The following is a 56051-nucleotide window of genomic DNA, read 5'->3' as shown; positions in this document are numbered from 1 at the left end:
CCCTCCCCGTCACCGTCAGCGCCCTCGCCGCCCCCTCCCCGCTCCCGCTCCACCTCCTGCCGCATCCGCTCCGCCATCAGGTCGGCGAGCGGGTCGGTCACATCCCAGGAGTGCGGAGCCGAGTGGCGGTCGAACAGGACGCACACCTCCCGCTCGTCGGTGGCCAGCGTGCGCATGACGGCGGGGCACGGGGGCAGTTCGACGAACCGGAAGCTGCGGCGCATACCGGTGTCGGTGTCCGCGTCGGTCCAGAACATCCACAGGTCCCGCGCGGCGCTCATCTCGCCCGCCCAGAGCTGCGCGGCGTGCTCGGTCTTCTCGTCGTGCTCGCCCAGTTCGCACAACAGGATGTCGTCGAGTTCGGGCAGTTCGGGGACGCCGGGTACGGCGGGCACGTCCGAGGCCTGGCCCGGTTCGGCGTTCATGGCGGTGAGCACGACGAGCGTGCCCATCTCGGGGACTTCCGCGAAGGCGGTGCACTGCAACACGTCGGTGATTCCTTGCTGGTTGGGGAAAGATTCTGCGGCTACCGGCCCACCGGACGGACGACGAGCCCGTACCAGGCCAGGGCGTCGCGGGCGACGAACTCGTACGGCAGCCCGTCCGCGAGCCGCAGCAACGCGTAGTCGTGCTCCCGCAAGCTGCCTGCCCAGGCACGGAGTTCGGCGGGTGCGTCGCGCGGAGCACGGGTGACCGGGTGCAGGGCGCGGGCCGGCACCCAGGGGGCGTACGGGTCGGGGTCCAGCGCGTCCGCGAACCGCCGCGCCTGGCGCCGCAGCCACCGGAGCGCGAGCCGCCGGGTCGGAGCGGCGATCCCGCCGAGCCGGAAGGAGCTGGCGGCGTCGCCCGCGCGGCTCTCGGCGACGTACCAACGGGCCTGCGTCTGCCCGGGGTTCACAGCACTTCTCCCCGGCTGCGGGCGTTGAGGCGGGCGGTACGCGCGCGGAGCTGCTCCATGAGGAGCGCGGGGCGTACGTAGCGGGGCTCCACCTCCCACTCGATGCCGCCACCCACGGGCCGCAGCGACCAGTAGAAGCCGGCCACTCCCCGGAACTCCCCCACGCGGTCCCCACGGCTGGTATCCACAAGGAGAGTTCCGGGATCAGGGACGCGCGGGCACCGCTCGTGATTCGGGCACACGTTCTCGCCGTACACCAAAAGGCTCCTCTCTGTAGCCATACGACTACCGGGGAGGCTCAGCGTGACCTACCGTCGAAGTGTCTTCAACATGGCCGCAGGGGAGGGCACGTTCGTGTATCGCAAGGAACTGAGTCCCGAGGCCAGCCCGCAAGCGGCGTACGGTGCGCGACTGCGCAAGTTAAGGGACGCCCGGGGCTGGACCCAGGACGATCTGGGCGACAAAGCCGGGTGCAGCGGCCGGCATATCTCGGCGATGGAAACTGGTCGCAAATCCGCAACCCTGCCCTTCTCCCGGAGAGCCGATCAGATCTTCGGCCTGGTCGGCAGCCCCGAGTCCTTCGAGCGCGAATGGCGCGAGATCAAGCACGGCAGCCTGCTGGCGGGCTTCCCGGAATTCCTCGGCCTGGAGCGGCGGGCGGCGGAGATCCGGCTGTACGAGGTCGGTGTCATCCCGGGCCTGCTCCAGACCCCGGAGTACGCGACGGTCCTCGCGGAGAGCGTGGTCCGGCGCGGGACCATCACTCCCGAGCAGGCCCAGGAGCGGGTCGCGGTCACCGCACAGCGGCAGGCGGCCGTCTTCGCGGGCCGGGAGACGATGGTCTTCGCGATGCTGGACGAGAGCTGCCTGCTCCGCCCGGTCGGCGGACCCGAGGTCATGAAAGCGCAGTTCGACCACCTCATCGACTTCGCCGAACTGCCCAACACGATCCTTCAGGTGGTCCCGTTCGCCCTGGGAGAGCAGCGCCCGTTCAGCCTGCCGGTCTACATCCTGACCATGGTGGACCGCTCGCTCGTGTCGTACGCCGAATCCGCACAACAGGGCTACGTCGAAAGGGAAATCACCGCTGTGCTGCCTCTGCACACGGACTACCATCGGATGCAGGCGGTAGCGCCCTCACAGGCGGCCTCCGTCGACATCGTCAAGCAGTTGCGAAAGGGCATCACGTGACAACCGAGACCCCCCGCTGGTTCACGTCCTCGTACAGCGAAAACGGCGGCGCGTGCGTCGAGGTCGCCACCAACCTCGCGGCCCCGCACGGCATCGTGCCCGTCCGCGACTCCAAGCACGCCACCACGGGCCCGGTCCTCACCGTCCCCGCCGCCGCGTTCACCACCTTCGTCGCGGGCGTCCGCGCCGGGAAGTTCGACGCCGCCTGAGCAGCCGCCAGGCCGCGCGCAGGCGCCTGGCTGGGAAGCCCCACCGCAGGTATGCGGTGGGGCTTCTTCGTATCGCCCGATTTCCAGTAACGGAAACCCGCACCCCTTGTAACGCTCCGTGGGGCCCGCGATCATCGGACGAGACACCCGACGAAGAGGGGGCGGGCTGTGAAACTGACACGGCTGGTTGGCGAGTGCGACGACGGCAACTGCCCGACCGTGTATGCGACGGACCGGGGCACGCTCGCCGTCCAGGGGGACAGGGTCGCCGACCACGGACTGGACATCCCGGCGCATGAAACCCTGGTGGAAATTCCGGTCGAGCTGATCCGAAAGGCCCTTCGTGACAACCTCATCTAACTCTCCGCGTGACTGGTTCGAGACCTTCGAGCGGGAGGCTTTCCGGCTGGAAACGCTGGACGATTACAGCCAGTCGGGGGGCGTAGACGCCTACCGCGCATTCCTTGCCGGAGAACCTCAGCCCGAGGACTACGCGACGGCCGACTGGATGACGACGGTCGGCAACGCGGTTCAGTCGGGAAGGCGCATCTATCGCGTCCACATCCTCGCCCGCCCACTGACGGACTATCTGCGGTTCGAACTCTCCTGGGGATACCGCCGGAACATGACGGCCGGCGAAGAGTTCTTCATCCTGGACACGACCGACCAGGAGAACCCGATTCCTGAGGCTCCGGATTTCTGGCTCTTCGATGAGCGGATCATCAGCGCCATGACTTACGACGGGGCGGGCAAGTTTCTGGGCTCCGACCTGGTCGGGGAGGACGAGCTGCCCAGGTTCCTCGCCTACCGGGACGCGGCCTTGGCCCAGGCCGTGCCGTTCACCGACTGGTGGGCGAAGTACGGGGAGTGAACAAGTCCGGCCTCGGGGCAGCGCTGCGGGTACTGCGGGAATCTTCCGGCCTGGAAGCCAAGGCAGTTGCCCGCAGCGCCGCCATGTCCCGTTCCAAGCTCTCCAAGATCGAGACCGGGAGTGTCGCTCCGAGCATCACGGACGTCGACTGCGTCCTCTCGGCCATAGGCGTATCGGACGAGGTCAAGGCCGAGTACATGGCTGCTGCCAGAGAAGCGGCCACGGAGGTCACGGCCTGGCGGCTCGTCCGGCGGCTGGGGTACAGCAGGAAGCAGCGACAGGTGCAGGCCCTTGAGTCCCGGACGGCGCTGCTGCGTCTGTTCCAGCCGTCGCTCATTCCTGGACTGCTGCAGACGCCCGAGTACGCACGGGCGGTTTTCGCCCGGAAGAACCTTCCCGATACGCAGCTGGAACGCACCATCGGCGCACGACTGGCGCGGCAATCTGTCCTGTACGCAGAGGGCAAGACGTTCCGGTTCATCATCACAGAATCGGTTCTCCGCTGGCGCATCCTTCCGCCCCTGGCGATGGCGGGGCAGCTCGACCGGCTGATTTCCGCCTCTCGGCTCCCCGGCGTGAACATCGGAATCGTTGCGCTGTCGACCCCGCAGGTGGACTTTCCGGGCCACTCGTTCGCCATCAAGGACAACCGGACAGTGACCGTCGAAATGGTTCATGCGGAGACAGTTATGACCGATCCGAGAGACGTTTCCTTGTACGTATCCAAGTTCGACAGGTTCAGCGAATCCACCGTTTCCGGTGACGAAATGCGGACGCTGGTCGAAGGAATCCGGGACAAGTTTTTGCGCGAGCAGGAAACCGGATAGAAACCACTCTCCTTTCTGGTCACCATTGCTGCCGATACACCAAGACGTCAGCAGCTCAGAAAGGGACCAGCCCATGACCGACCTGTACGAGCTCCCCATCGCCGGAGCCGCATTCTCGAAGGCCTGCGGCGGCAACACCCACCCCGACGGCGAGGCGTGCGTGACGCTCGCGCGCATCGGGCCGGACGCCTGGGCCGTGGGCGACAGCAAGCGCCCGGGCGCCGAGCCGCTGCGGTTCACCACGGCGGAGCTGGACGCGGCGGGCATCGACCCCGCCCGCTTCGACCTCTCCGCCTGAACGGCAACGCACCCGTGCACCACCACGGTTACGCCTGGCTCGGGGAGAAGCGGACGTTCGACAGGGAGAGCATCCGCCGACCTCCGGGCCAGGCCCCGACGGCGACCAGCGATCCGGACGTGCACGAGCGGTACCGGGAGGCCGTGGCCGCCTTCCCGGCCTCCGACGTACCTCCGCTCCAGACCTCGCACTGGCTCATGAAACCGGCCTCGACGATCCGGGGGACCTGGGAGGAGCCGAAGGAGGCGGGCGCGTGGCTGGGCCTGCAACTCACCGAGTTCGCGCCCCGGTTCGCCTCCGAACAGGACCGGGAGGCGACCAGACTGGTCCTCCTGGTCAGGGCGGCGGTCGACCGGCTCGCGTGGGGCGGGGACGTGTCCCTCGGCCACTACCTGCGGGGCACGGTCTTCCACTCCGTCGCCCTGGTGACCTGCTCCCCGAACCGCAGCGCCCCCGCTCTGCCCTGCCCCGCCCGGCAGACCGGCTCATGACGGGACCGAGTACGACGACGCGTTCACCGCCGCCGTCGTGGGTAGCAAGACCTGGGAGCCGCGACTTCTCCTCTCCTCAACTGGCCGGCTACGAAAGGGCGCCCGTGACGAAGACGAAGCCTAACGAGACCGAGGCCCAGACCCCCCGCTGGTTCACGTCCTCGTACAGCGACAACGGCGGCGCGTGCGTCGAGGTCGCCACCAACCTTGCCGCCCCGCACGGGATCGTGCCCGTCCGCGACTCCAAGCACGCCACCACGGGCCCGGTCCTCACCGTCCCCGCCGCCGCGTTCACCACCTTCGTCGCGGGCGTCCGCGCCGGGGAGTTCGACGCCGCCTGAGCGGCCGCCGACCGGCCGCACGAAGGCTCGGCAGGGAAGCCTCATCGCTCGTGTGCGATGGGGCTTCTTCCGGGTATGGCTGTCCGGAATCGACGGAGGTTCCGATGCAGGCCAACCCACTGCCCCACCTCGACGAGCACGCGACCGTCATCGCCGCCGAGGCCGACGACGTCTGGCGCGGGCTGTGCGCGGAGTTGGAGCGGGCCTTCTCGCGGGGGCCCGCCGCCGTCTACGCGCGGCTGGTCCGGGCGGCCGACACCCGGTCGTCCGGGCCGCGCCCGCTCGCCGAAGGGTCGGCGTTCCCCGGCTTCCGGGTGATCGCCGCCTCGCCGGGGGAGCAGCTGACCCTCCAGGGGCGCCACCGCTTCTCCTCGTACCTGCTCATCTTCCGGCTTGAACCCGACGGCCCGGGCCGCACCCGCCTGCGGGCCGAGAGCCGGGCCGCGTTTCCCGGGCGGGCGGGGCGTGCCTACCGCCGGATCGTCTTCGGGTCGGGCGGGCACGCGATCGGGATGCGGCGGCTGCTGGCGGCGGTTCAGCGGGCGAGCGAGCGGCCGGGGTGACCGGCGGCTCTCCCCGTACAAGTACCGCTTGCCGCCTGCCCGTTCCCGTACCGCCTACCCGATCCTCCCCTCCCGCGCAAGCGGCCGTCCGGGCCCTTCTAGGCTGTGGCCCATGCCCACGCCACCCGCATATGCCCTCGTCGCCACCGACCTGGACGGCACCCTGCTGCGCCCGGACGACACCGTCAGCGCCCGCTCCCGCGCCGCCCTCGCCCTCGCCGCGTCGGCTGGGGCCAGGCACCTGATCGTCACCGGGCGGCCCGTGCCCGGGATACGGGCGCTGGTCGCGGACCTGGCGTACAGCGGGCTCGTCGTGTGCGGTCAGGGCACGCAGCTGTACGACGCCGACAGCGCGCGGCTCCTGCGCTCGGTCACCCTGGACCGGGAGGCCGCCGACACCGCGCTCGGCAAGATCGAGGCGGAGGTCGGGGCGGTGTTCGCGGCCGTGGACCAGGACGGGGTGGACGGCGTCACGCTGATCGAGAACGGCTACCGGATGCCGAACCCGACCCTCCCCGCCCTCTGCGTGGACTCCCGGGACGCCCTGTGGGAGCGGCCCGTCATCAAGGTGCTGGTCCGCCACCCGGAGCTGGGCGACGACGCGCTGGCCGCCGCCGCGCGGGGGGCCGTGGGGGATCTGGCGAGCGTCACCATGGCGGGGCCCGGGACCGTTGAGCTGGCTCCGTACGGGGTGGACAAGGGGACCGGGATCGCGGCGGCGGCCGAGTTGCTGGGGGTCGGGGCGGAGGGGACGGTCGCGTTCGGGGACATGCCGAACGACCTGCCGATGTTCCGTCGTTCCGGTCACCGGGTGGCGATGGGCAACGCGCACCCGGAGCTGCGGGCGGCGGCGGACGAGGTGACGTCGACCAACGCGGAGGACGGGGTGGCGGCAGTGCTGGAGCGGCTGTTCGGCTGAAGCCACGTCCTACTGGTTACCGCGTTGCCCTGGTTGCCGCGTTGCCCTGATTGTCGTTGTCCTGGTTGCCGCGTCGCCCTGGTTGTCGCGTTGCCTAGTGCGCTCCGTCCCCCGGAAGGTCCTGTTCCGTCCACAGCACCTTGCCGTCCGGGCCGTGCCGGGCTCCCCAGTGGGCGGCGAGGCGGGAGACGATGAAGAGGCCCCGGCCGCCCTCGTCGACCGTGCGGGCGTGGCGCAGGTGCGGCGAGGCCGTGGAGCCGTCGTGGACCTCGCAGGTGAGGGTGGTGTCCAGGAGGAGGCGCAGCCGTAGGGGCGGGGTGCCGTAGCGGACGGCGTTGGTGACCAGTTCGCTGACGATCAGCTCGGTCGAGTCGACGGTGTCCTCGTCCAGCCCCCAGCCCTGGAGCCGGTCGCGGACGAGCAGGCGGGCGGTGGCGGGGGTGGTGCGCTCCTGGGCCAGGTCCCAGGTGGCGACCCGGTGTTCGGAGACCGTACCGGTACGGGCCAGGAGCAGCGCCGCCCCGGCGGAGCGGGTGTCGTCGGGGAGGGCGTACACGATGTCGTCGCCCAGTTGCTGGAGGCTGCGGCCGGGGCGGGCCAGGGTGCGGGTGATGCGGTCCTCTGCGTGCTCGTCGGCGAGGAGTTCGGACGTGCAGAACGCGAGGCGGCTGCCCTCCTCCAGGGTGACGGTGGCGGGCGCGAAGAGGGCACCGTCGGCGGCGAAGAGGCCCGGGCCCTCGGGGACGTCGAGGGGGACGGCCCGGCCGTCGGGGCCGACGATCAGGGGCGCGGGGTGGCCGGCCCGGGCGACCGTACAGGTCCGGGTGAACGGGTCGTAGACCCCGTACACGCATCCCGCCCGCAGCTCCTCGCCCTGGAGGGAGTCGCTCGGGGGCAGGGCCGCGCGTTCGTGGGCGAGGCGGTCGGCGGTCTCCTTGAGGCGGGCCAGTACCTCTTCCGGCTCCAGGTCGAGGCCGGCCAGTGCCTGGATGACGGTACGGAGCTGGCCCATGGCGATCGCCGACTGGAGCCCCTCCCCCGCGACGCCGCCCACGACGAGCGCCGTACGGGCCCCGGAGAGCGCGATCGTGTCGAACCAGCAGCCGCTGTCCCGGCCGGGCAGCAGCACATGGGCGGTCTCCACGGCGGCCTGGTGGCGTTCGGCCTGCGGGAGGAGGCGGCGCTGCACGGTGGAGGCGATGACGTGCTCACGCTCGTACCGGCGGGCGTTGTCGATGGCGAGGGCCGCGCGGGTGGTCGCCGTACCGGCGAGGGACACGTCCTCCTCGTCGAACGGTTCGGCGGCCCCGCAGCGGTAGAGGCTGACCAGCCCGAGCACGGCTCCCCGCAGGGTGAGCGGCACGACGATGAGCGAGTGCGCGCCGGTCGCCGCGAGGACGCGGGAGCCGTCCGGGTCGGCGTCCAGCCACGAGGTCTCGGCGGTGAACTGGACGAGCCGGGGCCGCAGATCGGCGACGGCGAGCGCGTACGGCGTACGGGGAGGGAGGCGGCGGGTTCCGCCGACCGGGTGGCCGCGGATCACCTCGTCCCTCTCGACGGTGTCGCAGCGGCCGCTCGCCGCGCGGCGCAGCGGGGTGTCGGGCGGCAGCGGGCCCACCGGCGGGTCGGCCCCGCGCAGGACCTCGTCCACCACCTCGATGACGGCGAGGTCGGCGAACCCCGGCACCAGCGCGTCGATGAAGGCCCGGCAGGTGGTGGCCACGTCCAGCGACCCGCCGAGCGCGTCGCGTACGGCACCCAGCGCGGCCTGCCTGGCCCGGGCCCGCTCCCGCTCGGTGACATCGACGACCGCGCTGACCAGGCCGAGGGCGGGGCTGCCGGGACCGCCCGGGCCGGGGCCGCCGGGACCGCCCGGGCCGTCCTTGGGGGCGGCCTGGGGGCCGACGTCCTTGGGGGCGGTCTCGGGGCCGGGCTCGGGCGCGTCCTGGGGGGCGGTCTCGGGGGCGTCCTTGGGGCCGTCGAGACGGTAGGCGGAGACCAGGAAGATCCGGTCGCCGGGGATCTGCCGGAGCCTGCCGCGTACAAGATGGTCGCGTACGGGCCCCTCCCCCGCGAGGACCCCTCGCAGGAGCTGCTCGGCCCCGTCCGGGTCGTCCAGCCGGAAGGCCTCGGTGAAGCGGAGCCCGATGTAGTCCTCGGTCCCGACGCCCTCGACGAGCGAGTTGGCGCGGACGAGCCTGAGCTGCGGGTCGAGGACGAGGAGGCCCACGGCGGACTGGGCGAACAAAGCCTTCAGGAGGGCGTCGTCCAGACCACCCGGAGGGGTTCCGGGCCCGGCCGGGGTATCGGCGTACGACACGGCTCCACCTACCCCTCAGGCTCCGGCGCGCCACTGCCCCGGAGCACCGGCACGTGCCGGACCAGCATCACCCGAGGCGACGGGGGCGGCCACCGGGGCGGGCGGCCCAGGGGACGACGGGTGGCCCGGGCGGAGGTCTGCGGTCCGGCGCCGGCGCCCCGAAGTGTTCGACGAACATCCGATCGGTTCGACACACGTTCGGGCAGTCTCCGGGCTTCCGGCCTGTCCCCTCCCCTCCTTGATCGTTCCCTGGGGGAGACAGCGGCCAGGGGTGGAGAGGAACCGAGCGATGCGGACATGCGAGGCCGGGGCCGCCCCCTGGCCCACGAAGGTGTTTCCCTCCGGGCTCGCGGGGGCGCGGGGCCGCATGGTCTCCGCCCTGGCGGCCCGGGTCGGTGCGGACGGCGCGGTGCGTGACCCGTGCGGCAGCCGGGTCCTGGAGTCGGCCTTGGCCGCCGCGCTGCTGGAGCGCACGCCGTCGCCGGGTGCCGGTGCCGGGGCCGTACGCGAGTTCCTCCGTACACGGATGGCCACCGGGGCGGTCGAGGCCGCGGAACGTTCGCTGGCCGCCGCGGTGCTGGACCGGCGGGCCGTCGCCTCGCCCGGCCCCCTCGTCCGGCAGGTGACCGACACGGCACCGGACTTCACCGCCCGGCGCAAGCAGGCCCTGGTCCACACGTTCGCGGCGGCCGTCGACGAGGGGTTCCTCCCCTCCTGGGACGAGGCCGCGTTCGACCTGTCGGGGCTCCACAGCTGGGCCGCGGTGCAGGTGACCGCGAGCAAGGTGATCCTCGCCCGGGCCACCGGGAACACCGCCCGGATCAGCGACGAGGACGTACGGCTGCTGCTGGACACGCAGGGCCGGCCGCACCTGTGGGAGGGCAACGTCCTCATCCACCTGTCCGTCCTGCACGCGCTGTCGGGGCTGCCCGGGACCGAGGCCACCGTCCGGCAGGGGGTGAGGTGCGTCCTGGAGCACCAGCGCTCCGACGGGGGCTTCCCGTTCGTGACGGACACCGACACCTGGTGCACCGCCACGGCGGGCGTCGCTCTGGCGGCCTCGGGCGCTCCGCAGGACGTGCTGGAGCGGATCGCGGCCCACCTCGTCGGCCGCCAACTGCCGGGCGGGGGCTGGTCCTACACCGATCTGTCGTGCCAGGCGGATGTCGACGACACCTCCGTCGCCGTGCAGTTCCTCCACTCGCTGGACCCCGTGCGGTACGGGGAGCCGGTGAGCCGGGGGCTCACCTCGATGCTCTCGGTGGCGGCGCCGGACGGCGGCTTTCCCACGTACGTGGCCGGGGCGCCCTCCGAAGCCTGCATGACCGCCGCCGTGGTGGACGCGCTCACCGTCCGGCCGGCGGCCCACGCGGACCGCGTCCGCGCCGGGCTGCACCACCTCGCGGCCCGGCAGCGGGCCGACGGCTCCTTCCCTCCCGACTGGAGCAGCAGCCGCCTCCACACGGTCTTCCGGGCCCTGCTGGCCGCCTCGCGCCACCCCCGGGAGCAGCCCGCCGACGTGGCCCGGATGGTCCGGCGGAGCATGCGCCTGGTGCTCACTCGGCAGAACGGCGACGGCGGCTGGGGCGGGCAGGAAGGCGAGGCCAGTGACGTCATCAGCACCGCTTACGGCCTGATCGCCGTGTGCGGCCAGGACGATCCGCGTCCTGCGGCCGCCGCGGCGGCCTTCCTGGTCGAGGCCGAGCGGAACGGAACCGTCCGGGGCGCGCGCCCCGACTCCATCGGCCCCCGCCCGTTCGTCTTCTCGGTTCCCGTCCTGGCGGACATCTTCACCGTGCTGGCCCTCGGGCACCTCGCCCACCGGACCGCCCCGGTGGGCGACGACATCTCCGGCAGGGCTCTGGCGGGCGTCCGATGAGCGGGGGCGGCGGGGGCGCGTGGGTGGCCGGGGTCGTCGGGGCTGGCGGGGCTGGCAGGACTGCCGGGGTCGTCGGTGTCGCGGGGGCGGCCGAGGTCGTCGGAGTCGTCGGAGCCGTACCGCAGGCGTCTGGCGGGCGCCCGTCCGGCCGGGTCGTCCCCCGGCACCTGGGGATCGTTCCGGACGGCAACCGGCGCTGGGCCCGGCAGCACGGGGTCCCGGCCCGGGAGGGGTACCGGCGGGGAGCCGAGCGGACCGTCGAGGTGCTGCGGTGGTGCGAGGAGGCGGGGGTGGAGACGGTCACCGTCTGGGCCCTCTCCCAGGACAACGCCGCCAAGCGGCAGGAGCTGCCCGTGATGCTGGACGGGATCACCGCCCTCATGGACAGCGTCACGGCCGCAGGGGCCTGGGACGTCAACGTCCTGGGATCGCCCGGGCAGTTGAGCACCCTCGGGCTGGCGGACCTCTCCGGCCGGTGCCGGGGCTCGGCCGGGACCGGGGGCGGCGGCCGACTGCGGGTCAACCTCGCGGTGGCGTACGACGGGCGGGAGGAGATCGTCGCCGCCGCCCGCGCCGTACTCGCCGAGAGCGGGGCCGAGGGCCTGGACAGCGCGGCGGTCGGCCGCCGCCTGGAGCGCTGGGGGCAGCCCGACTGCGACCTGATCCTGCGGACCTCCGGCGAGCAGCGCCTCTCGGGGTTCCTGCTGTGGCAGAGCCTCACCGCCGAACTGCACTTCAGCCCGGAGCAGTGGCCGGACTTCGACCGGGCCGCCTTCGACGCCATGCTCGCCTCGTTCGCCGGCCGCGAGCGCAGGTTCGGCGCATGACGGGTGACGGGAAGGCGGGGGGCGTGGCAGGCGGCGGGCAGGTGGTGGCCGTGGCAGGTGACGGCCAGGTTCGGGCCATGGCGGGCGGCGGGCAGGTCCGGGCCGTGACCGGCTGTGGACAGGCGTCGGCCCTGACCGACGGCGCACAGGACCCGGCCCCGACCGGCTGCGGACAGGCCCCGTCCGTGACCGACGGCCCACAGGTCCCGGCCCCGACCGGCTGCGGACAGGCCCCGTCCGTGACCGACGGCCCACAGGTCCCGGCCCTGGTCAACGACACACAGGCCTCGCCCCCGACCGACGGCGGCGCGGACACCCCGTACGCGCTGGCGGCGTACGCCCGGCGGCATCTGCTGCGGCTCGCACCGGCGGTCGGCGACCACCCGATGGCCGAGGAGCTGGAGGCGGACGTACGGTCCTGGGCGACCGGCCACGGACTGAGCGGACCCGGCGACGACGGACTGGAGCGCCGCAGGATCGGCCGCCTGGTAGGCCGGTGCATGCCCGGCGCGCCCTTCGGGGTGGCACGGCTCGTCGCGCGCCACCTGGCGTGGGTGTTCCACTTCGACGACACGGTGGCCGAGCACGCGGACCGGCTGGCCGCGCACCAGGCGTGGGACCCGCCCGCAGTCCTGCGCTCCGGCCGCCTGCCCGCCGGGGCGCCCGCCTGCGCCCACTTCACCTCCCTCATCTCTCTGCGCGAGGACATCGTGGCCGCGGGCGGCGCCGGACTGCTGCCGCTCCTGGCGGACGGGCTGCGGCGGTACGCCGAGAGCTGCGCGCGGGAGGCGCCCTGGCGGGCGTCGGGTACTCCCCCGACGCTGGCGGAGTATCTGGCGCAGCGCGTCCACACGTCGGGCGGCCACCCGATGTACCTGCACCTGCTGGCCCCGGGCATGCCCTCGGGCCACGCCCCGCTGACCGCCCCGCTGACCGGACTGGCCGAACTCGCCTTCCTCATCGGCGCACTCGCCAACGACCTGCTCGGCCACGCCGCCGAACAGCGGCAGGGCGACCCGGTGAACGCCGTCACCGTCCTCGCGCACGAGTACGGGCTGCCCGCGCCCGAGGCGTACCGGGCCGCGGTGGTCCTGCACGCCGGACACCAGCACCGCTTCGACGCCGCGTGCGCCGGACTGCTGGCCGACGCCACCCTCTCCGAGGCCCAACGGCGGTTCGTGCACGCCGTCATGGGCTGGGTGGCGGGAAGCGCCGCGGCCGTCGAGCCCTACTGGCACCACCTGCTCGCCACGCACCCGACCCGAGAAACAGGCTGATCACCGTGGACACCCACCTCCCCATCGCTACTGCCGCCGAAGCCGCCACAGGCCCCACCGCCGGCACCGGTGCCGGCGGCGGCGACGCCCCCGCCACCGTTGTCGTCGTCGGAGCGGGGATCGCCGGACTCACCGCCGCCTGGCGTCTGCGCCAGGCGGGCCTGCGGGTACGCGTACTGGAACGGGAGCCCGCGGCGGGCGGCCGCATGCGGACCGTGGACCACGAGGGCTTCCGTATCGAACTCGGCGCCAGCATCCTCGGCCGCAACTACACCGGCATGCTCCGCCTCATCGAGGAGCTGGGTCTGTCCCACCAGTTCGGCCCCTCCAGCACCCTGTGCGGCTTCGACCGCGACAACACCGTCCACCGCCTGCGCACCGACTCCCGGGCCGACCTGCTCCGCACCCGGCTGATCGGCCCCCGTACCAAGGCGGCGGTGTTCCGCGCCCTCCCGAACTTCCTGGCCCACCGCAAGCGCCTGGACTGGGACACCATGGACCGGAACACCTACCTCGACACCCTCAGCGCCACCCAGTACGCCCGGCGCCACCTCACCCAGGAGGCGATCGACCACCTCTGCGAGCCGCTCTTCGGCGGGGGCATCGTCCTGGCCTCGCCGGACCGCATGGCCGCCGCCGACATGCTGTTCTACACGGCGAAGCTGCTCGTCCCGCACTTCAACAGCCCGCAGGGCGTCGGGCTGCTGACCCGTACCCTGGCCGACCGCCTCGGCGTGGAGCTGAACACCCGGGTCACCGCCGTCCGCCGACAGCCCGACGGGCTCTCCGTCACCTGGCAGGGCGAGGACGGGGAGGAGCGCTCCGACCGGACCGACGCCGTGGTCGTCGCCGTCCCCGCCCCGCAGGTGCCGGGCATCCTGCCGGAGCTGACGGCCCCCGACCGCGACTACCTCTCGTCCCTCCCCTACTCGCGGGCCCTGATCGTCTCCCTCGGCCTCGAACGCCCGCCATCGGAGAAGGCCTTCGCGCTCTTCCTCGCCCAGCGGGCGCACCCCGCGCTGGTCGGCATCGAACTCCACCACAACAAGATCCCCGGCCGGGTCGACGACGGCCGCGGGCTCGTCACCCTCCACCCCCGGCAGGAGTTCACCGACCGCTGGTGGGACGCCGACGACCGCACCGTCGCCGAGCAGGCCGTCACCGCGGCCGCCGCCGTCTTCCCGGGCCTCCGCGAGACCGTCCTGACCAGCCACGTCAGCCGCCAGGACCCCGCGCTCGTCGTCCGCCCGCCCGGCGGCTACGCGGAGCTGCGCGCCTTCAACGCCCGCCGGCGCACCGCCGACCCCCGCATCCAGCTCGCGGGGGACTACTTCGGGCCCTCCAGCACCTACGGCGCGCTGCGCTCGGGGGAGCAGGCCGCCGCGCGCATCCTCAGCCACCTGTCCGCCGGGCGCCGGGGGTAGCGGGCGGATCAGCTGCCGAGGGCGACCTCGGCGGTGACCACCATCGGCGTACGGTCGTCCGCCTCGGCGAGCAGTCCGCCGCCCGGGGCCCGGGCGGGGAGGTCGGGGAAGTGGCTGTCGTAGCAGGTGGCCAGGGCGAAGCGGAGGCCGCCGAGTTCGAACCGCCCGTCCTGGTCGCCGGGCGCGAACACGGCGTTCTCCTGCTCGTGGAGGTGCTGCTTGAGGTAGGTGGTGAGCAGCGCGCCGTCGGGGCCGTAGACGAACGTGCCGATGGCGGGGGGTGTGGCCGAACCGCCGCTCCTCACCGCGCAGTTGACCACCATGGCGATGCCTGTGGACCGGAGCGCGTCCAGCCTCGGGTCGTCCGCGTCCGGCACCAGGAGGGCGGGGCCGCGGGACAGCGCCGCCAGCTCGTAGCCGGTGAGGGCGAGTTCGGGGAGTACGAGGAGTTCGGCGCCCTGGTCGCGAGCCTGGCCGGCGAGGGTGGTGAGCCGATGGACGTTGGCCGGGATGTCCGCCGGGGCCGAAGTCAGCTGGGCTGCGGCTATCTTCATCGGGCGAGCGTGCCATGGGGGTGCCCGTCGCCCGACGGGTCCGACGGGCCCGACGCCTCCGCCCCCTCCTCCGCCTCACCCTCCACGTCCAGTTCGAGCCTGCCGTCGAGGACCAACAGGGCCTCGGGCTCGGCGTGCCGCTCCTCCTCGACCGGCAGCCCGTCCATGCGCAGGACCTTCACCGCGGCCGTCCCCACCCGGCCGAGCACCGTGGAACTCCACGCCCGGGGCAGGGCTGCCGCTGAAGGTGGCGCGTCCTGAGCTCGCGAGCGACCCGCACTTCCGGGAGCGGTTCCGCGCGGAGGTCGCGGCGGCCCGGAGCGTGGGCGGCTTCCACACGGCCCCCGTGGTGGACGCGGACCCGGCGGCTCCGGCGCCCTGGCTGGCCACGGCGTACGTTCCCGGGCCCACTCTCGCCGCGCTGCTGGAGGCCGAGGGGCCGATGGGCGAGGCGCGGCTGCGGCAGCTGGGGGCGGCGCTCGCCGAGGCGCTCGCGGCGATCCACGGCTGCGGCCTGGTCCACCGCGACCTGAAGCCCGGCAGCATCGTCATGGCCCCGGACGGGCCTCGGGTCCTGGACTTCGGCATCGCGCGGGCGCTGGAATCGACCCGCCTCACGACCACCGGCACGGCCTTCGGGACGCCGGGGTTCCTGGCGCCCGAGCAGGCCCTAGTACCCCGGCGCCCCCACCGCCCGCAGCACATGGGCCACCAGGTCGGCGATCATCTCCTCGTCCTGGACCGGCTTGCGCAGGACGTGGCGGTAGTAGACGGGGCCGTACAGCATCTCCACGGCCAGCAGGAGGTTCGCGCCCGGCGGGATCTGGCCCTGGTCCTGGGCGGCGCGCAGCCGGGCCACCGCCTCCTCGACGCGCGGGTCGACCAACTGGTCCCTCAGCGCCTGGGCGAGGACGTCGTCGCGGTGGAGTTCGGAGAGGATGCCCGCGTAGGCCGGGCCGAAGGGCGGCACGGTGAGGAGCTTGACCGCGCCCGCCACGTGGGTGCGCAGGTCGGCGCCGATGTCGCCCGTGTCCACGAACGGCGTGGCGTCCACCAGGGCGTCCGTGAACGCCTCCAGCAGGACCGCCCCTTTTGACGGCCACCAGCGGTAGATCGTCTTCTTGCTCACCCCGGCGCGGGCCGCGATGGCCTCTATCGTCACGCGCCCGTACCCCTTCTCCGTGCAGAGGTCGAGGGCTGCCTGCAACGTCGCGCGGCGTGCTCTTTCGCTGCGACGCAGGCTACTGGGCGGTGTGATCATCCGGTGAGCATAGGACGGTTTGAGCCATTCCTTATTGACAGGTCGTCGTCATAGGCCGAACAATACCCAAGCGGAAACGGAACGTACCGTGTCGTGTCGTTCCCACCCTCCGCACCGTTCGTGCCGTTCGTGCCGCGACGAGCCGATCGGGGGACGGCTCGCCCGGCCGACGGCATGGACGACCGCTCACCGATCCGATCCGGCCAGGAGACGACCTCGTTCGCCCGCTCAGGCCGTGATGTCCTTCGCCGTGAAGCGGGCCCAGGCCGCCGAGCCGAACACCGCCGCGTACAGGCCCTGGAGCTGGAAGTTCTTGCTCAGCTCCTCCCAGTGGACCGGCTCCCGCAGGACGTCCGCGAACGACATCCAGTAGTGGGAGAACAGGTAGGGGTGGACGGCGCTCAGCTGCGGGATGCTGTCCAGAATCTGCACCGTGATCAGCAGCCCGACCGTCGCCGCCATCGCCCCGATCCCGCTGTTGGTCAGCGTCGAGACGAACAGCCCGAGCGCGGCGAACCCCACCAGCGAGGCCGCCACCACCACCGCCGTCAGCCCGGCCCGCACCAATCCCTCGCCGAAGCTGATCCGGGTCCCGGAGATCGTCGTGACCTCCCCCACCGGGAAGAGCAGCGCCCCCACCGCCAGCGCCGAGGCCGCCACCACGAACGTCGCGACCAGGCAGAAGGTGAGGACCGAGGCGTATTTGGCCAGAAGCAGCCGGGTCCGGCCCGCCGGGGCGACCAGCAGATAGCGCAGGGTCCCGGCGCTCGCCTCCCCCGCGATCGCGTCGCCCGCGATGACCCCGACGGCCATCGGGAGGAAGACCGGGAGCGTGGCGGCGAGGGCGGCGAAAACCAGGAAGAGGCCGTTGTTGGTCACCTGCGTCAGGAACGCCGGGCCTCCCCCGCCGTCCGGGCCGCTCCCGGATTTGCCTCCGCCGCCCGTCTCGATGCGGACCGCGATCCCGATGAGTACGGGGACGGCGGCGAGCACCGCGAGGAGCGCGTAGGTGCGGTGGCGGCGGAGCATGGTGGTGACCTCGGAGCGCAGGATTCCGAGCGTCCAGAGGGGGTTGCGGGGGCGGGGCCCGATGCTTTCCGGAGCCATGTGGGTCTCAGCCTGCGACATCGAATCCCTCTCCCGTCAGTGCCACGAACGCGTCCTCCAGCGACCCGCCCTCGATCCCGAACGACCGCACCCGCACCCCGCCGCCCACCAGCGCCGCGTTGAGGTCCGCGAGGTCCACGGCGGTGGGCGGGGCGTCGGCGGTCAGCCGGTCGGCGGCCACGTTCAGGCCGGTGAGGCCGTGCTCGCCGAGGATGCGGGCGGCGTCGGCCGGGTCAGGGGTCGTCACGGCGAGCCGGCCACGGGTCCTCGCGGCGAGTTCGGCGACCGGGCCCTGGGCCAGCAGCCGGCCGCGGGCCATCACCGCCGCGTGCGTGCAGACCTGTTCGATCTCGTCCAGCAGGTGCGAGGAGAGGAACACCGTGGTCCCCTCGGCCGCCAGCTCCCGGACCAGGGAGCGGATCTCCCGCATGCCCTGCGGGTCGAGGCCGTTGGTCGGCTCGTCCAGGACGAGCAGGCGCCGGGGCCGGAGCAGGGCGGCGGCGAGCCCGAGGCGCTGTTTCATGCCGAGGGAGTACGCCTTCGCCTTCTTGGCCGAAGCGGCGGCGAGGCCGACCCGGTCCAGGGCGTGGGCGACGCGGGCCCGGCGGGTGCGCGGGTCGGCGGTGGGGTCGGCCCTGTCGTACCGCAGGAGGTTGTCGCGGCCGCTCAGGTAGCCGTACAGCGCGGGCCCCTCGATCAGCGCGCCGACCTCCGGGAGGACCGTACGGGCGGCCTGGGGCATCGGGTGGCCGAGGACCCTGGCCGTGCCGGAGGTGGGGTCGATGAGACCCATGAGCATCCGGATGGTGGTGGTCTTGCCGGAGCCGTTGGGGCCGAGGAAGCCGAAGACGCTGCCGCCGGGGACGGTGAGGTCGAGGCCGTCGACCGCCAGGTGACCGCCCCGGTAGCGCTTGGTCAGGCCGTGGGTCTCGATCACCGGGGCGGCGGGGCCCGGGGCCGTGCGCGGCGGGGCCGCCGCCGCTGTGTCCGTCATGCCGGTCGCACCTCTCAGCACATGCGGGGGCCGTTCCGCCCCACCGCGCGGATGCACGGCGGGGCGGAACGGCCAGGGAGGACCCGGAAGGCCTACGACCCCGAAGGCGTACGACCCCGAAGGTCTACGTGGCCCAGGAGGCCTACGTGGCCCCGGTGACCTACGTGGCCCCGGTGACCTACGTGACCCCGAAGGCCTACGTGACCCCGGGATACCTACGTGACCCCGAAGGTCCGCGTGACCCCGGGATACCTACGTGACCCGTAGGCCTACTTGGCGCCGTCGGCCGCCCGTACCAGCGCGTCCTTCGTCACCGCTCCGACATATACCTTGCCGTCGTCCGTCAGCAGGGCGTTGACGAGGCGGGTCTTGAAGACCGTGCCCGAGCCGAACTTCCCGGTGACCTTGTCGCCGAGCGCGTCCAGGAAGCCCTGGGCCTCCGCCGGGACGTCGCCCGAACCGGCCGTTGGCAGGCCCTTGCCGCCCGGGATCTCGATGGCGGCGATCGACGTCCAGCCCTCGCCGATGACGTTGACGCCCTCGGAGCCCGCGAGCCCTTCCAGGCCCGGGATCTGCCCGGAGAACTGCTCCGGGAGCGCCTTCCGGTCCGCGCCCTTCCCGTCCTTGCCGGTCTCCAGCTCGTCGGCCTCCGTCACCTTGGCGCCCTTGGGCGGGGTGAAGTCGAACGAGGAGGCGGCGGGCTTGGCGAAGTCCACCTTGGTGAAGCCCGCGTCGACCACGGCCTTGCCGCCGCTCGCCGCGGCCAGCGTGAACTTCAGCGGTACGCCGTTCTCCGCGTCCACCGCGATCCGCACCGAACCGACCGTGGAGCCGTCCTGCTTCGGCTTGATGACCAGCTGGTACGCGTCACGGCCCGCCACCTGCGCGGTGCCGTCCACGGTGACCGACGTGGTGTCGCCGACCGCCGCGAGCGCCTGCTCGGCGAAGTCCTTCGGGGTGGCGGGGGCGCCCTTGGGAGCCTTCGGGGACTCCTTCGCGCCGCCCGCGCCCTCGGGGGCCTCGGCGTGGTAGACCTCGTCGGACTTCGAGTCGTACGCCCAGACCTCGCCCTGGTTGTGGATGACGCTGTACTCGGAGGCCTTGCCGAGGATGGAGAGCCGCTGCTTCTCCGGGCCGTCGACGGCCACCCGCAGCGTGTGCGTGCCGGACGTCAGCTCCATGAGCTTGTCCTGCGGCGCCGCGGTGCCCTTGCCGTCGCCGTCGGCGCCGGGCAGGAACGAGCCCGCGAGGCCGTCGAGGGGCAGACCGAGGTCCGTGCTGATCTTGAAGGTTCCGGAGAGCTGCTCCTCGTCGGAAGCGGCGATCTTCTCGATGAGTTCCTGTGCGCTGATCTTCGGCAGGTCCGGGTCGCCGGAGTTGGCGAGCGCCGGGACGAGTCCGATGGTCGCCGCCGCCACCCCCGCGACCGCGACGGGGACGATGTAGCGCGCCGCCTTCCGGCGGCCCACGACAGTGCCCGTGGCCTCGCCGGTGGTCTCTGCGCTGTCGTTCGGTGCCATGTGTGCCCTACCTCCGTGGTCGGCGGCTTCCGTCCGGTTGCTCGTCCACTCCCTGCCGCCATGCTCACCCGATGTGGTCAGGAGTGGTTGGTATCCATCTGACCAAATCGGGCGGCCTGAAGCGTCAGCCCGGGGGATCAACCCGACTACTGCTCCGGTATGACAACCGGACGGGGTACATCAGCCATCCCGTAGGGGTAGAGCCCTATTGGATGACGTGTCGTCAACCAGGGGAACGCGGCGCCTGTGCTCTCAGCCCGCGCGGTGCACCACGGCGTCGCACAGCTCTTCCAGCGCGGACTTCGCGTACCCCTCGGGCAGCGGCGCCAGCGTGGCGCGCGCCTCCTGGGCGTAGCGGACGGTGTCCTGGCGGGCCTGCTCCAGCGCCGGGTGGGCGCGCAGTCGGCGCAGCGCCTCGGCAAGGGTGTCGTCGTCGCCGAGGTCGCCGTCCAGCAGCTCCACGAGCTCCACGTCGTCGGGCTTGCCGTCGGCCGCCGCCTGGGCGCGCAGCCGCAGCACCGGGAGGGTGGGGATGCCTTCGCGCAGGTCGGTGCCGGGGGTCTTGCCGGACTCATGGGTGTCGGAGGCGATGTCGAGGACGTCGTCGGCGAGCTGGAAGGCGATGCCGAGCCGCTCCCCGTACTGCGTGAGGATGTCCACGGTCCGCTCGTCGGCCCCGGCCATCAGCGCGCCGAACCGGCCGGAGACGGCGACCAGCGAGCCGGTCTTGCCGCTGAGCACGTCCAGGTAGTGGTCGACCGGGTCGCGGCCGTCGCGCGGGCCCGCGGTCTCCAGGATCTGGCCGGTGACCAGCCGCTCGAATGCCTCGGCCTGGATGCGTACGGCCTCGGGGCCGAGGTCGGCCAGGATGTGGGAGGCGCGGGCGAACAGGAAGTCGCCGGTGAGGACGGCCACCGAGTTGCCCCAGCGGGTGTTGGCGCTCTCCACCCCGCGGCGTACGTCGGCCTCGTCCATCACGTCGTCGTGGTACAGCGTGGCCAGGTGGGTCAGCTCCACGACGACGGCCGAGGGGACGACACCCGGCGCGTCCGGGTCACCGAACTGTGACGCGAGCATGACCAGCAACGGGCGGAACCGCTTGCCCCCCGCCCGCACCAGGTGCTGGGCGGCCTCCGTGATGAAGGGCACATCGCTCTTGGTGGCTTCGAGCAGCCCCGCTTCGACAGCGGCCAGGCCCGTCTGGACGTCGGCCTCAAGAGCCTGGTCCCGCACGTGCAGTCCGAACGGCCCGACGACGGTCACGAGGGCATCTCCTGTCTGCTGACGATCACACTCATTGTCGATGTGTCGCTGAGTCTCGAATCGACTTCAGCGTATCCGGTCTCGTATGGATCACCGTGGGCGGCTTCCCACCACCGCCGGTATGTTCGGGATCAGCTCATACGATCAGGAGTCTCCGCTTTGTCCCACACCACCGCCGACACCGAGCCGGCCCAGCCGCCGCCCGAGGACGACCGCGCCTTCTTCGGCCAGCCGCGGGGTCTGATGACCCTGTCGGGCCTGGAGGTCTGGGAGCGGTTCTCGTTCCTCGGCATGCAGGCGATCCTGGTGCTGTTCTTCGCCGACAAGGTGGCCAACGGCGGCATGGGGATGAACCCCGGCACCGCCGCCTCCGTCTCCGCCGCGTACGGGACCCTCGTCTATCTGGTCTCCGTGGCCGGCGGCTGGCTGGCCGACCGGATCCTCGGCTCGTACCGGGCCGTGCTGTACGGCGGCATCCTCATCGCCTGCGGCCACTACTCCATGGCCGTCCCCACCGACGCTATGACCTGGGTCGGGCTCGGCCTGATCAGCGCCGGAACGGGCCTGCTCAAACCCAACGTCGCCTCCATGGTCGGCAAGCTCTACCGCACCGAGGACGAGCGGCGCGACGCCGGCTTCGCCCTCTACTACATGGGCATCAACATCGGCGCCTTCGCCGGACCGCTGATCACCGGCTGGCTCGGCGACCATGCCAGCTGGCACTGGGGCTTCTCGGCCGCCGCGATCGGCATGACCTTCGGCCTCATCCAGTACGTCGCGGGCCGCCGTCACCTGGTCGGACGCAAGGAGGGCGCCGAATTCGCGCTCGCCCCGGCCGCCATGCGCCGCGCGGTGCGGCTGATCATCGGCGGGGCCGTCCTGGTCGCCGTCGTCGCGACCGCCCTGGCGCTGGCGGGCCGGCTCACCATCGACCGGTTCGTGGACGTGCTCACGGTGGTCTCGGTCATCGCGCCGATCGCGTACTTCGTGGTGATGTTCAGGAGCCCGCGCGTCACCGCGGAGGAGCGCGGCAGGCTGCGGCCGTACGTCGTGCTCTTCCTGGGGTCCGTCGTCTTCAACTTCATCCTGTTCCAGGCGTACTCGACGATGATCCTGCTCGCCTCGACCAACGCCCGCACCGAGGTCCTCGGCTTCACCTTCCCGGCCAGCTGGTACGCCTCCGCGCTCGGCGCCTTCGAGGTGGCGCTCGCGCCGGTGGTGGCCGCCACCTGGGTCAGGATGGGCCGCCGCCAGCCGCACGCCTCCAACAAGATCGCCTTCGGTGTGATCCTGGGCGGGCTGTCGTTCCTGCTGATGGTCCTGCCCACGTCCGGGCACGCGGACGACACGTACAAGATGGCCGCCTGGTGGATCGTCGGCTCCTACCTGCTGCTCGGGCTCGGTGACGTACTCCTGGAGACCTCCGGCCTCTCCGCCAGCAGCAAGCTCGCCCCGAAGGCGTTCGCCAGCCAGACGATGGCCCTGTGGTTCCTCTCCCTGGCCGTCGCCAACGGCATCCAGGCCCAGATCGTGAAGCTGTACGGCCAGGTCTCCAACCCGGCGTACTTCGGCGTCAACGGGGCGATCGCGGTGGCGGCCGGGGTGGCCATGATCGCCGCCGCGCCCTGGCTGAAGCGCACGATGCACCCCGTCCACTGAGGCGTCCACCGAGCCGTACGCCCCCGAGCACCCCGTCCCCCACCGAGGTGACCCATGAACATCACGACCGAGTTCCCGTACGAGACCACCCGCGAGGACGTGTACATCCCGCTGCCCGGCGGCACCCGGCTCTACGCCCGGATCTGGCGCCCCCTGACCGACGAACCGGTCCCCGCGCTGCTGGAGTACCTGCCCTACCGCCTCGGCGACTGGACCGCTCCCCGCGACTGGCAGCGCCACCCCTGGTACGCGGGCCACGGCTACGCCTCCGTACGGGTCGACGTACGCGGCCACGGCAACAGCGAGGGGCTGCCGGGCGACGAGTACGACGCGCAGGAGCTGGCCGACGGGGTGGCCGTCATCCACTGGCTGGCCCAGCAGGAGTGGTGCTCGGGCCGGGTCGGGATGTTCGGGATCTCCTGGGGCGGCTTCAACTCGCTCCAGATCGCCGCGCTCGCCCCCGAGCCGCTGAAGGCGATCGTCACCGTCTGCTCGGCCGACGACCGCTACGACAACGACGTCCACTACATGGGCGGCTCCGTCCTCGCCGTCGACATGCACGCCTGGGCCGCCACCATGCTCGCCTTCGTCGCCCGCCCGCCGGACCCGGCGCAGGTCGGCGACGAGTGGAAGGAGATGTGGCTGAAGCGGCTGGAGGCGGTCGAACCCTTCATCCACACCTGGCTGGCCCACCAGAGCCGCGACGACTACTGGAAGCACGGCAGCGTCTGCGAGGACTACGGGGCGATCAAGGCGAACGTGCTCGCGGTCGGCGGCTGGCACGACCCGTACCGCGACACCGTCCTCCGGCTCGTCGAACACCTCGACCCGGGGAAGGTGCGCGGGATCATCGGCCCGTGGTCGCACCAGTACCCGGACCGGGGGCTGCCGCCGGGGCCCGCGATCGGCTTCCTCCAGGAGACGCTGCGCTGGTGGGACCAGCACCTCAAGGGCAAGGAGACGGGCGTGATGCGGGAGCCGCTGCTGCGGTCCTGGATCAGCGGCTCGCACCCGCCCGCCACGGTGTACGAGACGCTGCCCGGGCGGTGGGTCGGGGACGCGAGCTGGCCTTCGGAGAACGTGAACCCGGTGGCGTACGCGCTCCAGGGCGGCGAGCGGATCGTCGCCTCGCCGCAGCAGACCGGCCTGGACGCGGGGCGCTTCTTCCCGTTCGGCAACGACGCCGACCTGCCGCCGGACCAGCGGGACGAGGACGCGAAGTCGGTGTCGTTCGAGTTCCCGGTCGAGGAGGCGCCGATCGAGATCCTCGGCCGCCCCCGGGTCAAGCTCCGCATCCGGATGGACGTCCCGCGCGGCCAGGCCATCGCCCGGCTCTGCGACGTGGCGCCCGACGGCTCCTCCACCCTGGTCACCCGGGGCGTCCTCAACCTCGCCGCCCGGCACGGCCGCGACCGCACCGACGACTGGACCCCCGGCGAGACCGAGGACGTGGTCCTCGACCTCAACGGCATCGGCCACACCTTCCCGCCCGGCCACCGCATCCGGATCGCCATCTCCTCCGCGTACTGGCCCTGGATCTGGCCGCAGGCCGGTTCGGCGGCGGGCTTCACGCTGGACGCGGACGGCAGCCTCGTCGAACTGCCGGTGCGCCGCCACACCGAGGACCCGGCGATCACCTTCGGGGAGCCCGAGCAGTCCGAACCGCTCGGCGTGGTCTACCCGGTCACCCTGGAGGAGCCGCGCCCCGAACGCCTCGTCGTCCGCGATGTCGCCAAGGGCGAGTGGCGGCTGGAGGTGGACCCGCGCTACGGGGGTACGCGGGTCTACCCCGACGGCCTCGAATTCACCGAGGACGCGCTGGAGACGTACACGATCCAGCAGGACGACCCGCTCTCCGCGCGCACCCGCAGCGACTGGCGGATCCGGCTGCACCGGCCGGAGATGGCCTGGGACGTGGAGATCGAGACGCGCTCCGAGATCGCCGCCGACGACAACGACTTCATCACCTCCAACGAGGTGATCTGCAAGGACGGCGGCGAGATCGTCTTCCACCACACCTGGGAGAAGCGCATCCCGCGCACGGCGGGGTGAGAGCGGGCGGCCCGTTCCGCCGTGACCGGTCCGCGTGTTTCGTCGTCGGGTCCCCCGGATCTCCGGGGGCCCTCCGAACTTTCCGGGCAATACGTGCAGTTGGGGATAGTCGGGGCACTGCCGTGGGGTAGGACCTCCGACGTAACGTGTCCTCCACACGACCTGGAAAGCGAGGCAGCAACACATGCCCGAGCAGAGCAGCCCGCTCGACCTGCCCGAGGGCGACCCCTTCGGCCCGCACAACCTGCCCTACGGTGTGTTCTCCACCCCTGACCACCCCGAGGACCGCCGGGTCGGCGTCCGCATCGGCAACCACGTCCTGGACGCCGGCGCCGCCGCCCACGCGCTCGGCTCCCCCTACGCGGGGCTGCTGGCCCAGCCGAGCCTGACGCCGCTGCTCGCGGCGGGCCGCACCGCCTGGCGGGACGTGCGCCGCGCGCTCACCGCCTGGCTCACCGTCCCGGGCCACCGCGCGGACATCGAACCGCTGCTGCACCCGGTCGACGCGGTGACCCTGCACCTGCCGTACGAGGTCGCGGACTACGTCGACTTCTACGCCAGCGAGCACCACGCCACCAACGTCGGGAAGATCTTCCGGCCGGACGGCGACGCGCTCACCCCCAACTGGAAGCACCTGCCGATCGGTTACCACGGGCGCTCCGGCACCGTCGTGGTCTCCGGTACGGACGTGGTGCGCCCCAGCGGCCAGCGCAAGGCCCCCACCGACCCGGCGCCGGTCTTCGGGCCCTCGGTGAAGCTGGACATCGAGGCCGAGGTCGGCTTCGTCGTCGGCGTCCCCTCCGCCCACGGCACCCCGGTCCCGCTCGCCGACTTCCGCGAGCACGTCTTCGGGCTCTCGCTGCTCAACGACTGGTCGGCGCGCGACCTCCAGGCCTGGGAGTACGTGCCGCTCGGCCCGTTCCTGGGGAAGTCCTTCGCCACCTCCGTATCGGCGTGGGTCACCCCGCTGGAGGCCCTGGACGCGGCCCGCACGGCACCCCCGGCCCGGGACGTCCCCCTGCTCCCCTACCTCGACGACTCGGACGAGGAGGAGCACGGCGGCTTCGACATCCGGATCACCGTCGAGATCAACGGCCAGGTCGTCGCCGAGCCGCCGTTCGCCTCGATGTACTGGACTGCGGCCCAGCAGCTCGCCCACATGACGGTGAACGGCGCGTCGCTGCGGACCGGTGACCTGTACGGCTCCGGCACGGTCAGCGGCCCCGAGACCACCCAGCGCGGCTCCCTCCTGGAGCTCACCTGGAACGGCCGCGACGCGCTGGAACTCCCCGAGGGCAAGCGGACGTTCCTGGAGGACGGCGACACGGTCACGCTGACGGCCTGGGCCCCCGGCCCGCACGGCACCCGCGTGGGCCTCGGCGATGTGACCGGCAGGATCGTCACGGCACCATGACGAACCCCGCCCCTTCCACCCCCGCCGGAAGCCCCGGCACCCCCGCACTGACGCTCCCCGAGGAGCTGATCCTGCTCACCCTGGACCCGGGGAGCGGCAAGCCGTTGTGCAAGGCCGCCTTCCTGGCGTACGGGACGGCCGGCGCCGTTCTCGCGGAGCTGGAGCTCCAGGGGCGGATACGGGAGGAGCACGGCCGGGTCCAGGTGGTGAACCCGCTGGACCCGGCCGACCCGCGCCTCGCCGGCCTGCTGCGGACCCTGCCCCAGGCCAAGGGCCGCCGCTCCGGGATGCGCGCCCGGCACTGGGTGGACAACTTCGACCGGCACGTACGGGACACCTACCTGGACTCCCTGGTGGAGCGCTCCCTGCTCGCCCGGGAGACCCGCCGCTTCCTCGGCCTGTTCCCGTACCAGCGCCACTTCCCGGTCCACCCGGGCCTCGTACCGGGCGTCCGCAGCCGGTTCACGACGGCCGAGACGGCGGGCTACCCGGCCCCCCGCGACCGGGTCCTGGCCGCCCTGGTCTCCGCGATCGGCCTCGCCGGCCGACTGACCCGCAGCGGCGGCCCCGGCCGCACGGCGATGAAGGTCCTGCGCCGCTCCCACTGGACGGCGACGGCCGTCCACCACAACGTCAGGAAACACGAGTCCGGCAGCGGAGAAAGCGACGGCTGGAGCGGCGACAGCGGGGACGGGGGCGGCTGCGGCGGGGGCGGTGACTGAGGGGCCCGTGGAGGTGTTCCGGTCAGCGGTGCGCCAGGCGTTCACACGTTCGGGGGAGCCTTATCCCGTTTCCGGCGGATACGCTGGTCAGGCCCGCGAGACTCCTCCCCATGGGAGCAATGATGAGCATCGAACCCGAGGCCTCCGAGCCGCGGTGGGCGGTCCCGCCCGAGGGCGGCTGGACCGCCGATGACCTGGACACACTCCCGAATCTGCCTCCGCACACGGAGCTGATCGACGGGAGCCTGATCTTCGTGAGTCCGCAGAGCTTCTTCCACTCGTGGGCGGTTGACTTTTTCACCTGGCACCTGCGGTCACTCGCGCCCCCGGAGCTGCAAGTCGTGCGTGAGTGCACCATCGACATCGACCGCTACAACCGACCTGAACCCGACGTGGCAGTCTTCGACAGCCTGGTAGCCCCGAAGCCGGGCCAGACCCGCTACCCAGCCGATTCAGTACAGCTAGCTATCGAGGTCGTCTCGCCGGAGTCCCGCTCGCGCGACCGTGAGACCAAGCCGGTCAAGTACGCCCGGGTCAAGATCCCCCACTACTGGAGGGTTGAGAACCACGACGGCCGGGCCGTGGTCTACGTCTTCGAGCTGGAACCCGCCACGGGCACGTACACCTCCACCGGCATCTTCCACGACCGAATGAAGGTCGCCGTTCCATTCCCCATGGACCTGGACCTCACGGCGATCAACCCGACCACCTCGCGGGCAGCGGACCCGGAGTAGGTCCCGCCATCCCACCCCCGCCTCACTCGTACTCGGGCGGCTCCTCGTCCCAGGCGAACTCGGGGTCGCCGACCGGCTGGGCCGCCGGAGCTGCGGGAGCCTTCGTGCGGGCCGGGGTCGCCGCCGCGCGGGGTGCGGGAGCCGTCGGGGCAGGGGCCTCCGGAGCAGCCGCCGCTCCCGGGGACGTCTCCGCCAGGACCTCCAGTACGCCCTCCCCGTACGTCGCGAGCTTCTTCTCGCCCAGGCCGCTGATGCCGCCCAGCTCCGCGAGCGAGGACGGGTGCAGGGTCGCGATCTCCCGCAGCGTCGCGTCGTGGAAGATCACGTACGCCGGGACGCCCTGCTCCTTGGCCGTCGCGCCGCGCCAGGCGCGCAGCGCCTCGAAGACCGGGACCGCGGAGGCGGGGAGGTCGGCCGCGGCCGCCTTGCCCTTGGCGCCCTTGCCACCCGCCGAGGACGACGAGCGGGTCGTGGGCTTCTTCGGCTCCTTGCGGAGCAGCACCTCGCGCTCGCGGCCCAGGACCGTGGCGCTGTCGTCGGTGAGGACCAGCGTGCCGTACTCCCCCTCCACCGCGAGCAGGCCCTGCGCCAGCAGCTGGCGGACCACGCCGCGCCACTCCGCCTCGGCCAGCTCCTCGCCGATGCCGAAGACCGAGAGCTGGTCGTGGTCGAACTGGATGACCTTGGCCGTCTTGCGGCCCAGCAGGATGTCGATGATCTGGCCCGCGCCGAACTTCTGGTTCCGCTCGCGCTTGAGGCGCACCACCGTCGAGAGCAGCTTCTGCGAGACGACCGTGCCGTCCCAGGTCTCCGGCGGGGTCAGGCAGGTGTCGCAGTTGCCGCAGTTCTCGGCGGTGGGCTCCTGGCCGAAGTACGTCAGCAGCTGGGACCGGCGGCACTGGACCGTCTCGCAGAGCGCCAGCATCGAGTCCAGGTGGGCGGCGGCCCGGCGGCGGTGGGCCTCGTCGCCCTCACCGCCCTGGATGAGCTTGCGCTGCTGGACGACGTCCTGGAGTCCGTACGCCATCCAGGCCGTCGACGGCTCCCCGTCACGGCCCGCGCGGCCGGTCTCCTGGTAGTACCCCTCAACGGACTTCGGCAGGTCCAGGTGGGCGACGAAGCGGACGTCCGGCTTGTCGATGCCCATGCCGAAGGCGATCGTGGCGACGACGACGAGGCCCTCCTCGCGGAGGAAGCGCGCCTGGTGGGTGGCGCGCGTGGAGGCGTCGAGGCCCGCGTGGTACGGCACGGCGTTGATGCCGTTGCGGGTCAGATACTCCGCGATCTTCTCCGTGGAGGCGCGCGAGAGGCAGTAGACGATGCCCGCGTCCCCTTCGTGCTCCTCCTTGAGGAAGGTGAGGAGCTGCTTCTTGGGGTCGGACTTCGGGACGATCCGGTACTGGATGTTGGGCCGGTCGAAGCTGGCGACGAAGTGCTTCGCGTCCGGCATGCCGAGGCGGCGGGTGATCTCCTGGTGCGTGGCGTCCGTGGCGGTCGCCGTCAGGGCGATGCGCGGGACGTCGGGCCAGCGCTCGCCGAGCACGGACAGGGCCAGATAGTCCGGGCGGAAGTCGTGGCCCCACTGGGCGACGCAGTGCGCCTCGTCGATCGCGAAGACGGAGATCTCGCCCCGGGCCAGCAGCGAGAGCGTGGAGTCCAGCCGCAGCCGCTCCGGCGCCAGGTAGAGCAGGTCCAGCTCGCCCGCCAGGAACTGCGCCTCCATGGAGCGGCGCTCGTCGAAGTCCTGCGTGGAGTTCATGAAGCCGGCCCGCACACCGAGCGCGCGCAGGGCGTCGACCTGGTCCTGCATGAGGGCGATCAGCGGGGAGACGACGACCCCGGTACCGCGCCTGACCAGGGACGGGATCTGGTAGCAGAGGGACTTTCCGCCGCCGGTCGGCATGAGCACGACGGCGTCGCCGCCGCCCACCACATGCTCGATGACCGCGCCCTGCTCGCCGCGGAACGCGTCGTATCCGAAGACCCGGTGCAGCGTCCGCTGCGCCTCGGTCTCGGTGCGGTCAGCGGTGTCGGTCCCGTTGCCGGTCACCGTCCCGGTCACATCCATGGTCACGCTTTCCAATGCTCTGTCCCCCGAGGTCCGCGCCGTCCGGCCCGCGATCCGTGATCCCGTCCCGTCCGCACCGCCCGGCCCTTGTCCGTCCGTGCTCCCGTCCCCGACCACGATAGGCGCCTCCTACGACAACGCCGGACGGTCTGTGGATAAAGACCGTCCGGCGCTGTCCGAGGAGCGTTCCGCCTACCGCACGAAGACCCCCGCCTGGCCCGCGAGGTCCAGGAAATACTGCGGGGCCAGGCCGAGCGCCAGCGTGACCGCCACCCCGACCGCGATCGTCGTCATGGTCAGCGGGGACGGGACGGCGACCGTGGGGCCGTCCGCCTGCGGCTCGCTGAAGAACATCAGGACGATCACGCGGATGTAGAAGAAGGCCGCGATCGCCGACGAGATCACACCGACGACGACCAGCGCACCCGCTCCGCTCTCCGCCGCCGCCTTGAAGACCGCGAACTTGCCGGAGAAGCCCGAGGTGAGCGGGATCCCGGCGAAGGCCAGCAGGAACACCGCGAAGACCGCCGCGGTCAGCGGCGAGCGGCGGCCGAGCCCGGCCCACTTCGACAGGTGCGTGGCCTCGCCGCCCGCGTCCCGTACCAGCGTGACGACCGCGAACGCGCCGACCGTCACGAAGGAGTACGCGCCCAGGTAGAAAAGGACCGAGGAGACCCCCTCCGGGCTGGTCGCGATGACACCGGCGAGGATGAAGCCCGCGTGCGCGATCGAGGAGTAGGCCAGCAGCCGCTTGATGTCGGTCTGGGTGATCGCGACGACCGCCCCGCCCAGCATCGTGATGATGGCCACCGCCCACAGCACCGGCCGCAGGTCCCAGGTGAGCCCGGGGAGCACCACGTACAGCAGGCGCAGCAGCGCACCGAACGCGGCGACCTTGGTGGCGGCGGCCATGAAGCCGGTCACCGGGGTCGGGGCGCCCTGGTAGACGTCCGGGGTCCACATGTGGAACGGGACGGCGCCGACCTTGAAGAGCAGGCCGACCAGGATCAGCGCGCCGCCGATGAGCAGCAGCGCGTCGTTGCCCATGGTCCCGGCGAGGGCCGGGTCGATCTCCAGCACCGAGCCGTCGACGACGTTGGCGATGGTGGCGTACGAGAGGGAGCCCGCGTAGCCGTAGAGGAGGGCGATCCCGAAGAGCAGGAACGCCGAGGAGAACGCGCCGAGCAGGAAGTACTTCACGGCCGCCTCCTGCGACATCAGCCGCTTGCGGCGGGCGACGGCGCACAGGAGGTAGAGCGGGAGCGAGAAGACTTCCAGCGCGATGAAGAGGGTCAGCAGGTCGTTGGCGGCGGGGAAGACGAGCATGCCCGCCACCGAGAACAGGACCAGCGGGAAGACCTCGGTGGTGGCGAAGCCCGCGCGGACGGCGGCCTTCTCGGCGTCGCTGCCGGGGACCGTACCGGCCTGGGCGGCGAAGGAGTCGACCCGGTTGCCGTGGGCCGTGGGGTCCAGCCGCCGTTCGGCGAAGGTGAAGACGGCCACCACGGAGACCAGGAGAATGGTCCCCTGGAGGAACAGGGTGGGGCCGTCGATCGCGATGGCGCCCATGGCCGCGATCTGGGCCTTCGTGGTGGCGTACCCGCCGGCCGCGAGGGAGACGACGGCGGCGAACGCGGCGGCCAGCGCCACCACGGTCAGCAGGAGCTGGGCGTGGTAGCGGGCCTTACGCGGGACGAAGGCCTCCACCAGGATGCCCAGGACTGCGCCGATCACGATGATCAGGACGGGCGCGAGCTGGGCGTACTCGATCGTGGGCGCCGTGAAGCGGTCCCCCGGAGCTGCTGATGTCACCCCGCTCGCCGTCGTCCACAGGCTGTGGACAGCTGTTGCGCTCACTTGGCGGCCTCCACCTCGGGCTGGGGGTCCTTCTTCTGTACGTCGGACATGGTGTGCTTGACCGCCGGGTTGACGACCTCGGTGAGCGGCTTCGGGAAGACGCCCAGCAGGAGCAGGAGCGCGATCAGCGGTACGGCGACCACCAGCTCACGCGCCTTGAGGTCGGGCATGGTGCGGACCGACTCGTTGACCGGGCCGGTCATCGTCCGCTGGTAGAGGACGAGGACGTAGAGCGCGGCGAGCACGATGCCGGAGGTGGCGATGATCCCGGCCACCGGATAGGCGCTGAACGTGCCGACCAGGACGAGGAACTCACTGACGAACGGGGCGAGCCCCGGCAGCGACAGCGTCGCCAGACCGCCGATGAGGAAGGTGCCCGCCAGCACGGGGGCGACCTTCTGCACCCCGCCGTAGTCCGCGATGAGCCGCGAGCCGCGCCGGGTGATGAGGAATCCGGCGACCAGCAGCAGCGCGGCGGTGGAGATGCCGTGGTTGACCATGTAGAGCGTGGCGCCCGACTGGCCCTGGCTGGTCATCGCGAAGATGCCCAGGATGATGAAGCCGAAGTGCGAGATCGAGGCGTAGGCGATGAGCCTCTTGATGTCGCGCTGGCCGACCGCGAGCAGCGCTCCGTAGACGATGGAGACGAGCGCCAGGGCGATGACGACCGGGGTCGCCCACTTGCTGGCCTCCGGGAAGAGCCCGAGGCAGAAGCGGAGCATCGCGAAGGTGCCGACCTTGTCGACGATGGCGGTGATGAGGACGGCGACCGGTGCGGTGGCCTCGCCCATCGCGTTGGGCAGCCAGGTGTGCAGCGGCCAGAGCGGGGCCTTGATCGCGAAGGCGAGGAAGAACCCGAGGAAGAGCCACCGCTCGGTGGAGGTCGCCATCTCCAGGGTGCCGTCGGCCCGGGCCGCCGCGATCTCGGAGAGCGAGAAGCTGCCCGCGACCACGTAGAGCCCGATGACGGCGGCCAGCATGATCAGGCCGCCGGCCAGGTTGTAGAGGAGGAACTTGACCGCCGCGTACGAGCGTTGCTTCGCGGCGTTCTCGTCGCTGCCCGCGTGGGCCCGGTCGCCGAAGCCGCCGATGAGGAAGTACATCGGGATGAGCATGGCTTCGAAGAGGATGTAGAAGAGGAAGACGTCGGTCGCGAGGAACGACAGGATCACCATGGCCTCGACCATGAGGATCAGCGCGAAGAAGCCCTGGGTGGGGCGCCATCGATACGGCTTCGTCTCGTTGGGGTATCCCCTGCTCGAACGAAGTTGAGAGCTTGGGGACGGGTCCGCGTCGTGCCAGCCGGCCACGATGACGAACGGGATCAGCAGCGCGGTGAGCCCGAGGAGGGCCACCCCGATGCCGTCCACGCCCAGTTCGTACCGGACGCCGAAGTCGGCGATCCAGGCCTTGGACTCGGTGAGTTGATAGCGGTCGCCGCCCGGTTCGAAGCGGGCGAAGACGACGCCCGCCAGGACGAGCGTGCCCAGCGAGAAGAACAGCGCGACCCACTTGGCCACGGTGCGCTGTGCGGCGGGGACGGCGGCGGTGGCGATGGCTCCGATGGCCGGGAGCGCCGCCGTCGCGGTCAGGAGGGGAAAGGACATGTGATCAGACCGCCCTCATCAGCAGGGTCGCGGCGATGACGACCGCCGCACCGCCGAACATCGAGACCGCGTAGGAGCGGGCGTAGCCGTTCTGCAACTTGCGCAGCCGGCCGGAGAGCCCGCCGACCGACGCGGCCGTGCCGTTGACGACGCCGTCGACCAGGGAGTGGTCGACGTAGACGAGCGAGCGGGTGAGGTGCTCGCCGCCGCGGACCAGGACCACGTGGTTGAAGTCGTCCTGGAGCAGGTCGCGGCGGGCCGCCCGGGTGAGCAGCGAGCCGCGCGGGGCGAGGACCGGGACCGGCTTGCGTCCGTACATCCCCCAGGCGATGCCGACGCCGACGACCAGGGCCACCACGGTGGCTCCGGTGACGACCGCCGCGCTCAGCGGGGAGTGGCCGTGGTCGTAACCGGTGACCGGCTCCAGCCAGCTGACGAAGCGGTCCCCGATGGCGAAGAAGCCACCGGCGAAGACCGAACCGACGGCCAGCACGATCATCGGGATCGTCATGGACCTCGGGGACTCGTGCGGGTGCGGCTCATGGCCCTCGGCGTCGGGCTGCCAGCGCTTCTCGCCGAAGAACGTCATCAGCATCACGCGCGTCATGTAGAACGCGGTGATCGCGGCGCCCAGCAGGGCGACGGCGCCGAAGATCCAGCCCTCGGTGCCGCCCTTGGCGAAGGCCGCCTCGATGATCTTGTCCTTGGAGAAGAAGCCGGACAGGCCCGGGAAGCCGATGATGGCGAGATAGCCGAGGCCGAAGGTGATGAAGGTGACCGGCATGTACTTCCGCAGGCCGCCGTACTTGCGCATGTCGACCTCGTCGTTCATGCCGTGCATCACCGAACCGGCCCCCAGGAAGAGCCCGGCCTTGAAGAAGCCGTGCGTCACCAGGTGCATGATCGCGAAGGCGTACCCGATCGGGCCGAGGCCCGCGGCGAGGATCATGTAGCCGATCTGCGACATCGTGGAGCCGGCGAGCGCCTTCTTGATGTCGTCCTTGGCGCAACCGACGATCGCACCGAAGATCAGCGTGACCGCACCGACGATGGCGACGACCAGCTGGGCGTCCGGGGCGGCGTTGAAGATGGCGCCGGAGCGGACGATCAGATAGACACCGGCGGTGACCATGGTCGCGGCGTGGATGAGGGCGGAGACCGGGGTCGGGCCCTCCATCGCGTCGCCGAGCCAGGACTGGAGCGGCACCTGGGCCGACTTGCCGCAGGCGGCGAGCAGCAGCATCAGGCCGATGGCCGTCAGCTTGCCCTGGCTCGTCTCGCCGGTCGCCTCCAGCACCGGCCCGAAGGCGAAGGTGCCGAAGGTGGTGAACATCAGCATGATGGCGATCGAGAGCCCCACGTCACCGACGCGGTTGACCAGGAAGGCCTTCTTCGCGGCGGTGGCGGCGCTGGGCTTGTGCTGCCAGAAGCCGATGAGCAGGTACGACGCCAGACCGACGCCCTCCCACCCGACATACAGCAGCAGGTAGTTGTCGGCGATGACCAGGATCAGCATCGCCGCGAGGAACAGGTTGAGATAGCCGAAGAAGCGGCGCCTGCGCTCGTCGTGCTCCATGTAGCCGATGGAGTAGATGTGGATGAGCGTGCCCACACCGGTGATGAGCAGGACGAACGTCATCGACAGCTGGTCCAGCTGGAAGGCGATGTCGGCCTGGAAGCCCTCCACCGGAATCCAGCTGAACAGGTGCTGGTGCAGGGCCCTGTCCTCGGCTCCCTTCCCCAGCATGTCGGTGAAGAGGACGACACCGACGACGAACGAGGCGGCGGCGAGCACGGTGCCGAGCCAGTGCCCGGTCTTGTCCAGCCGGCGGCCGCCGCAGAGCAGGACCGCCGCTCCGAGCAGGGGCGCCGCGACGAGCAGCGCGATCAGGTTCTCCACGATTCCAGTCCCCTTACAGCTTCATCAGGCTGGCGTCGTCGACCGAGGCCGAGTGGCGGGAGCGGAACAACGACACGATGATCGCGAGCCCGACGACGACTTCGGCGGCGGCGACGACCATCACGAAGAAGGCGACGATCTGCCCGTCGAGGTTTCCGTGCATCCGGGAGAACGTGACGAGCGCCAGGTTGCACGCGTTGAGCATCAACTCGATGCACATGAACAGCACGATCACGTTCCGCCGGATCAGCACCCCGGAGGCGCCGATCGCGAACAGCAGGGCCGCGAGGTAGAGATAGTTGACCGGGTTCACTTGGCGGCCTCCGAATTCTCCGCCGCGGAGGCGGGGTTCGCCCCGCGCGCCACGGCGTCCGCGTCCTCACGTCCGAGCCGCTCGCCGGAGCGCTGCTCCAGCGCCTTGAGATCGGCGAGGGCCTCCTGGGAGACATCGCGGATCTGGCCCCGGTCGCGCAGCGTCTTCATGACGGTCAGCTCGGACGGGGTGCCGTCGGGCAGCAGGCCGGCGATGTCCACCGCGTTGTGCCGGGCGTAGACACCGGGGGCGGGCAGCGGCGGGAGGTGCTTGCCGCGCACGCGCTCCTCGGACATCTCCCGCTGGGTCTTGGCCCGTTCGGTGCGCTCGCGGTGCGTGAGCACCATCGCCCCGACGGTCGCGGTGATCAGCAGGGCGCCGGTGATCTCGAAGGCGAAGACGTACTTGGTGAAGATGAGGTTGGCGAGGCCCTCGACGTTGCCGCCGTGCAGGGCGTTGGCGGCGCCGAGTCCGTTGAAGGAGGACAGCGACGCGTTGCCGATGCCCCCGATCAGCAGGATGCCGAAGCCCAGTCCGCAGACGACGGCCAGCCAGCGCTGCCCCTTGAGGGTCTCCTTGAGGGAGTCCGCCGCGGTGACGCCGACGAGCATCACGACGAAGAGGAACAGCATCATGATCGCGCCGGTGTAGACGATGATCTGGACGATGCCGAGGAAATAGGCGCCGTTGGCAAGATAGAAGACGGCCAGGACGACCATGGTCCCGGCGAGCGACAGGGCGCTGTGCACGGACTTCTTCAGCAGGATCGTGGAGAAGGCGCCGATCACGGCGACGGTCCCCAGGATCCAGAACTGGACGGCCTCACCGGTCGAGGTGGTGGCGGCCGCGGCGATCGCGTTCATGCGCCCGCCCCCCTGCCCTGCTGCGCCCCGGCGGACCCGGCGGCCTCGTCGGACTTGGGCTGCTCGCCCTTGGAGAGCGCCGGCTGCGGCACCGTCCCCGGAGCGGCCTCGGTGACCAGGCCCCGGTAGTAGTCCTGTTCGTCCATGCCGGGGAAGATCGCGTGCGGGCTGTCGACCATGCCTTCCTCCAGGCCCGCGAGCAGCTCGTCCTTGGTGTAGATGAGGCTCTCGCGGGTGGTGTTGGCGAGCTCGAACTCGTTCGTCATCGTCAGCGCCCGGGTGGGGCAGGCCTCGATGCAGAGTCCGCAGAGGATGCAGCGCGCGTAGTTGATCTGGTAGACGCGGCCGTAGCGCTCGCCCGGGGAGTAGCGCTCCTCCTCGGTGTTGTCCGCGCCCTCCACGTAGATGGCGTCCGCCGGACACGCCCAGGCGCACAGCTCGCAGCCGACGCACTTCTCCAGGCCGTCGGGGTGGCGGTTGAGCTGGTGGCGGCCGTGGAAGCGGGGCGCCGTCACCTTCGGCGTCTCCGGATACTGCTCGGTCAGCCGCTTCTTGAACATGGCCTTGAAGGTCACGCCGAAGCCGGCCACGGGGTTCTGGAACTTCTCCCCCGCCGATCCCGATTCGCCCGAGGACCCAGCGGATCCCGATGAGCCCGTGAGCTCTGGTTTCTCAGACACCGCCGGCCTCCTTTCCGTCACTCGCGTTTCCGTCACTCTGAGTATCGGGCCCACCACTGACAACGAGCTCCCGCTCGCGCCTCGGTACGCGCCTGGGCACCGGCGGCAGGCTCTGTCCGGGCAGCGGTGGCACCGGGAATCCGCCCGCCATCGGGTCGAACGCGGGCTCCGGCCCGGCCTCCGCCTCCTGCGCCCTGACCCTGCGGTCCCGGAACATGTCCACGACCAGGGAGATCAGCAGGACGGCGAGCACCGCCCCGCCGACGTACAGCACGATCCGGGAGAAGTCGTAGCCCTCGTTCCGCAGCGCGCGGACGGTGGCGACGAGCATCAGCCAGCCCACCGAGACCGGGATCAGGACCTTCCAGCCGAGCTTCATCAGCTGGTCGTAGCGGACGCGTGGCAGGGTGCCGCGCAGCCAGATGAAGAAGAAGATCAGCGCCTGGAGCTTCAGGAAGAACCAGAGCATCGGCCACCAGCCGTGGTTCGCCCCCTCCCAGAACGCGGAGATCGGGTACGGGGCGCGCCAGCCGCCGAGGAACAGCGTCACCGCGATCATCGACACGGTCACCATGTGGATGTACTCGGCGAGCATGAACATCGCGAACTTGATGGAGCTGTACTCGGTGTTGAAGCCGCCGACCAGGTCGCCCTCGGACTCCGGCATGTCGAACGGGGCCCGGCTGGCCTCTCCGACCATCGTCACCATGTAGATGAGGAAGGACATCGGCAGCAGGATGATGTACCACCGGTCGCCCTGCGCCTCCACGATCGTGGAGGTCGACATCGACCCGGAGTAGAGGAAGACCGAGGCGAACGCGGCGCCCATGGCGATCTCGTACGAAATCATCTGGGCGCACGAGCGGATCCCGCCGAGCAGCGGGTACGTGGACCCCGAGGACCAGCCGCCGAGGACGAAGCCGTACACCCCGACCGCGCCGACGGCGAGGATGTAGAGCGCGGCGATCGGCAGGTCGGTGAGCTGCATCGTCGTACGGGTGCCGAAGATCGACACCTCGTTGCCCGCGGGCCCGAAGGGGATGACCGCGACGGCCATGAAGGCGGGGATCGCCGCGAGGATCGGCGCCAGGATGTAGACCGCCTTGTCCGCCCGCTTGACGATGACGTCTTCCTTCAGCATCAGCTTGACGCCGTCGGCGAGCGACTGGAGCAGTCCCCAGGGGCCGTGCCGGTTGGGGCCGATGCGCAGCTGCATCCAGGCGACGACCTTGCGCTCCCACACGATGGAGAAGAGCACGATCAGCATCAGGAACGCGAAGCAGAAGACCGCCTTGACCAGCACCAGCCACCAGGGGTCGGTGCCGAACATCGAGAGGTCCTCGGCGGCGATGACGGCGCCCTGGGGCGCCGTGGTGAGTGCGGTGAGGCCCATCACGCTCGTACCTCCGATGGTTCGACGGGAGCACCCGGTGCGGCGGCGGGGCCGATCCGCACCAGGCCGCCGGGGTTCGCACCGGTGTCGGCGGGGATGCCGCGTCCCACCGAGTTCAGCGGCACCCAGACCACGCGGTCCGGCATGTCGGTGACCTGGAGGGGGAGTTCGACGGTGCCGGTGGGGCCGGTGACGGCGAGCAGGTCGCCGTCCTTGACGCCGGACTCGGCCGCCGTGGTGGCGGAGAGCCGGGCGACGGACGCGTGCCGGGTCCCGGCGAGCGCGGTGTCGCCCTCCTGGAGCCGGCCGAGGTCGAGGAGCATGCGGTGGCCCGCGAGGACCGCCTCGCCGTCGCCGGGCCGGGGCAGCGGCTGCGCCGGTTCGCGCGGGTCGTCCGCGTGGCCGCCCTCCCAGCCGCCGAGCCGGTCCAGCTCGCGGCGGGCGGCGGTCAGGTCGGGCAGCGCGAAGTGCACGTCCATGGCGTCGGCCAGCATGTGCAGCACCCGGGAGTCGACCGGCGCGAGGGTCCGGGGCATCTGCTCCGGCTTCAGCGCGGCCTGGAACATCCGGACCCGGCCCTCCCAGTTGAGGAAGGTGCCGGACTTCTCCGCGACGGCGGCGACCGGGAAGACCACGTCGGCGCGGGCGGTGACCTCGCTCGGCCGCAGCTCCAGCGAGACCAGGAACCCGACCTCGTCCAGGGCCTCGATCGCACGCGCCGGGTCGGGCAGGTCCTCCACGCCGACCCCTGCGACGAGCAGCGCACCCAGCTCACCGGTGGCCGCGGCCTCGATGATCTGGCCGGTGTCGCGGCCGTGGCGGGCGGGCAGTTCGGCGACGCGCCAGACGGCGGCCACCTCGTCCCGGGCCCGCGGGTCGGTGGCCGGGCGGCCGCCGGGCAGCAGGGTGGGGAGCGCGCCCGCCTCGACCGCGCCCCGGTCGCCCGCCCGGCGCGGAATCCACACCAGGCGTGCGCCGGTCGCGGCGGCCGTACGGATCGCAGCGGAAAGTGCGCCGGGCACCCCCGCGAGCCGCTCCCCGACGATGATCAGGGAGTGCTCGCCGCGCAACGCCTCGGCGGCGGCCGCCCCTTCGGCCTCCAGGCCGACCCCGCCCGCGAGCGCGTCCAGCCACTCGGTCTCGGTGCCGGGGGCGGCGGGCAGCAGCGTGCCGCCCGCCTTCACCAGGCCGCGCGTGGCGTGCGAGGCGAGGGCGAAGGTCTGCTGGCCGCTCTTGCGGTGGGCCTTGCGGAGCCGCAGGAAGACGCCGGGGGCCTCCTCCTCGGACTCGAACCCGACGAGCAGGACCGCGGGGGCCTTCTCCAGCGCGGTGTACGTGGCCCCCTCGCCGTCCAGGTCCCGGCCGCGTCCGGCGACGCGGGCGGCCAGGAAGTCGGCCTCCTCTGCGCTGTGGACCCGGGCGCGGAAGTCGATGTCGTTGGTGTCGAGGGCGACCCGGGCGAACTTGCTGTACGCGTAGGAGTCCTCGACGGTCAGCCGGCCGCCGGTCAGGACACCGGTACGGCCCCGGGCGGCGAGGAGGCCGGCCGCCGCGACCTCCAGCGCCTCGGGCCAGCTCGCCGGCTCCAGGACGCCGTCGGCGTTGCGGACCAGCGGGGTGGTGAGGCGGTCGCGCTGCTGGGCGTAGCGGAAGCCGAACCTCCCCTTGTCGCAGATCCACTCCTCGTTGACCTCGGGCTCGTTGGCCGCGAGGCGCCGCATGACCTTGCCGCGCCGGTGGTCGGTGCGCATCCCGCAGCCGCCGGAGCACTGCTCGCACACAGAGGGGGTGGAGACCAGGTCGAAGGGGCGGGAGCGGAAGCGGTACGCCGCCGAGGTCAGCGCGCCGACCGGGCAGATCTGGATGGTGTTGCCGGAGAAGTACGACTCGAAGGGGTCGCCCTCGCCGGTGCCGACCTGCTGGAGGGCGCCGCGCTCGATCAACTCGATCATCGGGTCGCCCGCCACCTGGTTGGAGAACCGGGTGCAGCGCGCGCAGAGCACGCACCGCTCGCGGTCCAGCAGCACCTGGGTGGAGATCGGGACGGGCTTTTCGAAGGTCCGCTTCTTGCCGTCGAAGCGGGAGTCGGCGCCGCCGTGCGACATCGCCTGGTTCTGGAGCGGGCACTCGCCGCCCTTGTCGCAGACCGGGCAGTCCAGCGGGTGGTTGATCAGCAGCAGCTCCATCACGCCCTTCTGCGCCTTCTCGGCGACAGGAGAGGTGATCTGCGACTTGACGACCATGCCGTCGGTGCAGGTGATGGTGCAGGAGGCCATCGGCTTGCGCTGGCCCTCGACCTCGACGATGCACTGGCGGCAGGCGCCGGCCGGGTCGAGGAGCGGGTGGTCGCAGAAGCGCGGGATCTCGATGCCGAGGAGTTCGGCGGCCCGGATGACCAGGGTCCCCTTGGGGACGCTGATCTCGATGCCGTCGATGGTCAGCGTGACCAGGTCCTCGGGCGGGATGGCCGCCTCGCCGCCCCCGGAGGGCGCACTCGTGGTGACTGTCATGCGTTCACCCCCCGGTGAGCGTTCTTGCTGTCGGCGTCTCTGTCGTCGGCCCAGGCCGTGGATTTCGCGGGATCGAAGGGGCAGCCCTTGCCCGTGATGTGCTGTTCGTACTCCTCGCGGAAATACTTGAGCGAGGAGAAGATCGGGGCGGCGGCGCCGTCGCCGAGCGCGCAGAACGACTTGCCGTTGATGTTGTCGGCGATGTCGTTGAGCTTGTCCAGGTCGGCCATCTCGCCCTTGCCGGCCTCGATGTCCCGCATCAACTGGACCAGCCAGTACGTCCCTTCGCGGCAGGGCGTGCACTTGCCGCAGGACTCGTGGGCGTAGAACTCGGTCCAGCGGGTGACGGCCCGCACGACGCAGGTCGTCTCGTCGAAGCACTGGAGCGCCTTGGTGCCGAGCATGGACCCGGCGCCGCCGACCCCCTCGTAGTCGAGGGGGACGTCGAGGTGCTCCTCGGTGAGCATCGGGGTGGAGGAGCCGCCCGGGGTCCAGAACTTGAGCCGGTGGCCGGGCCGCATGCCGCCGCTCATGTCGAGGAGCTGGCGCAGCGTGATGCCGAGCGGGGCCTCGTACTGGCCGGGGCTGGCGACATGGCCGCTGAGCGAGTAGAGCGTGAAGCCCGGGGACTTCTCGCTGCCCATCGACTTGAACCAGTCCTTGCCCTTGTTCAGGATCGCGGGAACCGAGGCGATGGACTCGACGTTGTTCACCACAGTGGGGCAGGCGTACAGACCGGCGACCGCGGGGAAGGGGGGTCGCAGCCGGGGCTGTCCACGCCGTCCTTCGAGAGAGTCGAGCAGCGCGGTTTCCTCACCACAGATGTACGCGCCGGCACCTGCGTGCACCGTGAGTTCCAGATCGAGTCCTGAACCCAGGATGTTCGTCCCCAGATAACCCGCCTCGTACGCCTCTCGTACGGCCTCGTGCAGTCGTCGCAGCACGGGGACGACCTCACCGCGCAAGTAGATGAACGCGTGCGACGAACGGATCGCGTAACAGGCGATCACGATGCCCTCGATGAGGCTGTGCGGGTTCGCGAAGAGGAGCGGGATGTCCTTGCAGGTCCCCGGCTCCGACTCGTCGGCGTTGACAACCAGATAGTGCGGCTTGCCGTCACCCTGCGGGATGAACTGCCACTTCATCCCGGTGGGGAAGCCGGCGCCGCCGCGTCCGCGCAGACCGGAGTCCTTGACGTACGCGATGAGGTCGTCGGGGTCCATGGCCAGCGCCTTGCGCAGCCCTTCGTACCCCTCGTGGCGGCGGTAGGTCTCCAGGGTCCAGGAATCGGGCTGGTCCCAGAAGGTGGAGAGAACGGGGGCGAGCAGCTTCTCGGGGCTCGTCCCGTTGTGGTCGATCTCGGCGGCCAAGGTCATCACTCCCCCTCCTCGGCTGCGGGCCCGGCCGGGTGCTCCGGGTCGGAGGCCGAGGTCTGCTGCGGTGCGTCGTGCGAGCTGAGGTGCTCGGACGGCGAAGGGTCGTGCGGCTGCCCGTCCTTGGGCCGGCCGTCGCGCGGGGCGACGACCCGGGCCTTGGGCAGTGCCTCGCCCTTGGCGAGCTTGAGCCCGACGAGGGAGGCGGGGCCCGCGCCGCCGGACGCCTCGACGGCGCCGGGGCGCTCGTCGGGGAAGCCGGCCAGGATGCGGGCGGTCTCCTTGTAGGAGCAGAGCGGGGCGCCGCGGGTGGGCTCCACGGTCCGCCCGGCGATCAGGTCGTCGACGAGCTGGGTGGCGCTCTCGGGCGTCTGGTTGTCGAAGAACTCCCAGTTCACCATCACGACGGGTGCGAAGTCGCAGGCCGCGTTGCACTCGATGTGTTCGAGGGTGACCTTGCCGTCGTCGGTCGTCTCGTTGTTGCCGACGCCGAGGTGTTCCTTGAGCGTGTCGAAGATGGCGTCGCCGCCCATGACCGCGCACAGGGTGTTGGTGCAGACCCCGACCTGGTAGTCCCCGCTCGGCCTGCGGCGGTACATGGAGTAGAAGGTCGCGACGGCCGTGACCTCGGCGGTGGTGAGGTCGAGGGTCTCGGCGCAGAAGGCCATCCCCGTACGGGAGACGTACCCCTCCTCGGACTGTACGAGGTGGAGCAGCGGCAGCAGTGCGGAGCGGCTTCCCGGGTAGCGGGCGATCACCTCCTTCGCGTCCGCGTCCAGCCGGGCGCGCACGTCGGCCGGGTAGGCGGGGGCGGGGAGCTGCGGCATCCCCAGGCTGACCTCTTGGTTTGCGGTCACCGGTCGACGCCTCCCATCACGGGGTCGATGGACGCGACGGCGACGATCACGTCGGCCACCTGGCCGCCCTCGCACATCGCCGCCATGGCTTGCAGATTGGTGAAGGACGGGTCGCGAAAGTGGACCCGGTAGGGGCGGGTGCCGCCGTCGGAGACGACATGGACGCCGAGTTCGCCCTTGGGGGACTCCACGGCGGTGTACGTCTGTCCGGCGGGGACCCGGAAGCCCTCGGTCACCAGCTTGAAGTGGTGGATCAGGGCTTCCATGGAGGTGCCCATGATGTTCCTGATGTGGTCGAGGGAGTTGCCGAGGCCGTCCGCGCCGAGGGCGAGCTGGGCGGGCCAGGCGATCTTCTTGTCCGCGACCATGACCGGGCCGGGCTCCAGGCGCTCCAGGCACTGTTCGATGATCCGGAGCGACTCGCGCATCTCGTCCATGCGGATGAGGAAGCGTCCGTAGGAGTCGCAGGTGTCGGCGATCGGCACCTCGAAGTCGTAGGTCTCGTAACCGCAGTAGGGGTCGCTCTTGCGCAGGTCGTGCGGGAGCCCGGCGGAGCGCAGGACCGGGCCGGTGGCGCCGAGCGCCATGCAGCCGGTGAGGTCGAGGTAGCCGACGTCCTTCATGCGGGCCTTGAAGATGGGGTTGCCGGTGGCGAGCTTGTCGTACTCCGGCAGGTTCTTCTTCATGGTCCTGATGAACTCGCGCAGTGCGTCGACCGCGCCCGGGGGCAGGTCCTGGGCGAGGCCGCCGGGGCGGACGAACGCGTGGTTCATCCGGAGGCCGGTGATCAGCTCGAAGAGGTCGAGGACCAGTTCACGGTCGCGGAAGCCGTAGATCATGATCGTGGTCGCGCCCAGCTCCATACCGCCGGTGGCGATGCAGACCAGGTGCGAGGAGATCCGGTTGAGCTCCATCAGGAGCACGCGGATGATCGTGGCCCGGTCGGGGATCTGGTCCTCGATGCCGAGGAGCTTCTCGACGCCCAGGCAGTACGCCGTCTCGTTGAAGAACGGCGTCAGGTAGTCCATCCGCGTGACGAAGGTGGTGCCCTGGGTCCAGTTGCGGAATTCGAGGTTCTTCTCGATCCCGGTGTGGAGGTAGCCGATGCCGCAGCGGGCCTCGGTGACGGTCTCGCCGTCGATCTCCAGGATCAGCCGCAGCACGCCGTGCGTGGACGGGTGCTGGGGACCCATGTTGACGATGATGCGTTCGTCGTCGGACTTGGCGGCGGATTCGACGACCTCGTCCCAGTCGCCGCCGGTGACTGTATATACAGTCCCCTCGGTCGTGGCACGGGGTGTCGCGTGGGGAGTGGTCATCAGGAGTACGACCTCCGCTGGTCCGGAGCCGGGATCTGGGCGCCCTTGTACTCGACGGCGATGCCGCCGAGCGGGTAGTCCTTGCGCTGCGGGAAGCCCTGCCAGTCGTCCGGCATCATGATCCGGGTCAGGGCCGGGTGCCCGTCGAAGATGAGGCCGAAGAAGTCGTACGCCTCGCGCTCGTGCCAGTCGTTGGTCGGATAGACCTCGACGAGGGACGGGATGTGCGGGTCGCTGTCCGGGGCGGAGACCTCCAGCCGGACGATCCGGCCGTGGGTGAGGGACCGCAGGTGGTAGACGGCGTGCAGCTCGCGTCCCTTGTCCCCGAGGAAGTGGACGCCGCTGACGCCCGTACAGAGCTCGAAGCGCAGGGCGGGGTCGTCGCGCAGGGTGCGGGCGACCTGGACCAGGTGCTCGCGGGCGATGTGGAAGGTGAGCTCGTCGTGGTCGACGACGGTGCGTTCGATGGCGTTCTCGGGGAGCAGGTCCTGCTCCTCCAGGGCCCCTTCGAGCTCGTCGGCCACCTCGTCGAACCACCCCCCGTACGGCCGGGAGGAGGCGCCGGGCAGGGTGACGGTGCGGATGAGGCCGCCGTAACCGGAGGTGTCGCCGCCGTTGTTGGCGCCGAACATGCCCTTGCGTACGCGGATGACCTCGCCGCCGGTGTCGCGCGGGGCGGGTACGGCGTTGCCGTTCTGCCCCTCGCCGTGGGTGTTGTCGCTCACCGCAGGAGCCCCTTCATCTCGATCAGGGGCAGCGCCTTGAGGGCCGCTTCCTCCGCCTCGCGGGCGGCTTCCTCCGCGTTGACCCCGAGCTTGCCGTCCTGGATCTTCTGGTGGAGCTTCAGGATGGCGTCCAGCAGCATCTCGGGACGCGGCGGGCATCCCGGCAAATAGATATCGACCGGGACAATGTGATCAACGCCCTGCACAATGGCGTAATTGTTGAACATTCCACCCGATGATGCGCAAACCCCCATGGAGATGACCCACTTGGGGTTCGGCATCTGGTCGTAGACCTGGCGCAGGACGGGCGCCATCTTCTGGCTCACCCGCCCGGCGACGATCATCAGGTCCGCCTGGCGCGGCGATCCGCGGAAGACCTCCATCCCGAACCGGGCCAGGTCGTAGCGGCCCGCGCCGGTCGTCATCATCTCGATGGCGCAGCAGGCGAGGCCGAACGTGGCCGGGAAGACGGAGGACTTCCGCACCCAGCCGGCGGCCTGTTCGACGGTGGTCAGCACAAAGCCGCTAGGCAGCTTCTCTTCGAGTCCCATGTGTGCCCCTCAGCCCCTCAGTCCCATTCCAAGCCGCCGCGACGCCAGACATACGCATAGGCGACGAAGACGGTGAGCACGAAGAGCAGCATCTCCACGAGCCCGAAGATCCCCAGGGCGTCGAAGGAGACCGCCCAGGGATAGAGGAAGACGATCTCGATGTCGAAGACGATGAAAAGCATCGCCGTCAGGTAGTACTTGATGGGGAAGCGGCCGCCTCCGGCCGGTGTCGGCGTGGGTTCGATACCGCACTCGTACGCTTCGAGCTTTGCCCGGTTGTACCGCTTGGGGCCGATAAGCGTGGCCATGACCACGGAGAAGATCGCAAACCCTGCCCCCAGGGCGCCGAGCACGAGGATGGGCGCGTAGGCATTCACGCTCCTCGCTCCTTCCAGTCGTCCTTGACCGTTGGACCGCATCGGGCGACCGGCTCGCCACCTCACCAAGATCGTGCACATGTGAGGCAGTTCACAAGCCCGACTGCCCCGCATCCTATGCCCGTCGCCCTGTGATCTGCGACACGGGGTACGCCACCGTCTTTGTGATCTCCACCACCTGACGAAGGATCATGAAGTCGTATGAGCGGTGATCTTCGTACGCGAAGCGGCGAAGTGATCACGAGACGTGACATTCACCGGTGTTACCGCTGGTCAAAAGGGTGCGGCGCTATCAATGGAAGGGCACTACAAGCAAATTGGCGGTGGGCGGCGGTGGAGTGATAAGGGACCCGGTCGCCATCCGCCCTCACCCGGACGGGGGTTGGCGCGGACCGAAGGGGACATGTGCACGCATTCACGAACTTCCCGGATCGCGGGCACGACGACATCGGGAAGGGGTCGGCGGAGCGTCGGTCGTCGACGCGGAGCGGACCCGGTCGCGTGCGCGAGGGTTGCCTGCCGCCGGACGGGCACACCGTGACCTGCGTCACCCGGCGCGCCCCACCGGGAAACCGGGCTTGGCCATCGGCGTGAACGGATGGTAGGCGGCGGGCAATTCGGGCGTATTGCCGAAAGGCTGAGATCACGGCCCTGATCGCACGTGCCCGTTTTGCCCGTTACGGCGTCAATAAAGGCGTACGGAAAGCGGATTCGCAGATTCCGAACGTAACTGTGTCGCAACACACGTTTCTTGATGGGACCCCTACAGCCCTGATAGCGCTAGTACCCATGTCCCACACCGCTCACATACCCAGCCACCGGAAGCCCCGCCAGCGCGCCTCGAAGTCGGCGCTGCGAGCCGGAGTTGCCGGTGGCGTCCTCAGCACCATCGCGGTCGCGGGTGCCGCCGGTCCGGCCCAGGCCGAACCGGTGACCCAGACGATCGAGATGCCCACCATCACCGCCGGGCTCTCCACCGCCGTCGCCGCCTCCGCACAGGCCACGCAGCAGGTCGCCCTCGACCTGGAGACGCAGGCCCACGAGGACGCCGCGGCCGAGAGCGCCGCGAAGAAGGCCAAGAAAGCCAAGGCCGAGGCCGTCCGCAAGGCCGAGGCCAAGAAGAAGGCCGAAGCCGCCGCCAAGGCCCGCGCCGAGGCGGAGGCCAAGGAGCGTGCCGAGCGCGCCTCCCGTACCGCCGAGCGCACGACGCTCAGCGCCCCCTCCGGCTCCTCCTCGGGCAACTCGGCCTCCGCGTCCGCCTCCTCGTCCGCCCCGTCCTCCTCGTCGAACGCCACGGGCTCCGCCGCGGCCATCGTCGCGTTCGCCAAGGCCCAGGTCGGCGACGCGTACGTGGCCGGCGGCACCGGCCCCAACGCGTGGGACTGCTCGGGCCTGGTCCAGGCCGCGTACCGCTCGGTGGGCATCGACCTCCCCCGCGTCTCGCAGGCCCAGTCGACCGCCGGCACGCAGGTCTCCCTGGACAACCTCCAGCCCGGCGACATCCTGTACTGGGGCGGCGCGGGCAGCGCGTACCACGTCGCGATCTACGTGGGCGGCGGCCAGTTCGTCGGCGCGCAGAACTCCAGCACCGGTACGGTGCAGCGCTCCATGGACTACGACCGGCCGTCCGGCGCGGTCCGCGTTCTCTGATTCACAAGCGGTCCGGGCACGCCCGTCCGCGACGCAGGCACGGCTGAGGGCCGCCACTCCCCCGCTCGGGAGTGGCGGCCCTCAGCCGTGATCCGGTCGCCGGCCCGTCAGCGGCGGCGCTGGCGGCGGTTGGACCGCTCCGGCTCCCGCGCGGAGGTGGTGGGCGCGGGCGGTGCCTCGTACGGCGCGTCCAGGTCCTCGTCGTCGTCCGGGGAGGTCAGACCCGCCGCGAAGCGGGGCTCCAGGAAGAGGCCGTGGTGCTGGGGCGGCGCGGTGTCCTCGGCGGCCGGTTCCGGACGTGAGGAGTTCCGGGGCAGGGAGGCGGTCGTCATGGCTGTCTGTCCTTGGGTCGAGCAGCGCTGTATCGGCTTGTCCCGTACCCCGCTGATCTGCGTTCGATGTGTGCGTGGGGCGGGGAAGAGCGTCGTACGCGCCGCGTGCCGCAGCTCAGGGCGAGGGCGGGGCACCAGCCGGTCCGGGACTGCCGACGACCGGGGGTGGCGCGCAAATCATCGCACACGATCACGTGCGGGGTCGGGGATTATGCCCCGGCGCGGGCGGGCGCCGTGGCGGGGAGCACGACGCGGAAGTGGGTCGTCAGGCGCCCGTCCTCGCCCAGGACGTGGAACGCGAGGCCCGGGGGCTGGTCGCGGTCGGCCGGGCGGTCCCCCTCCCACGGCATGAGCAGCGTCCACGTCACCGCGGGCCCGACGACGAGCGGGCGCCCGGCGAAGGTGGAGGCGGCGGCCGTGTGGGCGTGGCCGGTGAGGACGGCGACGACCCGCGGGTGGGCGTCGAGGAGGGCGGCGAGGTGTTCCGGCTCCTCCAGCCGCCCGGCGTCGGGCAGCGGGTGGTGGAGCTCCACGGGCGGCTGGTGGAAGGCGATCAGCGCGGGGACGCCGTCCGGGAGCGCGCCGAGCGTGGTGTCGATCCAGGCCAGCGTCTCCGGGGCGAGGCGGCCCTCGTCGCGGCCGGGGATGGTGGAGTCGCACATCAGGATGGCCGTTCCGGCGATGTGGTGGACCCGGTTGACGGGCGCGGTGGCCGGGGCCTCGCCGAGGAGCGCCTTGCGGTAGGCGGGGCGCGCGTCGTGGTTCCCGGGGCAGGGCAGTACGGGGAAGGGCGCGGCGAGGATGCGGGCCGCCTCCTCGTACTCGGACTCCGCCGCGTGGTCGGCGATGTCTCCGGTGACCAGCAGGGCGTCGACCGGGCGGGGCAGGGCCCGCAGGTACTCCATGACGCGGGTCGCCCTGCTGGTCGCGCGGTCACTGCCGTCCAGGTGCAGATCGCTGATCTGAGCGAGCAACATGTCGGACCGTCCCCCGTCTAACGTTATTTTTCATTCTTCCGTTAGGACTCTAGAGTGGGGGCGCACAGAGTTCAAGGACAGCAGGGCTCAGGGGCAGAGTTCAAGGGCAGGCGGCGAAGGGGGCGAGAGCGGTGGCACAGCGGCCCGTCATGGAACTGGCGAGCACCATCCACCACGACGGAGACGGCGGCGTCGCCGACGACCTGGAGACGGTCCGGGGGACGACGCGGTGGATCCAGCAGCAGACCGGGGACATCACGCCCCAGGAGTTCCTCACCGGTGAGCTGGTCGCCGACGAGGAGCTCCGGGACGAGATCGTCGGCGTACGAAGGGCTGTGCGGGCCCTGTTCGCGCGGGTGCTCAGCCCCGCCCCGCCCAGCCCGGCCGACGCCCACCGCCTGATGCCCGCCGACGAGGCCCTGGCCCACCTGAACGCGGCCGCCGCCCGGGAGCTGGTCGCCCCGCAGCTGGAGTGGCCCGCCGAAGGGGCCCCGGCGGCACGGCTGTTGTCGGCCGAGGGCGACCCGCGCGTACGGCTGGTCGCGGCGCTGGCGCGCGATGCCGTGGACTTCCTGAGCGGGCCGGAGCGCGAACAGCTGCGGGCCTGCCACGCGCCGCGCTGCGTGCGGTACTTCATCAAGAGCCACGGCCGCCAGGAGTGGTGCAAGCCGTCCTGCGGCAACCGGGCCCGGGTGGCGCGCCACTACGAACGCACCCGGGGGACGGCCGGCCAGGGCTGAGCCCGGAGGCCCCCGCGCCGGCCCTCCCCATGGTGGTCCGCGTGACGTCCGTCAGGCCTTCGGTGCCACCTTCGCCAGCCCGTTGATGATGCGGTCCATCGCGTCGCCGCCCGTCGGGTCGGTCAGGTTGGCCAGCATCTTCAGCGTGAACTTCATCAGCAGCGGGTGGGTCAGACCGCGCTGGGTGGCGACCTTCATGACCTTCGGGTTGCCGATCAGCTTCACGAAGGCGCGGCCCATCGTGTAGTAGCCGCCGTAGGTCTCCTTGAGCACCTTCGGGTAGTTGTTCAGGGCCAGTTCGCGCTGGGCGGGGGTGGCGCGGGCGTGGGCCTGCACGATGACGTCGGCCGCGATCTGGCCCGACTCCATGGCGTACGCGATGCCTTCGCCGTTGAACGGGTTGACCATGCCGCCCGCGTCACCGACGAGCAGGAGGCCCTTGGTGTAGTGCGGCTGGCGGTTGAAGGCCATGGGGAGGGCGGCGCCCCGGATGGGCATCGTCATGTTCTCCGGGGTGTACCCCCACTCCTCGGGCATCGAGGCGCACCAGGCCTTGAGCACCTCGCGCCAGTCCAGCTCCTTGAAGGCGGAGGAGGAGTTGAGGATGCCGAGGCCCACGTTGGAGGTGCCGTCGCCCATGCCGAAGATCCAGCCGTACCCGGGGAGCAGCCGGTCCTGGGCGCCGCGCTTGTCCCACAGCTCCAGCCAGGACTCCAGGTAGTCGTCGTCGTGGCGGGGCGAGGTGAAGTACGTACGGACGGCGACGCCCATCGGGCGGTCCTCGCGGCGGTGCAGACCCATCGCGAGGGAGAGCCGGGTGGAGTTGCCGTCGGCGGCGACCACGAGCGGGGCGTGGAAGGTGACCGGGGTCTTCTCCTCACCGATCTTCGCCTCGACGCCGGTGATCCGGCCGGTGCGCTCGTCGCGGATCGGGGCGCCCACGTTGCAGCGCTCGTACAGCCGGGCGCCGGCCTTCTGCGCCTGCCGGGCCAGCTGCTCGTCGAAGTCGTCGCGTTTACGGACCAGTCCGTAGTCCGGGTAGGACGCGAGATCCGGCCAGTCCAGCTGGAGCCGGACGCCGCCGCCGATGATGCGCAGGCCCTTGTTGCGCAGCCAGCCGGCCTCCTCGGAGATGTCGATCCCCATGGAGACGAGCTGTTTCGTGGCGCGGGGGGTGAGGCCGTCGCCGCAGACCTTCTCGCGGGGGAACGCCGTCTTTTCCAGGAGCAGGACGTCGAGTCCGGCCTTGGCGAGGTAGTACGCGGTCGTGGAGCCGGCTGGGCCCGCTCCGACGACGATCACGTCCGCGCTGTGCTCGGAGAGGGGCTCGGTCACGGTCGGATCTCCCGAAGACTCGAATTCGCGTGCCGCGCGGCACATGTCCCGTGCAGTCTATGGGGGCCTGCAGAACAACCCTCCGAAGGGCTCCCTCATGTCGATAGCACCTGTTCCGCCCACTGCTCCGGCCCCCGCGGTACGTCTGCGCGTCCCGACCGACGAGGACGCCCTGATCTGGCACCGGATCTTCGACGACCCCGAGGTGATGGAGTTCTTCGGCGGCCGGAGAGCGGACTTCTCCGTGTACGAGGAACTCACCGCCCGTCAGCGCCGCCATGACGCGGAGCTCGGCTACTGCCTGTGGACCGTCACCGACGAGGACGGCACCGTGCTCGGCTTCACCGGGGCGCAGCCGTGGCCGCACACCCACTACGGGCCGGTCGGCGCGATCGAGATCGGCTGGCGGCTGGCGCGTACGGCCTGGGGGCGCGGTTACGCCACCGCCGCCGCCCGCGCCACGCTGGAGCGGCTGCGGGCGGCCGGGGTGCCGGACGTCGTCGCGATGATCGACTCCCGTAACGCGCGATCGATCGCGGTGGCGGAGCGGCTCGGGATGCACCACGCGGAGACCTTCACCACCCCGCGCCCCGGACAGGAGGCGCGCTGCTACCGGCTGGAGCTCTGAGGCCTCGTACGAAGGTCAGGCGCGGGTGGCCCGGTGCAGGGCCACCACGCCGCCGGTGAGGTTGCGCCACGCCACCTTCGACCAGCCCGCCTTCTGGAGGAGTGCGGCGAGGCCGGGCTGGTCGGGCCAGGCGCGGATGGATTCGGCGAGATAGACGTACGCGTCCGGGTTGGAGGAGACGGCCCGGGCGGTCGGCGGCAGCGCGCGCATCAGGTACTCGGTGTAGACCGTGCGGAACGGGGCCCAGGTCGGCTGCGAGAACTCGCAGATCACGACCCGGCCGCCCGGCTTCGTCACCCGGTACAGCTCGCGCAGCGCGGTCTCGGTGTCCTGGATGTTGCGCAGCCCGAAGGAGATCGTGACGGTGTCGAAGACCTCGTCCTTGAACGGCAGCTTCATGCCGTCGCCCGCCGTGAACGGCATCCACGGGTGGCGCCGCTTGCCGACCGTCAGCATGCCGAGCGAGAAGTCGCACGGTACGACGTAGGCGCCGGCCCGGGCGAAGGGCTGCGAGGAGGTCGCGGTGCCCGCCGCCAGGTCGAGGATCTTCTGCGCGGGACGGGCGTCGACCGCCGCCGCGACCGCCTTGCGCCACTGCCGGGCCTGGCCCAGCGAGATCACGTCGTTGGTCAGGTCGTAGTTGGCCGCCACTCCGTCGAACATCGAGGCGACTTCGTGCGGCTGCTTGTCCAGGGAGGCTCGGGTCACCCTTCCATTCAAGCAGCCCGCCCGCAGGGATCAGTGGGGGCGGTCCCCCGCGATGGCGACGCGTTCGGCGACCCGGCGGTGCGGGGCGTAGTCGTTGACCGCGTAGTGCTGGGTGGCCCGGTTGTCCCAGAACGCGACGTCGCCCGCCCGCCAGCTGTGCCGCACCTGGAACTCCGGCGCGTGCGCCTGCTGGAAGAGCAGCCGCAGCAGCCGGTCGCTCTCCTCCTGCGCGAACCCGACGATCCGGGTGGTGAACGAGGCGTTGACGAAGATCGTCCGGCGGCCGGTGACCGGGTGGCGCCGCACCACCGGGTGTTCGACCGGCGGGAACCGGTCCTGGTGCGGGGCCAGCCGCTCCGGCGGGTAGAACCGGGAGAACCCGGGGATGAAGTCGTGCACCGCCCGCGCCCCCTCGATGCGCTCCTTCACCTCCTCGGGCAGGTTGTCGTACGCCGCCGCCATGTCCGCCCACAGCGTGTCCCCGCCCACCGGCGGGACCTCGCGGAGCTGGAGGACCGCGCCGAGCGCCGGGCGCTCGCGGAAGGTGACGTCGGCGTGCCAGACGTTCTCGAAGGTGGGGACGGCCGAGCGGTCCAGGCGGGCCACCTCCGGGTCGTCGCCGGTGGCGAGCAGCGGGTTGGTCTCCAGCTCGCCCCAGTGCCCGGCGAAGGCGCGCTGCTGCTGCGAGGTGAGGTGCTGCTCCCGGAAGAACAGCACCTTCCACTCCGCCAGCGCCCGGTCCAGCTCGGCGCGCACGGCCGTTTCCAGGGGACGGGACAGGTCCACGCCGTGGATCTCGGCGCCGATCACCCGGCCGCGCGGCACCAGCTCGAAGAGCTCGTACGGCCGGTCCGTCCAGCCCTCCGGGACGCGGTGCAGCACGCGCGGACCCTCGTAGAGGCCGTCGGCGGGGATGCGGTGGTCGCGGAGGGCGGGGGGTGCGGTGGTGGTCATGGTTCCTCCTGGAGGTGCGGTACGTCGGTGGGTCAGCGGGCCGCGTCGCGTACCGCCGTACCGATCTCGGCGCGCAGCGCGGCGTACTCCGGCAGCCCGCGCAGCTCGTCGGGGCCGGTGCCGGTGCGCGGCAGGCCGATCGGGATGTCCAGCGCGATGCGGCCCGGCCGCGCGCTGAGCACGACCGTGCGGGTGCCGAGGAAGACCGCCTCGTCCACGCTGTGGGTGACGAAGACCGACGTGGTGCCGGTCTCGGCGGAGACCGTGCGCAGGTCCTCCTGGAGGCGTTCCCGGGTGAGTGCGTCCAGCGCGGCGAACGGTTCGTCCAGCAGCAGCAGCCGCTTGCCGCCCGCCAGGGCGCGGGCGATGGCCACCCGCTGCTGCTGGCCGCCCGAGATCTGCCAGATGCGGCGGCCGGCGGTGTCCGCGAGGCCCACGCGCTCCAGCAACTCGGCGGTCCGCTCGGCGCGTTCGGCCCGGGGCACGCCCGCGTACTTCAGCGCCAGGCCGACGTTGTCGCCGACCGTGCGCCACGGGAAGAGGCGGGGCTGCTGGAAGACGATGCCCGCGTGGTGGCCGGGCTCGGGGTCCTCGCCGAACACCTCGACCTCGCCCGACGAGGCCCGCTCGAACCCCGCGATGAGGCGGAGCAGCGTGCTCTTGCCGCAGCCGGAGGGGCCGACGAGGACCAGGAACTCCCCGGCGGGGATCTCCAGGGAGACCGGCCCGAGAGCCGTCACGCTCTCGGCGCCCCGGCCGCCGTAGGTGTGTTCGACGTCGCGTACGGAGACGACGGAGGCCTCGTCGCGCTTACATTGGCCGGGGACGGGGGCCTTCCCGGTGTCCGTGTCAGCCTTCCCGGTGTCCGCGTCAGGGAGAGACGGCATCGGTGAGCCCTTCCACGTAGATGGACTTCCGCAGCTTGTCCAGGTCGGGCGCGGAGTCGATCTGCTTCTGGTCGACGAGGAACTGCGCCGCGCTGTGCAGGTTGTCCGCGAGACCGCCGACCTTGCCGGGGGTCCCCAGCCACTTCGCGTCGGCCTGCTCGGCCGGCTTGAGGAAGATGCCCTGCTTGATCTGGGCGCCGGCCTCGGCCGGGCTGATCCCGAGCTGCTTGCCGACGGCGGCGGAGGCCGCGTCCGGGTCGTCGTGGATCAGGTCGAGTGCCTGGGCCTGCGCCTTGCGCCAGGCGGGCAGCACATCGGGGTGGGCCTTGATGAAGCTGGTGGAGGCGACCCCGAGGTCGAGGGTCGGCTTGCCCGCGGCGGCGAGTTCGCGGCTGGAGACGAGGACCTTGCCGGTCTTCTTCAGCTCCTCCAGGGTGGGCAGCCAGACGTACGTGGCGTCGATGTCGCCGCGCGTCCAGGCGGCCAGGATGTCCTGCGGCTCCAGGTCGAGGAGCTGGACCTTCGAGGCGTCCACCCCGGCCTGGTCGAGGGCGGCGAGCAGGCTGTAGTGCGAGGTGGAGCTGAACGGGGTGGCGACCTTCTTGCCCGCCAGGTCCTTGACGGAGGAGACCTTGGAGCCGTTGCGGGCGACCAGCGCCTCGTTCTCCCCGGCCACGTCCAGGACCCAGGTGACCTGGTACGGGATGTTCAGCGGCTCGGAGAGACCCCGGGCGACCGGGCTGGAGCCGATGGCCGCGAGGTCCAGGGAACCGGCCACGAAAGCGGTGTTGATGCTGGCGCCCGAGTCGAACTTGGTCCACTTGATCTTGTAGCCGGGGAGCGCCTTCTCCAGCCAGCCCTTCTCCTTGACGATCAGGTCGCCGCTGGGAAAGGCCTGGTAGGCGATGCGTATCGTCTTGTCGCCGCCCTTGCCCCCGTCGCCGGAACCGCCCTCACCGCAGGCCGTCACCACCAGCAGGGCTCCGAGTGCGGCGGCGATCGAGGAGAGGCGGAGCCAACCGCGTGTTCCGGCCATGTGCGTGTCCTTAGTGCTGGGGTGGATGGTGAAGGGGCGAGAGATGGAAGGGGTTATGTGTGGCGTCGCCACGGGGCGAGCCGGTCCGACGCCACGCGGAGCGCGGCGTCGATGAGCAGGCCGGAGATGCCGATGGCGAAGAGGCCGAGGACGACGGTGTCCGACTGGTTGTAGCGCTGGGCGTCCCGGATCAGGCCGCCGATGCCGGGCAGTCCGTTGACCGTCTCGGCGGCGACCACCGAGGAGTACGCGATGCCGAAGGCGAGGCGGACGCCGATCAGGATCTCGGGCAGCGCGGACGGCAGCACGACCGAGGTCACGACCTGCCCGCGCTTGGCCCCGATCGCCCGGGCCGCCTCGACCAGGGCGGTCGGCGCGGACGCCACGGCGGAGGCGGTGGCCACGGCGACGGGCGGCATGGCGGCGATGGCGAGCAGCCAGAGCTTGGGCGACTCGTCGATGCCGAACCAGATGATCAGCAGGCTGAAGTAGGCGAGCGGCGGCAGGGTGCGCAGGAACGCCACCGCGGGCTCCAGCACCACCCGTACCCACGGCAGCGTCCCCATCAGGACACCGATCACCAGACCGGCGACGACGCCCGCGCCGGCCCCGATGAAGATGCGGCGCAGGCTGATGCCGAGGTGTTCGATCAGGGTGTGGCCCTGGTAGCCGCGTACCCCGTCGTGCGTACCGGAGGTCTCCAGCAGCGCACGCCAGACAGCGGCGGGCGAGGGCACCAGCACCGGTGACCAGAGCTGGAGCACGATCACCAGCTGCCAGAGCGCCAGGAGGACGG

General features: G+C 71.3%; 55 protein-coding genes and 2 pseudogenes (2 of these 57 running past the window's edge). 23 read left to right on the top strand and 34 right to left on the bottom strand.

Annotated elements, in window-relative coordinates:
• The 3 genes in view from GTY67_RS20850 to GTY67_RS20840 are tightly spaced (at most 38 nt apart) and all read right to left on the bottom strand, a layout consistent with a single transcriptional unit that may run on beyond the window.
• Window positions 1-488 carry the 5' portion of a hypothetical protein gene (locus GTY67_RS20850; RefSeq protein ID WP_161279653.1) on the bottom strand. 85 nt of this gene lie to the left of the window's left edge, so 488 of the gene's 573 nt are visible here — the first part of the coding sequence; it begins with the start codon at window positions 486-488; its stop codon lies off the left edge, out of view.
• Between the two features lie 38 nt (window positions 489-526).
• Window positions 527-898, bottom strand: a complete 372-nt coding sequence (locus GTY67_RS20845) for a hypothetical protein (protein ID WP_161279652.1) — start codon at window positions 896-898, stop codon at window positions 527-529.
• The gene (locus tag GTY67_RS20840; protein WP_015610646.1) at window positions 895-1155 is read right to left on the bottom strand and encodes a hypothetical protein; all 261 of its coding nucleotides are present in this window, start codon (window positions 1153-1155) and stop codon (window positions 895-897) included. Before GTY67_RS20840 ends, GTY67_RS20845 begins: the two co-directional genes overlap by 4 nt.
• 73 nt (window positions 1156-1228) lie before the next feature.
• Here GTY67_RS20840 and GTY67_RS20835 point away from each other — a divergent pair, with 73 nt between their 5' ends.
• The 10 genes from GTY67_RS20835 to GTY67_RS20790 all read left to right on the top strand — a co-directional run bounded on the left by GTY67_RS20835 (window position 1229) and on the right by GTY67_RS20790 (window position 6608).
• Complete coding sequence (locus GTY67_RS20835; protein WP_202462221.1) at window positions 1229-2089, top strand: helix-turn-helix transcriptional regulator; 861 nt, start codon at window positions 1229-1231, stop codon at window positions 2087-2089.
• The gene (locus tag GTY67_RS20830) at window positions 2086-2298 is read left to right on the top strand and encodes a DUF397 domain-containing protein (RefSeq protein ID WP_161279651.1); all 213 of its coding nucleotides are present in this window, start codon (window positions 2086-2088) and stop codon (window positions 2296-2298) included. The genes GTY67_RS20835 and GTY67_RS20830 overlap by 4 nt, the downstream gene beginning before the upstream one ends.
• A 168-nt stretch (window positions 2299-2466) precedes the next feature.
• Window positions 2467-2658 carry a hypothetical protein gene (locus GTY67_RS20825; RefSeq protein WP_093686992.1) on the top strand — a complete coding sequence of 64 codons (192 nt, stop codon included), beginning with the start codon at window positions 2467-2469 and terminating at the stop codon, window positions 2656-2658.
• Entirely contained in the window at window positions 2642-3169 is a 528-nt protein-coding gene (locus GTY67_RS20820; RefSeq protein WP_093686994.1) for a DUF6879 family protein, read from the top strand. Before GTY67_RS20825 ends, GTY67_RS20820 begins: the two co-directional genes overlap by 17 nt.
• Window positions 3166-3996 (top strand): helix-turn-helix transcriptional regulator, encoded by an 831-nt coding sequence (locus tag GTY67_RS20815; protein ID WP_161279650.1) that lies wholly within the window; start codon window positions 3166-3168, stop codon window positions 3994-3996. Before GTY67_RS20820 ends, GTY67_RS20815 begins: the two co-directional genes overlap by 4 nt.
• 73 nt (window positions 3997-4069) lie before the next feature.
• Window positions 4070-4294, top strand: a complete 225-nt coding sequence (locus GTY67_RS20810; RefSeq protein WP_093686998.1) for a DUF397 domain-containing protein — start codon at window positions 4070-4072, stop codon at window positions 4292-4294.
• A 14-nt stretch (window positions 4295-4308) separates the two neighbouring features.
• The gene (locus GTY67_RS20805; RefSeq protein ID WP_161279649.1) at window positions 4309-4785 is read left to right on the top strand and encodes a hypothetical protein; all 477 of its coding nucleotides are present in this window, start codon (window positions 4309-4311) and stop codon (window positions 4783-4785) included.
• Window positions 4786-4889: 104 nt separating this feature from the next.
• Window positions 4890-5126, top strand: a complete 237-nt coding sequence (locus GTY67_RS20800) for a DUF397 domain-containing protein (RefSeq protein ID WP_161279648.1) — start codon at window positions 4890-4892, stop codon at window positions 5124-5126.
• 104 nt (window positions 5127-5230) lie between these two features.
• Window positions 5231-5689 carry a DUF2867 domain-containing protein gene (locus GTY67_RS20795; RefSeq protein ID WP_161279647.1) on the top strand — a complete coding sequence of 153 codons (459 nt, stop codon included), beginning with the start codon at window positions 5231-5233 and terminating at the stop codon, window positions 5687-5689.
• Window positions 5690-5801: 112 nt separating this feature from the next.
• The gene (locus GTY67_RS20790; protein WP_161279646.1) at window positions 5802-6608 is read left to right on the top strand and encodes an HAD family hydrolase; all 807 of its coding nucleotides are present in this window, start codon (window positions 5802-5804) and stop codon (window positions 6606-6608) included.
• 94 nt (window positions 6609-6702) lie between these two features.
• On the opposite strand, the gene GTY67_RS20785 is transcribed toward GTY67_RS20790, so the two are convergent.
• A complete protein-coding gene (locus GTY67_RS20785; RefSeq protein ID WP_161279645.1) occupies window positions 6703-8928 on the bottom strand; it encodes a SpoIIE family protein phosphatase in 2226 nt (741 codons plus the stop codon).
• A gap of 289 nt (window positions 8929-9217) precedes the next feature.
• On the opposite strand from GTY67_RS20785, the gene GTY67_RS20780 reads away from it, so the two are divergent.
• The 4 genes from GTY67_RS20780 to GTY67_RS20765 are packed head-to-tail and all read left to right on the top strand — an operon-like array spanning window position 9218 to window position 14335.
• Window positions 9218-10807 carry a prenyltransferase/squalene oxidase repeat-containing protein gene (locus GTY67_RS20780; RefSeq protein ID WP_161279644.1) on the top strand — a complete coding sequence of 530 codons (1590 nt, stop codon included), beginning with the start codon at window positions 9218-9220 and terminating at the stop codon, window positions 10805-10807.
• A complete protein-coding gene (gene uppS / locus GTY67_RS20775; RefSeq protein WP_237502665.1) occupies window positions 10804-11634 on the top strand; it encodes a polyprenyl diphosphate synthase in 831 nt (276 codons plus the stop codon). Before GTY67_RS20780 ends, uppS begins: the two co-directional genes overlap by 4 nt.
• A complete protein-coding gene (locus GTY67_RS20770) occupies window positions 11631-12911 on the top strand; it encodes a terpene synthase family protein (protein ID WP_237502664.1) in 1281 nt (426 codons plus the stop codon). The genes uppS and GTY67_RS20770 overlap by 4 nt, the downstream gene beginning before the upstream one ends.
• A 5-nt stretch (window positions 12912-12916) precedes the next feature.
• A complete protein-coding gene (locus GTY67_RS20765) occupies window positions 12917-14335 on the top strand; it encodes an NAD(P)/FAD-dependent oxidoreductase (protein ID WP_161279643.1) in 1419 nt (472 codons plus the stop codon).
• Between the two features lie 8 nt (window positions 14336-14343).
• Here the strand turns inward: GTY67_RS20765 and GTY67_RS20760 are convergent, their stop codons facing one another.
• A complete protein-coding gene (locus tag GTY67_RS20760) occupies window positions 14344-14889 on the bottom strand; it encodes a carbon-nitrogen hydrolase family protein (protein ID WP_161279642.1) in 546 nt (181 codons plus the stop codon).
• A gap of 77 nt (window positions 14890-14966) precedes the next feature.
• A pseudogene (locus tag GTY67_RS20755) lies at window positions 14967-15122 on the bottom strand (cupin domain-containing protein); the annotation flags it as partial.
• Window positions 15123-15124: 2 nt separating this feature from the next.
• Here GTY67_RS20755 and GTY67_RS20750 point away from each other — a divergent pair.
• Window positions 15125-15559 (top strand): annotated as a pseudogene (locus GTY67_RS20750) (protein kinase); the annotation flags it as partial.
• Here the strand turns inward: GTY67_RS20750 and GTY67_RS20745 are convergent.
• The 5 genes from GTY67_RS20745 to GTY67_RS20725 all read right to left on the bottom strand — a co-directional run bounded on the left by GTY67_RS20745 (window position 15560) and on the right by GTY67_RS20725 (window position 21034).
• Entirely contained in the window at window positions 15560-16150 is a 591-nt protein-coding gene (locus GTY67_RS20745; RefSeq protein ID WP_093687017.1) for a TetR/AcrR family transcriptional regulator, read from the bottom strand. It lies immediately after the preceding pseudogene.
• Between the two features lie 228 nt (window positions 16151-16378).
• Complete coding sequence (locus GTY67_RS20740) at window positions 16379-17278, bottom strand: ABC transporter permease (protein WP_161279641.1); 900 nt, start codon at window positions 17276-17278, stop codon at window positions 16379-16381.
• On the bottom strand, window positions 17265-18251 hold the full coding sequence (locus tag GTY67_RS20735) for an ABC transporter ATP-binding protein (protein WP_161279640.1): 987 nt from the start codon (window positions 18249-18251) through the stop codon (window positions 17265-17267). The genes GTY67_RS20740 and GTY67_RS20735 overlap by 14 nt, the downstream gene beginning before the upstream one ends.
• Before the next feature lie 269 nt (window positions 18252-18520).
• Window positions 18521-19771 carry a DUF2092 domain-containing protein gene (locus tag GTY67_RS20730; protein ID WP_093687023.1) on the bottom strand — a complete coding sequence of 417 codons (1251 nt, stop codon included), beginning with the start codon at window positions 19769-19771 and terminating at the stop codon, window positions 18521-18523.
• A gap of 252 nt (window positions 19772-20023) precedes the next feature.
• Window positions 20024-21034, bottom strand: coding sequence for a polyprenyl synthetase family protein (locus tag GTY67_RS20725; protein WP_093687025.1), 1011 nt, complete (start codon window positions 21032-21034; stop codon window positions 20024-20026).
• Between the two features lie 159 nt (window positions 21035-21193).
• On the opposite strand from GTY67_RS20725, the gene GTY67_RS20720 reads away from it, so the two are divergent.
• From GTY67_RS20720 to GTY67_RS20700, 5 genes are all read left to right on the top strand, one after another.
• Entirely contained in the window at window positions 21194-22693 is a 1500-nt protein-coding gene (locus GTY67_RS20720) for a peptide MFS transporter (RefSeq protein ID WP_093687028.1), read from the top strand.
• 54 nt (window positions 22694-22747) lie between these two features.
• Window positions 22748-24745: a CocE/NonD family hydrolase gene (locus GTY67_RS20715; RefSeq protein WP_161279639.1), complete on the top strand. Its 1998-nt coding sequence runs from the start codon at window positions 22748-22750 to the stop codon at window positions 24743-24745.
• A 184-nt stretch (window positions 24746-24929) separates the two neighbouring features.
• Complete coding sequence (fahA, locus tag GTY67_RS20710) at window positions 24930-26159, top strand: fumarylacetoacetase (RefSeq protein ID WP_161279638.1); 1230 nt, start codon at window positions 24930-24932, stop codon at window positions 26157-26159.
• Window positions 26156-26881, top strand: a complete 726-nt coding sequence (locus tag GTY67_RS20705; protein ID WP_161279637.1) for a GPP34 family phosphoprotein — start codon at window positions 26156-26158, stop codon at window positions 26879-26881. Before fahA ends, GTY67_RS20705 begins: the two co-directional genes overlap by 4 nt.
• Before the next feature lie 122 nt (window positions 26882-27003).
• A complete protein-coding gene (locus tag GTY67_RS20700; protein ID WP_030562057.1) occupies window positions 27004-27615 on the top strand; it encodes a Uma2 family endonuclease in 612 nt (203 codons plus the stop codon).
• 22 nt (window positions 27616-27637) lie between these two features.
• Here the strand turns inward: GTY67_RS20700 and recQ are convergent, their stop codons facing one another.
• The 15 genes from recQ to GTY67_RS20625 form a co-directional block, all read right to left on the bottom strand.
• Window positions 27638-29683 carry a DNA helicase RecQ gene (gene recQ / locus GTY67_RS20695; protein WP_093687036.1) on the bottom strand — a complete coding sequence of 682 codons (2046 nt, stop codon included), beginning with the start codon at window positions 29681-29683 and terminating at the stop codon, window positions 27638-27640.
• 192 nt (window positions 29684-29875) lie between these two features.
• A complete protein-coding gene (gene nuoN, locus GTY67_RS20690) occupies window positions 29876-31540 on the bottom strand; it encodes an NADH-quinone oxidoreductase subunit NuoN (protein WP_093687038.1) in 1665 nt (554 codons plus the stop codon).
• Entirely contained in the window at window positions 31537-33147 is a 1611-nt protein-coding gene (locus GTY67_RS20685; protein WP_161279636.1) for an NADH-quinone oxidoreductase subunit M, read from the bottom strand. Before GTY67_RS20685 ends, nuoN begins: the two co-directional genes overlap by 4 nt.
• A 4-nt stretch (window positions 33148-33151) precedes the next feature.
• The gene (gene nuoL / locus GTY67_RS20680) at window positions 33152-35047 is read right to left on the bottom strand and encodes an NADH-quinone oxidoreductase subunit L (RefSeq protein ID WP_093687042.1); all 1896 of its coding nucleotides are present in this window, start codon (window positions 35045-35047) and stop codon (window positions 33152-33154) included.
• Window positions 35048-35060: 13 nt separating this feature from the next.
• Complete coding sequence (nuoK, locus tag GTY67_RS20675) at window positions 35061-35360, bottom strand: NADH-quinone oxidoreductase subunit NuoK (protein WP_031127582.1); 300 nt, start codon at window positions 35358-35360, stop codon at window positions 35061-35063.
• The gene (locus GTY67_RS20670) at window positions 35357-36223 is read right to left on the bottom strand and encodes an NADH-quinone oxidoreductase subunit J (RefSeq protein WP_093687044.1); all 867 of its coding nucleotides are present in this window, start codon (window positions 36221-36223) and stop codon (window positions 35357-35359) included. Before GTY67_RS20670 ends, nuoK begins: the two co-directional genes overlap by 4 nt.
• Entirely contained in the window at window positions 36220-36903 is a 684-nt protein-coding gene (nuoI, locus tag GTY67_RS20665; protein ID WP_093687046.1) for an NADH-quinone oxidoreductase subunit NuoI, read from the bottom strand. The genes GTY67_RS20670 and nuoI overlap by 4 nt, the downstream gene beginning before the upstream one ends.
• Entirely contained in the window at window positions 36896-38296 is a 1401-nt protein-coding gene (gene nuoH, locus GTY67_RS20660) for an NADH-quinone oxidoreductase subunit NuoH (protein ID WP_161279635.1), read from the bottom strand. Before nuoH ends, nuoI begins: the two co-directional genes overlap by 8 nt.
• Window positions 38296-40806: an NADH-quinone oxidoreductase subunit G gene (locus GTY67_RS20655; protein WP_161279634.1), complete on the bottom strand. Its 2511-nt coding sequence runs from the start codon at window positions 40804-40806 to the stop codon at window positions 38296-38298. The genes nuoH and GTY67_RS20655 overlap by 1 nt, the downstream gene beginning before the upstream one ends.
• Window positions 40803-42185, bottom strand: coding sequence for an NADH-quinone oxidoreductase subunit NuoF (gene nuoF, locus GTY67_RS20650; RefSeq protein ID WP_343238718.1), 1383 nt, complete (start codon window positions 42183-42185; stop codon window positions 40803-40805). The genes GTY67_RS20655 and nuoF overlap by 4 nt, the downstream gene beginning before the upstream one ends.
• Window positions 42182-43006: an NADH-quinone oxidoreductase subunit NuoE gene (nuoE, locus tag GTY67_RS20645; protein WP_093687054.1), complete on the bottom strand. Its 825-nt coding sequence runs from the start codon at window positions 43004-43006 to the stop codon at window positions 42182-42184. The genes nuoF and nuoE overlap by 4 nt, the downstream gene beginning before the upstream one ends.
• 26 nt (window positions 43007-43032) lie before the next feature.
• Window positions 43033-44355, bottom strand: coding sequence for an NADH-quinone oxidoreductase subunit D (locus GTY67_RS20640; RefSeq protein ID WP_093687056.1), 1323 nt, complete (start codon window positions 44353-44355; stop codon window positions 43033-43035).
• Complete coding sequence (locus GTY67_RS20635) at window positions 44355-45080, bottom strand: NADH-quinone oxidoreductase subunit C (RefSeq protein ID WP_161279632.1); 726 nt, start codon at window positions 45078-45080, stop codon at window positions 44355-44357. Before GTY67_RS20635 ends, GTY67_RS20640 begins: the two co-directional genes overlap by 1 nt.
• The gene (locus tag GTY67_RS20630; RefSeq protein WP_018490715.1) at window positions 45077-45631 is read right to left on the bottom strand and encodes an NADH-quinone oxidoreductase subunit B; all 555 of its coding nucleotides are present in this window, start codon (window positions 45629-45631) and stop codon (window positions 45077-45079) included. Before GTY67_RS20630 ends, GTY67_RS20635 begins: the two co-directional genes overlap by 4 nt.
• 17 nt (window positions 45632-45648) lie before the next feature.
• Entirely contained in the window at window positions 45649-46008 is a 360-nt protein-coding gene (locus tag GTY67_RS20625) for an NADH-quinone oxidoreductase subunit A (RefSeq protein WP_003967084.1), read from the bottom strand.
• 789 nt (window positions 46009-46797) lie between these two features.
• Here GTY67_RS20625 and GTY67_RS20620 point away from each other — a divergent pair.
• Window positions 46798-47658: a C40 family peptidase gene (locus tag GTY67_RS20620; RefSeq protein WP_161279631.1), complete on the top strand. Its 861-nt coding sequence runs from the start codon at window positions 46798-46800 to the stop codon at window positions 47656-47658.
• Between the two features lie 107 nt (window positions 47659-47765).
• Here the strand turns inward: GTY67_RS20620 and GTY67_RS20615 are convergent, their stop codons facing one another.
• Both GTY67_RS20615 and GTY67_RS20610 read right to left on the bottom strand, forming a co-directional pair.
• On the bottom strand, window positions 47766-47990 hold the full coding sequence (locus tag GTY67_RS20615; protein WP_237502663.1) for a hypothetical protein: 225 nt from the start codon (window positions 47988-47990) through the stop codon (window positions 47766-47768).
• Window positions 47991-48199: 209 nt separating this feature from the next.
• On the bottom strand, window positions 48200-48967 hold the full coding sequence (locus GTY67_RS20610) for a metallophosphoesterase (RefSeq protein ID WP_161279630.1): 768 nt from the start codon (window positions 48965-48967) through the stop codon (window positions 48200-48202).
• A gap of 149 nt (window positions 48968-49116) precedes the next feature.
• Here GTY67_RS20610 and GTY67_RS20605 point away from each other — a divergent pair, with 149 nt between their 5' ends.
• Window positions 49117-49707 (top strand): CGNR zinc finger domain-containing protein, encoded by a 591-nt coding sequence (locus GTY67_RS20605; RefSeq protein ID WP_176727389.1) that lies wholly within the window; start codon window positions 49117-49119, stop codon window positions 49705-49707.
• A 51-nt stretch (window positions 49708-49758) separates the two neighbouring features.
• Here GTY67_RS20605 and GTY67_RS20600 read toward each other — a convergent pair whose 3' ends face one another.
• Window positions 49759-51042 (bottom strand): geranylgeranyl reductase family protein, encoded by a 1284-nt coding sequence (locus GTY67_RS20600; RefSeq protein ID WP_093687066.1) that lies wholly within the window; start codon window positions 51040-51042, stop codon window positions 49759-49761.
• A gap of 97 nt (window positions 51043-51139) precedes the next feature.
• Between GTY67_RS20600 and GTY67_RS20595 the strand changes: the two genes are divergently transcribed.
• Window positions 51140-51670, top strand: coding sequence for a GNAT family N-acetyltransferase (locus GTY67_RS20595; RefSeq protein ID WP_093687068.1), 531 nt, complete (start codon window positions 51140-51142; stop codon window positions 51668-51670).
• Between the two features lie 15 nt (window positions 51671-51685).
• On the opposite strand, the gene GTY67_RS20590 is transcribed toward GTY67_RS20595, so the two are convergent.
• The 5 genes in view from GTY67_RS20590 to GTY67_RS20570 are tightly spaced (at most 53 nt apart) and all read right to left on the bottom strand, a layout consistent with a single transcriptional unit that may run on beyond the window.
• On the bottom strand, window positions 51686-52378 hold the full coding sequence (locus GTY67_RS20590; protein WP_161279629.1) for a demethylmenaquinone methyltransferase: 693 nt from the start codon (window positions 52376-52378) through the stop codon (window positions 51686-51688).
• A gap of 30 nt (window positions 52379-52408) precedes the next feature.
• A complete protein-coding gene (locus GTY67_RS20585; protein ID WP_093687072.1) occupies window positions 52409-53332 on the bottom strand; it encodes a TauD/TfdA family dioxygenase in 924 nt (307 codons plus the stop codon).
• Window positions 53333-53364: 32 nt separating this feature from the next.
• Window positions 53365-54219, bottom strand: coding sequence for an ABC transporter ATP-binding protein (locus GTY67_RS20580; protein WP_161279628.1), 855 nt, complete (start codon window positions 54217-54219; stop codon window positions 53365-53367).
• A complete protein-coding gene (locus tag GTY67_RS20575) occupies window positions 54203-55255 on the bottom strand; it encodes an ABC transporter substrate-binding protein (RefSeq protein WP_093687077.1) in 1053 nt (350 codons plus the stop codon). The genes GTY67_RS20580 and GTY67_RS20575 overlap by 17 nt, the downstream gene beginning before the upstream one ends.
• A gap of 53 nt (window positions 55256-55308) precedes the next feature.
• Window positions 55309-56051 carry the 3' portion of an ABC transporter permease gene (locus tag GTY67_RS20570; RefSeq protein ID WP_093687079.1) on the bottom strand. Its footprint extends 133 nt past the window's final position, so 743 of the gene's 876 nt are visible here — the last part of the coding sequence; its start codon lies off the right edge, out of view; it ends in the stop codon at window positions 55309-55311.

This window comes from Streptomyces sp. SID8374, assembly GCF_009865135.1.
Classification (GTDB): Bacteria; Actinomycetota; Actinomycetes; order Streptomycetales; family Streptomycetaceae; genus Streptomyces.
The sequence above is the reverse complement of the archived record's forward strand: the minus strand, read 5'-3'. Positions and strand labels throughout refer to the sequence as shown.

Bases quoted from the DNA above. Each gene is read 5' to 3' on its own strand.
- GTY67_RS20835 (WP_202462221.1), top strand. From the start codon at position 1,229: ATGGCCGCAGGGGAGGGCACGTTCGTGTATCGCAAGGAACTGAGTCCC.
- GTY67_RS20810 (WP_093686998.1), top strand. From the start codon at position 4,070: ATGACCGACCTGTACGAGCTCCCCATCGCCGGAGCCGCATTCTCGAAG.
- GTY67_RS20795 (WP_161279647.1), top strand. From the start codon at position 5,231: ATGCAGGCCAACCCACTGCCCCACCTCGACGAGCACGCGACCGTCATC.
- GTY67_RS20790 (WP_161279646.1), top strand. From the start codon at position 5,802: ATGCCCACGCCACCCGCATATGCCCTCGTCGCCACCGACCTGGACGGC.
- GTY67_RS20780 (WP_161279644.1), top strand. From the start codon at position 9,218: ATGCGGACATGCGAGGCCGGGGCCGCCCCCTGGCCCACGAAGGTGTTT.
- uppS (WP_237502665.1), top strand. From the start codon at position 10,804: ATGAGCGGGGGCGGCGGGGGCGCGTGGGTGGCCGGGGTCGTCGGGGCT.
- GTY67_RS20770 (WP_237502664.1), top strand. From the start codon at position 11,631: ATGACGGGTGACGGGAAGGCGGGGGGCGTGGCAGGCGGCGGGCAGGTG.
- GTY67_RS20760 (WP_161279642.1), bottom strand. From the start codon at position 14,889: ATGAAGATAGCCGCAGCCCAGCTGACTTCGGCCCCGGCGGACATCCCG.
- GTY67_RS20745 (WP_093687017.1), bottom strand. From the start codon at position 16,150: ATGATCACACCGCCCAGTAGCCTGCGTCGCAGCGAAAGAGCACGCCGC.
- GTY67_RS20740 (WP_161279641.1), bottom strand. From the start codon at position 17,278: ATGTCGCAGGCTGAGACCCACATGGCTCCGGAAAGCATCGGGCCCCGC.
- GTY67_RS20735 (WP_161279640.1), bottom strand. From the start codon at position 18,251: ATGACGGACACAGCGGCGGCGGCCCCGCCGCGCACGGCCCCGGGCCCC.
- GTY67_RS20730 (WP_093687023.1), bottom strand. From the start codon at position 19,771: ATGGCACCGAACGACAGCGCAGAGACCACCGGCGAGGCCACGGGCACT.
- GTY67_RS20715 (WP_161279639.1), top strand. From the start codon at position 22,748: ATGAACATCACGACCGAGTTCCCGTACGAGACCACCCGCGAGGACGTG.
- fahA (WP_161279638.1), top strand. From the start codon at position 24,930: ATGCCCGAGCAGAGCAGCCCGCTCGACCTGCCCGAGGGCGACCCCTTC.
- GTY67_RS20705 (WP_161279637.1), top strand. From the start codon at position 26,156: ATGACGAACCCCGCCCCTTCCACCCCCGCCGGAAGCCCCGGCACCCCC.
- GTY67_RS20700 (WP_030562057.1), top strand. From the start codon at position 27,004: ATGAGCATCGAACCCGAGGCCTCCGAGCCGCGGTGGGCGGTCCCGCCC.
- recQ (WP_093687036.1), bottom strand. From the start codon at position 29,683: ATGGATGTGACCGGGACGGTGACCGGCAACGGGACCGACACCGCTGAC.
- GTY67_RS20685 (WP_161279636.1), bottom strand. From the start codon at position 33,147: ATGTCCTTTCCCCTCCTGACCGCGACGGCGGCGCTCCCGGCCATCGGA.
- GTY67_RS20670 (WP_093687044.1), bottom strand. From the start codon at position 36,223: ATGAACGCGATCGCCGCGGCCGCCACCACCTCGACCGGTGAGGCCGTC.
- nuoH (WP_161279635.1), bottom strand. From the start codon at position 38,296: ATGGGCCTCACCGCACTCACCACGGCGCCCCAGGGCGCCGTCATCGCC.
- GTY67_RS20655 (WP_161279634.1), bottom strand. From the start codon at position 40,806: ATGACAGTCACCACGAGTGCGCCCTCCGGGGGCGGCGAGGCGGCCATC.
- nuoE (WP_093687054.1), bottom strand. From the start codon at position 43,006: ATGCCGCAGCTCCCCGCCCCCGCCTACCCGGCCGACGTGCGCGCCCGG.
- GTY67_RS20640 (WP_093687056.1), bottom strand. From the start codon at position 44,355: ATGACCACTCCCCACGCGACACCCCGTGCCACGACCGAGGGGACTGTA.
- GTY67_RS20630 (WP_018490715.1), bottom strand. From the start codon at position 45,631: ATGGGACTCGAAGAGAAGCTGCCTAGCGGCTTTGTGCTGACCACCGTC.
- GTY67_RS20620 (WP_161279631.1), top strand. From the start codon at position 46,798: ATGTCCCACACCGCTCACATACCCAGCCACCGGAAGCCCCGCCAGCGC.
- GTY67_RS20615 (WP_237502663.1), bottom strand. From the start codon at position 47,990: ATGACGACCGCCTCCCTGCCCCGGAACTCCTCACGTCCGGAACCGGCC.
- GTY67_RS20610 (WP_161279630.1), bottom strand. From the start codon at position 48,967: ATGTTGCTCGCTCAGATCAGCGATCTGCACCTGGACGGCAGTGACCGC.
- GTY67_RS20605 (WP_176727389.1), top strand. From the start codon at position 49,117: ATGGAACTGGCGAGCACCATCCACCACGACGGAGACGGCGGCGTCGCC.
- GTY67_RS20595 (WP_093687068.1), top strand. From the start codon at position 51,140: ATGTCGATAGCACCTGTTCCGCCCACTGCTCCGGCCCCCGCGGTACGT.
- GTY67_RS20585 (WP_093687072.1), bottom strand. From the start codon at position 53,332: ATGACCACCACCGCACCCCCCGCCCTCCGCGACCACCGCATCCCCGCC.
- GTY67_RS20580 (WP_161279628.1), bottom strand. From the start codon at position 54,219: ATGCCGTCTCTCCCTGACGCGGACACCGGGAAGGCTGACACGGACACC.
- GTY67_RS20575 (WP_093687077.1), bottom strand. From the start codon at position 55,255: ATGGCCGGAACACGCGGTTGGCTCCGCCTCTCCTCGATCGCCGCCGCA.